Origin of the sequence: Saccharophagus sp. K07 (genome assembly GCF_014336955.1) — a bacterium.
GTDB lineage: Bacteria > Pseudomonadota > Gammaproteobacteria > Pseudomonadales > Cellvibrionaceae > UBA5868.
This window is the reverse complement of the sequence record NZ_QRAI01000003.1, coordinates 346029-403699: the sequence shown is the minus strand read 5'-3', so window position 1 is coordinate 403699 and position 57671 is coordinate 346029. Positions and strand designations below refer to the sequence as shown.

The window sequence follows — 57671 nt, the reverse complement described above, 5'->3', positions numbered from 1 at the left end:
GGCACCTAATGGGATTCTGTGAATAGCGGCAGATACCAAGTGTATCTCCGCGCCCGGTTTACCGGGTGATCGATAGTGAGGTCGTGTGGTTTGGGTTGAAGCGGTAGATTCTGAGGAAGTGGGGACGTGTTCCGATAAACGGGGGTTTACGGCTGATAACAGGTAAACACCGCATGCGGCAACGGTAATAAATGCCCGGACAAGCGCTCGTCGCATATTGGACTTCCTTATATGCTGGCTTTTGGTTGGTACCGACCGCAAACAACTCGCGATCCTTATTTAAAGAGTAGCAGCGGCTTCGGATAAGCCTTATGGTGTTTCCTTATAATGAAATGCGTAATTGCTCGAACGAGATTTAACGGTAGTAAATCAGCAAAACCACAACGAACCGGAAATTTTTAAAAAATCGCCCATAATTATTTTTTGGTTTTCAGCACGGACGAAAATCTGCGTAGAAAAACACAGCCATTCGGAAAAACGGTCGCGTTAGCGAATTTTATAGGGTTTTATAAAAACGAATGCATTCACGAGGGTTGATAATGCTAGAAGTCGTGTCAGATTTTTGTCCTTATTGCGGTGAAAAAATTGACTTGGTGGTGGATTGTTCGGAATTGGAACAGGAATACACCGAAGATTGCTCGGTATGTTGTCGCCCTATTGTTGTAACTGTGACCGTAATTGATGACGGTGCCGCAGTTTCTCTGCGCCGGGAAGATGAAACCTGAGGATGAAAAAATTTTTCACCCGCTATGGATTCACCCTGGTTTTCCAAATACTTCTGATCATGTTTTTGGTTCAGCTGGGCAATGAATCTACTGGGGGACGGTTGCATGTTTTTGGCATCCATCCCCGCGATCTCACCAGTTTACCGATGATTTTTACGGCGCCATTTATCCACGGGAGTTGGTTGCATCTGGCGAATAACGCGGTGGGATTTTTTGTTTTCAGCTGCTTGTGTCTGATCAGGGGCAAACGTTTTTTCTGGCAAGCGAGCTTGTTAATCATTATTCTAGGCGGGTTATGTGTGTGGGCATTTGCTCGCCCGGCGATCCACATAGGCGCCAGTGGCTGGATCTTCGGCCTGTGGAGCCTGACGATCACATTGGCGTTGTTTGAACGCAGTGTGGTGAATTTTCTGATCTCGCTTGTGGTGATCCTGCTCTATGGCGGGATGATCTTTGGAGTCCTCCCTACGGATCCTAGGGTTTCCTTTGAGGGGCATGCCTTTGGTGCACTGGCTGGAGTCATTGCTGCGGCAACCTTTGGCAGGCGCTACAAACGGCTGAGGTGGCGCTGACCCGACGAGCGGAACCATTTTTTTAGAGAAGCAACAAAATCTGGCCGCTGTTTTGCATGGGGGATGGCGTCGAAATCAACATTATTCTTTGCCTCCAAATGCCGGGTTTTTTTACATTAACTAATTGAAACTATTGGAAATTTTTTTTCGTAAAAACATTCTCAAGCGGGTTGCAATCGGGCTTTCGATTCGCTTATCGTTAACGCCGCTGGCTAAACGGAGCCATGTGGCTCAATCACGGATAGGGACACAAAATTAATTTTCTGCATGTATTAGCAGATTGTGTTGCAACTCCTATCTCGTCCGCCCAGCGCAGTTACAACACAATCGATTTTTAAGGAGAACATCAAATGGCCATTTATATCGAATACGAAGGAATTCCTGGAAACGTGACCGCAGAAGGTTTTGCTAACCACATTTCTGCTCACTCCATCCAGTTTGGTGTAGGTCGTGGTATTACCATGGAGGCAGGTCATATGGCCAACCGTGAAGCTACCCGTCCTAGCCTGAGCGAAATCACTTTCACCAAAAATGCGGACATTTCCTCCTCTCCGCTGTTCAAAGAATCCGTAACTGGTTCTGCTGGTAAATTGGTAAAAATCAAACTCGTTCAAACCGGTGCAGACAAAGTTGTTCAATTCATGGACTACGAACTGCACGATTGTTTGGTGAGCGGTTATTCAATCTCTGCTAGTGGTGAGTCCGACCCTATCGAAAGCATCACTTTGAGCTACTCCAAAATTCTGGTCAACTATCACGACTACGATAAAGCGAATGCTGGTAAGAGCCCGCAACGCGTTGGTTACGATTTGACAACTGCTAAGCCGCTGTAATTTCTGTAGTTGGTAAATCTCAGTAGTACGAAAATAGCCTGTCCGCGATACGCGTGCGGGCTATTTTTCTTCCGGCTAGAGGCTGGGAGAATGTTCACCCGCTGTTCTAAATGAACTCGCAAGGACGTCCTGGGTAAGTCTCTTCGCGCTCAGATCTCAGACAGGGTTATTGTTGTATGCCGCAAATCACTCAAGAACATCGTCTGATATCCATCACGGATTTCTCTCTCGGTAAAGATACTTTTGTAATCACGTCACTAAGTGGCATCGAGTATATTTCCGGATTGTTTGAATTCGAGCTGGAGCTCTATTCGGATAACCACCAGATTCCGCCAGATAAAATTGTTGGCAAGTCTGCGACCGTTACCATTCAAAACGATCACAAGCGTTGCTTTAACGGTTATATCTCCTCATTCACGTTTGGTGAAATCGGACCACATAATTATCGTCGTTATCGCATGACGATGGTCCCTTGGCTGTGGTTTCTCACCAAAACGCAAAACTGCCGTATTTTCCAGGAAAAAAATACCAAGCAAATTGTCAGCGAAGTTTTTTCCAGTCTTGGTTTTAGCGACTTTGAATTCAAAGCGGCCGGTGGAAAAACGCGCGAATATTGCGTGCAATACCACGAAACAGACTTTAATTTTGTCTCGCGCCTTCTCGAAGAAGAGGGTATTGCCTACTACTTCCAGCACTCGCAGGGCAAGCATAAGTTGATTCTGGTTGACCAGCTCAACGCTTACGAAGAAGTGGCGGAAACCAATCTCGAATATTCAAAGGGCAATATGCCCAATACTCAGATTCACCGCTGGGAGCATTCACATAAATTCCGAAAGGGACAGTGGACGCTCAATGATTACAACTTCAAAGAGCCCAAAAAGGATCTGAAGTCCACCATCAAAACCAACAGCACTTTCGCTAACAACGGCAAATTCGAGCATTACGAGTACGCGAGCCTTTACGATTTTCCATCCGGAAATGATCTGGTGAAAATCCGCCTGGAGGCAGAGGAAACCTTCCGCAACGTGGTGGAAGGCGCAAGCGATTGTTCGACCTTTTATGCCGGCGGCAAATTTAAACTCGCTAAACACGATACGGCGGCAGAACGCGATAATTATGTTTTGGTAACAGTGCGCCATTTTGTCAGCGATGCGAGTTTCTTTTCTGGTCAGGAAGGGCAGCCGGAATATCACAACGAGTTTGTTTGTATTCCGGCAAATATTCAATTTCGGCCGCAATTGATCCACCAAAAACCCGTGATGCGAGGCCCCCAATCAGCAATAGTCGTAGGGCCTGCAGGCGAAGAAATCTATATCGACGAACACTGCCGTATCAAAGTCCAGTTTTACTGGGACCGTGATGGCAAAAATGATGAAAATAGCACTTGTTTTATTCGCGTAGTGCAGAGCTGGGCGGGTAATCAATGGGGCTCTTCATTTATCCCGCGCATTGGTCATGAAGTCATTGTCAATTTCCTGGATGGCGATCCGGACCGACCCTTGGTGACGGGCTCTGTTTACAATGCCTGGAATAAACCCGTTTACACTTCCAAAACTCAGAGCGGTATCAAAAGCCGTTCGACCAAAGGTGGAAACGCGCAAAATTTCAACGAGTTCCGCTTTGAGGATAAAAAAGGCAGTGAACAAATTTATCTCCACGCCGAAAAAGACTTCGATACGCACGTGGAGAATGATCAAAGCCTTACGGTGGAGCACGACCGTACAAAAATCGTTAAAAACGATGAAACGTCCAATATTGAGCACGATCGTAAAAAGAGAGTAGGTAACAACCAAGATGAAACGATCGGCAACAATAAGAGGATATCCGTGGGCAAGGACCACTCGGAAACCATCGGAGACAATATGACGATTACCATCGGAAAGAATCTGATGGAAAGCGTGCAGGTCAATTACACCGAGTCGGTTGACGGAAACAAAAAATCGACTATTGGAAAAGATCTAACCGAAAACATTAAAGCTAACCATACAGAATCGGTCACCAAAAACTATACGCTCAAAGCACAGAAGATACAGATAACGGCGCAAGACGAAATCAGTATAAAGGTGGGATCTGCAAGCATTCTTATGAAAAAGAATGGCGACATTACGGTCCAGGGCAAGAAGATCAATGTCAAAGGTTCTGGCGACGTTATTATCAAAGGCAGCAATATCAAGGAGAACTGATATGTCAGTGATCACCTCGTTTAAACAGCCGACAGATCAACAACAGGTCTCCAGTGGGCCCGTGGTTGGTCAGATCGTAGCCTTTGATTCATCTGGCCAGGCTTTGGTGGATTATCCGGGGTTGGCAGATGGCCCATGCGTTGCGAGATCAACATTGCCGGATCACCGCGCTGTTGTAGGTGTGCCTTTACCCGTTCCTGTGTTGCTGATGTTTGAGAACAATCAGCCAAGTAAGCCCATCATTATCGGGCTTATCAATAGCACGCCATTTCCAATGGACAAGGTTCCCCAAAACATTGCGGCCGAAAAAGGCCGCGATGTTTATATCGATGGGAAGAAAATGGTTTTTACGGCTAAGGATGAAATACTTTTGAAATGCGGCAAAAGCTCAATACTTCTACGCCGCGATGGTAAAGTCGTTATCAAAGGTGAAAACCTGATCAGTCGCTCATCCATGTCTAACAAAATCAAAGGCAGCAGCGTTAGCATAAACTGACGTGCAGCACACCAATAACTGTCAGTCGTTTATAAAGATGAGCGTGTATTTGGAGAGATTGTTATGGGTGTAACGGTTGGCGTTAATCAATTATCCGTTGTCCACGGAGGAAGCAATGGGATCACTCCATGCTTTCCGGATGTGTGCAAAACCCCAACGCCTGGCGGCCCTGTACCTATACCTTATCCCAACGTTGCAATGTCATCGGACACCGCAAAAGGCACTAAGAAAGTAAAGTGTGACGGTAAACCAGTGTGCGTGAAAGATTCAAATTTCAGTACCAGCACCGGCGATGAACCGGGCGTTGCAAAAGGCATTATTTCCAATAAAACGAAAGGGAAGGCTGAATTTGTCAATTTTTCCTTTGATACAAAATTCGAAGGAAAAAACGTCCCGCGCGCGTTTGACTTGATGTTGCACAACGACAAAAACACACCGCCTTTTCCTGTTATCCAGATTCCGATCATATCCATTCCGGTGCTTGAAGACGTGAAATGCTTGGTCTGCGGTGAAAAAGCTTAATTCACTGACCTTCACATTTAGAGCAGGAGTTCAATAAAAATGTCGACTTTCCAATATCTACCACTGTCGGTAAAAAATGCGAGTATTACGCTCGAAGATATATTGGAGGCATTAAGGTCTGCGCCTTCCTGGGAATACAAAGCACTGTATTTTGATCGTATCGCGAGTTTATACCGGCAACTTGGAGTTGGCGAGCTGTTACTTACAGACGATGAAACCCATCTCCATCGACAGTTACAGCTCGGTATCCAGGCATACACAGAATTCCTGCAAAATGCCAAACCTTCTGAAATAGCGATATCCAAGATATCAGTGTTTTTTGATGCGATTTGCCTTGGTGATATCACGGCGATGAGCACTTTGGCACAGCTTGCGCCTCGGCAACAAAACCCCCGCAAAGAATATGAAGAAGACTTCCTATATATGCGAATCCTGATGGATGTCTTTGCGCTGAAAAAGACACCGGACGAGGTAAGTTCATTAATAAAAGAATTTGAATCATTTCATGTGGAAAATCCGGATCAGCGATTTAGTTTGCTTGTCGCGCTCCTCGATAAGGATAATGACGCATTTTTCGATGCCTTGGAGATACTGGTAGATGAGCACATTAAACGTTATGCGGATGGTGGCGATTTGTATAAAGGCACTCGGGATGAAGCCTCGATTCTCGTGAACATGTCAACAGAAGTTGTAGCCTTGCTAAAACTGGCGAAACAACAAGGTTTAGCCATTTCCGGGGAATATAAATTGGCACCGAGCACGGCTATGGCGGATTGCGCACTGCCAGACCCGGCGCCTCGTAGCTGGTTAGGCTACCAATCATCTCACCGCTCCTTCCAGCGTATATAGACCGAGTTCGTGATGGCATCCCAAATGGAGGTTTTTAACACAGGCTTGGTCACCAGCGTGGGTTTAGATCTTGCGCACAGCGCTGCGTCGGTAAGAGCAGGCTTGAATCGATTTCAGGCTTTGGAAGACACCAGCGTTTTTGATGATGATTGGGAAGCGCCAATAACGGGGGCGCCTGTAAGTTTGCTAACGAAGGGTTACACGCAACAAGCTCGCTGGTTGCGTTTGGCTGAAAAAGCCATAAAAGACTTGTTGAGTCCACCGGGATCAAAAGAGCGTTTAATCGCTGAGTCATCACCTCTCATGGTGATTTGGGCATTACCCAACACGAGTCTATTTCGTTGGCCAGACGAGCAAGTGCCCGAGTTGCTCAATCAGTTTTTATTGGCACCATTGAGTCGCCGTATTGGCATACCTCTTGTAACGCCTTCGAATGGCTGGATATGTGAGGGTTGCAGTGGTGGGCCCCGTGCGCTGCGCGCAATAGCGCGTTCAATAAATGCTGAGGATCTCCCCTACGTTCTGTGTATAGGCGTTGATTCATTGCTGGAGCCCCTGTGCTTGCAGGATCTGGCTGAGCAGGATCGATTAAAAACACCGGAGCAGCCAACTGGGCTTATTCCGGGCGAGGCGGCCGCAGCCGTATTGTTGAAAGCTTCCACAAATGGTAGTCGCCTCAAGATATATGGGGCTTTACATAAAAGCCTGACATTGGATCGTGAACCCGAAAATTGGCGTTCTTTGAGCGCATACAAAATTGGGCGAGAACTGGGTGCGTTGATACTTGAGGCACTATCGGCGCTTGGTGAAAGAATATTTGTAGGGGATATCTATTTGGACCTCAACGGCGAGGAATGGCGTGCTGTTACCTGGTCGGCGGCTCTTGTAATACTTAAGGGAAGTAAAAAAATCGATCTGGATTCTTGCGAATACCGCATACCGGCAACCAGTATTGGCGATGTGGGGGCGGCTAGCAGTTTGGTGGCTATTGGTTTGACAGCAGAAAGTGTTCGACGTCGTTATGCCTGCGCCAATTTCTCTCTAATTTGCTCGGTATCAGATCAGGCTGATATTGGTGTAGTACTGGTTGGTATTTAAAGGAGAAGCTTGTGGCGAAGGTGGAGAAACATATCTTTGAGGAAAACGCTAAAGGACATCATCCGGAAAAGGGCACCGAAGGGGGAGCCTGCTTAACGGGTCACATGGCCAGGCACGCCAACTTCAGGGGCAAGTGCAGTTGTAACTACCGATATCAAGCTCTTGAGCAAGCAAAAAGTCACAGCAAAATAAAGGAACGTCTACATTCTTACAATAAAAAGCTAATGGGACTTCACATTGAGTACGTTAATGGAATTCCCACACTGGGTGAATGGAAAGAGAGCGGTATTTTTTTTCCCCAGAAGTATTCGACCAAAATCCCTGTGCCTCAACTTGGCGATTGGGACGTCGGTGGACCCAAAAGGGAAATAAAGCGAGATTCGTTGACTACAAAAGCATCTCTCAACAATACCAACACGCAGACTATAAAAATCGGACACAACTTTACCCAAGAAACCTGGCCTTACTGGAATAATGCACATCATTTGATTCCCAAAGGTACGTTTGCTTCATTGATAGTAGACGAAGAGCATGGTCCACTTTTGGAGAAAGGCTTGCTTAAGGCAAAATATAACATAAACCATAAAATCAATATGTTGCTTTTGCCGCAGGACAAAGAAGTTGCAAAAATTCTGGATATGCCACGTCATATTCAGTTTAAGGTGGGAGATGATTCTGAGATCGTCGCAAGCGCCTTTAACCATCCGGTGTACAATGCAATGGTTAAAGATGATCTTAAAAAAATTATTAAGGAGTATGCCGAGATAGTAAAAGAAAAGAAATGTGAAGCCGCCGATTTCGAACTAGATAAGACAAAACTCGAACAGCTTTCCGCTGATCTGTTAAATTTAGCATTAAGCTGGAGTGATGGCATGTCGCTGGACAGTCACGCGAAGAATTTTAGAAAGAGAAACAAGCTATGAGTTACTACAGGATTAACGTATACCAACGAGAAGATCCAGATTACTGTTTTATTGATCAGTCACCGAAAGAGATCGGTTTATTATCTGCATACATTACTGGGGGCAAACCAGCGGCACCGGAATACCCTGAAAATGTAGTTGCAAAAATGGATTCCTCTGGAGGCATAGTGCTGTCTGATTTTATAGGGAATTCAGAGTTAAGCCTTATCTGCAGTGGAAGAGCAAAATCCGTGATCGAAAAAATGTGCGGGGAGACTTGCGAATATTTGCCTCTTTCCATTGAAAATCACAGAGGAAGAATTGCTTCATCGGATTATTTTTATATTAACCCATTGGGTATCTACGACTGTCTTCATCAATCTTTGTCCGATATAAGGAAGACCGACGATGGAAAAGTGATAAAAGTTTATAAATTTGTTTTGGATAAAAAACTACTAAAAGATGTTCCTCCGCTTTTTCGTGTGAAAGAAGATAAAAGATGTTATTTTGCCAGTGAGCCTTTGATTGATGCGCTTGATAAGGCAATTCCAGATCTGACGAATCTTTTATTACATTCTATTGAGGTTTCTGAATAAGAGCATTGTGTTCTTAGCTTTATGGTGACTCTCCATATTGGAGCGTCACTGATGTGGACAAATTTGTCCTCGATGTTGGCAAGATGAAAGATGTACCGCCCCTTTTCCGAGCGGTAAGAAACGATAAAAGATATTTCGCGTCCGAAATTCTGATTGAAGCACTGAAAACGGAGATCCCAATGCTCTTTATGCCAACAGATCTGGAGGTGGGGAAATTCTTGACGAGATACCTAATTGACTAATCTTGTGCTAGAACCTAGCGAAGTGGCAGAGTGAACTGAGACAGTGATCTGGAACTTATAGAGGCGACACTAGAGTGGATTACTACCGTATAGATGTATACGACCGACAAGAGCCAGGTTTTTGTTTTATCGATCGTCCGCCGGAAGAAATACATTTGTTGTCTTCCTACATTGCTTCGGGTGAAGCTGCTGCAGAAGAATATCCAGAAAATGTAATTGCGAAAATGGACCCAAATGAAGGTGGGATTGTGCTGTCCGATTTTATCGCGAATTCTGAACTTTGTTTGATATGTAGTGAAAGAGTTAAGTTGGTGATAGAGAAGCTATGCGGTGACTCATGCGAATACTTGCCGGTTTCCATCGAAAATCATAAGGGCCGTATAGCCTCTTCTGAGTATTTCTATATCAATCCCCTGGGGCTACATGATGTTCTTAACCAATCTCTGTCGGAAATTGACCGAACAGATGATGGTGATGTTATCGACGTGGAAAAATTTGTCCTTGATACTACCAAGATGAAAGATGTACCACCGCTTTTCCGAGTGGTAGAAAAAGATAGTGAGTATTTCGCATCCGAAGTTCTGATTGACGCATTAAAAAAGGAGATTCCAGATTTAACGAATTTGAATCTGGAACCGATAGAGGTGGCATGAGCGTGAGCCTTATTTGCAACGCAGAGTAAAGTCTGTGATCGAATATGCAGTACTATCGAATTAATGTATATCGCCGCGAAGATCCTGACTACTGCTTTATCGAGCAGGCACCGGAGGAAATTCTTTATCTTTCGGCATCGATTCAAGACGGTGAACCCGCTCTATCGGAATACCCAGATAGCGTTGTTGCCAAGATGGACCCTGCAAAAAAAGGCATATTTTTATCTGATTTTATTAGCAATAATGAATTGAGTCTGATTTGCAGCGGCAGGGTGAAGTCAATTATAGAGAAACTGTGTGGTGATACTTGTGAGTATCTGCCAGTTTCTATCGAAAATCACAAGGGACGAATTGCATCAACAGATTACTTTTATATTAACCCTCTAGGCCACTATGATTGTCTGCACCAATCCCAATCAAAAATCGTAAGAGAGGATGGTCAGGTCATTAGAGTTGACCTATTTGTGTTGGATAAGAAAAAAATTGAGGGGCTGCCACCGCTTTTTCGTGTGCCAGAAAATCCCAGCCGATACTTCACATCTCAAGCGTTGGTCGATGCATTGCAGAAAGAAATTCCAGATTTGACTAATTTTAATCTGGAACCTATTGACGTTGCGGATTAACAGCAGAGTTAACGGTAGTTAAAAAATATGTGGAACGATAATGGCTGCCCCTAAAGTTGATAATCGGACCGCATTGGAATATCAGCTTTTATTTGCCAATGACGAAAATTTTCGTCCGTTGGTGACGCCTGTTATTAAAGCGACGTTCGACATATTGCCGCACGGTGAGTTGAAATTTGCACAAAAGCAGATTCCGGTCAACTTTGCGCCGGTTCATTATGGCGATCCCAAAAATTCAAGTTATCGCTATGAGCCAGAGACCGCGTTTACCAAGGTAACCACGGATGTGGTTGTGATTGGCGACGCGGTTGCATCCGCAGGACCGGTGCGCCATTTGCTGGTTGATATCCAGGTGGGCACATTACGCCGGCAGCTGGGTGTAATCGGGGACCGTAGATGGTTGCCGCACAACGGACGCCTGATGATGTCCGATCCGCAACCGTTTGAAAGAATGCCTCTTATTTACGAACGCGCGTTCGGCGGGTGGGATCGAAGACCGAAGAATAAAGAGCAACATGGTTTTGAGCCACGCAATCCGGTTGGGCGCGGCTTTTATGTCACCGGGATAACGGATCCCGATATACCCCTGTGGCTGCCGAATATCGAAGATCCGCGAAACCTGATTCAACATATTGCGGACAGACCTGAGCCTGTTGGCTGCGGTTTTACCCTGCCGCATTGGCAGCCGAGGGCTCGGTTGGCTGGCACATACGATAGTGCGTGGGAAGAGCAGCGAAGTCCGTTATTGCCGGTGGATTTTGACCGTCGTTTTTTCAACGCCGCAACACAATCCCTGATTGCGCCGGAATATCTGCGTGGTGACGAGTTGGTGCGTATTCGCAATATGACGCCGACCGAACTTTCTTTTCATTTACCCAATATGGCGACACCTGTTTGTGAGTTTCGTCTGCGCAATTGGCAAACGGAATATTTAACAACGCGTTTGGATACAATCATTATTGATGTTGCCAAAATGCAGGTGCAAATGATCTGGCGTAATTACTTAGTGCTGGATATTGGCCCGTTGGATGTACAAACTCTCAATATTCACTACGGCTGATGTTTAAACGGACTGGCTGCATGTTTAGCTGGAAAATGTATGGCCCTGAATGACAAATTATTTCACCGCGAGTTATACGTTGAGCATCTCGAAGAAGGTGCTTTTCAGTATGCGACCCGCATTGCCTGGCTGACGGATGAAGAAGTTGGCTGGCAGGATCTGGAGCGCCTGGAATATGCTATTGAAGCGCATCTGGATGGTCTGGTGGTGGGTGGTGAAGAGGCATTGAACGTTTGCCTGGAAATGCTGCCGGATGCGGAATTCGACCTGCTCTTTATAATTGCGCTGCTATTTTGCCGCTTGCGCTCGAGTTCGGGTCTTGCTGCGTTATGGCAGAATTTCGATTTTGACGATGAGCAAAAAGTCCGAGCGGTTAGTGACGCATTTTTATGGGAATGTCCAACCAAGTGGCGTCTGCACATCAGCAAAGTCTTTGAAAGCGGAAAAATCGGGCTTTTTCCTGTGTTGGCTCCCATTTTGGCGCGCTTGCAAATTTCCGTTGGGCCTGCGTATCTGCGAGGATTACGCCAAATTAAGGCCAATTTTCTTCCCGCAATGCTTGCTCCATTACCCCTATTGCCTGATGCAATGGAGGTTCTTCCTGGTCTGCAACAGTTGATCGGCGATCCAGATCATTATATTGCCGGTGCAGCAATACTGGCCTCACTGCGTTTAGGCCAGCGCAGTGTATTAGCGCGCTGCCGCGCTGAACCACAGTTTTTTCCTTTGCATCTGGTTGTCGCGGGAGAGTTGGACGAGGCTCGCCGGATTTTGGTGGTAGCGGAAACAGGAAATGCCAATGCAGATTGTTTATTCGCATTGGGGTTGTGGGGTAATCCGGGAGCAGTGCCAGTTTTGTTGCGCTATTTGCCTCATGAGACATACGGAGCTGCAGCTGCACAGGCGTTGCATCTGATAACCGGTGCGCCACTTTTCGAAACTGTCCGGGATCCTGGACAAGTGACAGAAGACGAATTATTTGAGCACGAACTGGAGGATTTTCGGCAGGGGCGTTTACCAGCGATGTTCGCCGGCGATGAAATTGAAAAACTGAGTCAGGATCCCGCTCGTTGGCAGGAATGGCTTACCAATAATGCCGCTCATTTTCAGGCTGGTCAGCGTTATCGTTTGGGCGAACCTGCGACTCCCGCTGTTATGGTGCAACAGCTGATTGATAACCGAACACCTAACCATATTCGCCAATGGGTCTATCTCGAATTGGTATTGCGCTACGGACTCGGCATCCATTTTGATCCTCACGATCAAGTGGCGCGCCAGCGGCAAAGTCTGCAAGCGATTTATCAATGGTTGAATAGCTCGGGTGCGTCACACCATTGACCCGCTCCACAGCGTTTCCAAATGTTGCGCGCTACATCGGTGATGATCTAATAAAACCTTTGTTTCATGCCAATCTGTTCTAGATGTCAATCAACCTGTCGTCGAATTTCGGAGCCATGAATCGACTAGCCCTTGAATTCCATAAACTCAAGAGGAACCACCATGACTCCTAAAAACACCATCTGCCTCTGGTACGACGGAGATGCCCTGGAAGCCGCGACTTTCTACTCCAAAACTTTTCCAGATAGTTCGCTTGGCAAGATCTACCGTGCGCCAGGGGATTATCCGGCGGGTAAGCAAGGCGATATTTTGATGGTGGAATTTACAGTGGCGGGAGTGCCATGTATCGGATTGAATGGTGGACCGGGCGTTGCGCATAGCCAGGCTTTTTCATTTCAGATCGCGACGGATGATCAGACCGAGACGGATCGGTTGTGGGACGCAGTGGTAAACAATGGCGGTCAGGAGGTGGCGTGTGGATGGTGTAAAGATAAATGGGGCATTTCCTGGCAGATCACGCCGCGCGCGCTGCTTGAGGGAATTTCGGATCCAGATCCCGCGGCAGCTAAACGTGTTTTTGAGACGATGATGGATATGGTGAAAATCGATATTGCGGCAATTGATGCAGCTAGACGTGGTTAAATCGTTTTCATAAAAAGCCCGCAGATTAGCGGGCTTTCATTTTGAGTCAGAAATATTTGTTTAGTCAGAAATATTGTCTAAACGGCTCTGCCGGCAATCCTTCACTATCTTTTAAATTCGCTTCTTCCGGATTATCACTCCAGGCGTAGCGCACGGCGGTGGGTTTTGTTGTGTTCGCCAGCGGCAGTATGACGCTGTTGCCTTTGATTGTTCCGGTGACGGCTTTGAATTGGCCGGATGAATCGGCAATTTCAAAACCTTTTACCACACCGTGTCCATCTCTCACGCTGAGCGATTTTGCGGTTTTGAATTTTACGATCAGTTGATCTTTTTTGATCGAGGCAGATTGCACAATGGGGCCGCGAAAATGCACTTTGTTTTTGCCGTAGGTTTGATTGAGCGCTATACGCGCAAGCCGCTCACCGACAGTTTTTTTGTCGCGCGGGTGAATATCTTTGGGGTTGCCGATATCAATGGTAATTGCTTGACCGGTATGTTTTACCGCCAGAGTTGCCGTTTGCGCTTCGCGTAAAAATGGCCATTTTTCCGAGCCGGAAACAAAGTTTGCCAATTGCACCCAATAAAACGGCATGTTTGGATTGGTCCAGCTGTTGCGCCAATCTTTGATCAAACCGGCAAATTGGCTGCGATAATTTTCCGCATCTTCTTCCGAATAGGCATTGGATTCACCCTGATACCACAAGATACCTTTGACCGGAATTTGGAACAGTGGGTGAATCATTTTGTTGTACAACGCAGTGCCAGTATTGTGGAAATTATCCGAGAGTATGACCGTCACGCGGTCCGCTTTGATTTTCCATTCACCTGCCAGGGAATAACGTTTGCCATTTGCAGTTTGCACATAGAGCAGATCGTCAGAGGAATAAATTCCACCACCACCTTGATAATCTTCCACCCGCACAGCAATTTGGTTTTTGCCGGGTTTTAAGAATTTTGCCGGGACTTTGTAGGTGCGGATAAGATCGTGCGCCGAGGTTTCACCCACTTTATGGCCATTAATCCAGGTGATATCGGCGTCATCAATGCGGCCGAGGCCAAGAGTGATATCGTTTTTGGCTTCTTCCGCAGTCAATTCGAAGGTTTTGCGATACCACATAAAACCATCAACGCCGGGGTAACTCTGTTGCTCCCATAGGCTGGGAGCGTGAATGGTCAGCCAATCACGTTCATCAAGTGCTGTCGCGCTCCAATCGGCATTGGGGCCGTCAACTTTCGTGACCAAAGAGCCGGGCCAGCGCTGCAACAGCTGGCGAACTTCTGCAACTTTTTGTTCACCGGCTGTGACCATCTCCTGCAAGGTGTCTTGCGCTTGTTGGGAGGAAATGCCGAGGTTTTGTGCACTCATCCAACCTTCTATTCGGCTGCCTCCCCAAGTGGAGTTGATCAAGCCTACAGGCACGCCGATTTCGCTGTGAATAATTTTGGCGAAATACCAACCGACGGCGGTAAAGTCGCCGAGATTTTCAGTTGTCGCAGGCAGCCATTGTCCGCCTGCCAGGGTATCGGACGGTGTAACTGCCCAACTGCGCGGTATTTTAAAATGGCGAATATTCAATTCATTGGTATTGGCAATTTCCGCATCTGCGCCGTCGCTATCGCGCACGACCCATTCCATATTGGATTGGCCGGACGCAACCCAGACATCACCGATCACAATGTCATTGACGGTGCGGGCAAACTCGCCGGAAGTAATGCGCAATTGCACTGGCTCTGCACTTGCTTTGCGCGCTTTGAAGCTGGTTTTCCAATTGCCATCAGCGTCGCTTTCCACCGTTTTTTGGTCATTGGCAAATGTTACGGTTACAGTTTGATTCGGCGGTGCTTTACCCCAGATTGGAATGGGTTGTTCGCGCTGCAAAACCGCGCCGTCCAATAAAAGGGGAGGTAATTCGATATTTGCCAGCGCGCTGCTGGCAAATGTCATGGACAGAAAAAAAGTTATGGATGACGCAAATGTTGCGGGCAAAAGAAATTTCATAACGATGGTCCTGGCATTATTTTTATAAAAAATGACGTCGTTTTGTGATCAGGCCGTGATCAATACTTTCCATCCCCACACTGTCGCAAATGACAGGATCAGGCTGTATCCAATAATAGTCGATACCAAGCGAGGAGCGAGTTGATACATCAGCGCCAACGCGCTGGTGGAAATCATTGCCGGCATAGCGGCTTCCAATAATATGGCGTGGGCGATTAGCGGATCCAGCTTGATTGGTAGCAACAAAATCAGCGCAATAAAAGGCTTGATCAGCAAAATAAAAATAATGGCAAACACAATCGGCTTGTATTCGGTTTTTTCGATACGAAGTCGCCATTGCAAACCTACCGCTACCATTACCACCGGAACCAGCGTATCGGCGATTCGATGCAATACGTCATCGACGAATTTGGCAATTGGCACATCGAAAAAATTCAGTAAAAAACCGAGCACAATGGCACTGAACGGCGGGAAACGCAGGATTTTTCGCCACAGAGGTTCCGTGGCGATATTGGCTTCAGGCGCATAGCGACTGGCAATGGCAATGCCCAGCGTATTAAGCGCAAGGAAGGTGCCGAGCTGATCGTAAAGAATGGCGTAGGGCAGGGCGTCTTTGCCCAAGTGAGCCTCAATCAACGGATAGCCGATAAAACCGGTATTGCCCAACACGGTCACTAGCAAAAGCCCACCGGTGACGGTTGCCGACCAGCGGAAAAATCGTGCAATCAGCCAGACGATTCCCAAACTCAAGCCCATCATAAGCCAAGCAAAAATCACCGGCGCCAGTACATGAGGGTCGAGGGGAATTTTCGGGATTTGCACCAGAATCAGTGCAGGAAGCGCGACATAAATAACGTAGAGATTCAAAGTCTGGGCGGATGAATCGGGAAATTGTCGAACATTTTGTAACAATTTGCCGATGGCAAGACACAAAAGGGCAAGTAAAAGATTGGACATGAAACAACTCGAAACAGACGGCAGAGCCGCAGAGGTAATGGCTTAGACTATAGGCCATTCCCCCAACGGTGTGGAGATTTTGACGCATGAGAATTGCGACTTACAACGTAAATGGCATTAACGCGCGCTTACCGGTGCTGTTGCGCTGGCTGGAGGAAACCCAGCCAGACGTAGTGTGTTTGCAAGAATTAAAAGCGCCGCAGGAAAAATTTCCGGAACAGGCGATTCGCAACGCAGGTTACCAGCCATTGTGGCACGGTCAGAAAAGTTGGAATGGTGTGGCCATCTTGTCCAGGCGTGGCGAACCAGTGGAAGTTCGCCGGGCGCTGCCCGGAGATCCTGAAGACACTCACAGTCGTTATATCGAAGCGGCTGTTAATGGCGTTCTGGTAGGGTGTCTTTATTTGCCCAATGGTAATCCGGCGCCTGGCCCCAAACTCGACTACAAGCTGAATTGGTTTGCACGTTTGTTGACTCATGCAGCCGAGCTGATCGACTCCGGCGCCCCGGCGGTATTGGCCGGCGATTACAACGTTATACCGACGGAGCTGGATGTTTATAAGCCAGAATCCTGGGTGGACGACGCCCTGTTTTTGCCGGAGGTTCGCGCCGCTTATCAGCAATTGTTGGAGCAAGGTTGGACGGATTCGCTACGGCAGCTTTATCCGGACGAGAAGATTTATACCTTCTGGGATTATTTCCGTAACGCATTTGCGCGCAACGCGGGTTTGCGCATTGACCATCTATTACTGAGCCCCAGCTTGCGGGATTCTCTGGTTGCGGCCGGTGTCGACAAACATGTGCGCGGTTGGGAAAAATCCAGTGATCATGCGCCTGTATGGATTGAGCTGCGTTCACCTTGATAAATTGCAAATTTATAACCTGTGAAATTTTCAGCGGGTTATGAATTGGCTATGTCACAGTTAGCTATTGCAGCTGAATTGATCTATTCCACTAAGTTAGTGAGCAGAACCAAACCGCGTAACGCGCGCCAGCCGCATATTACAAATACGCATAAGAAATTTGCAAATCTAACCTTTCTTTATGGTGCGCTGGTCTATACTTTTTCGGTACTCGCCGTTTTGGTGGTCATTGCCCGGCGATAATTGCATGGGAGCAGCAACCCGTTTATTCGCAATTACACCAGCAGCGACTGAGTGCGAGGATGAAACAAGAGATGAAGTCGATGAAGCAAAAAATCATTCTTCCCGCAGACTTGTTGATAAGCCAGCTTGAAGATGCTTTGGAAGAGCGCCAAAACCCCGATCGTCGCAAGGTGCAAGCAGGATTGCCTGAAGGTATTGAGCAGGATCGTCGTAAAGGTGACCGCAGAGCTAAGAAAAAATCCTGATTACCGTGCCTATTATCTTATTTATCCATCTCAAGTGAGACCGCCGTGGTATATAACTTGACCGCGGCGGAAGCTTCCATTCAATAAATCCCCGCTTAATTCCCTGATTGTTTAGCCATAGTTTTTGCTTAGTCCTAATTATTTACTTTGTGCAACACAACATCTGCGCTGCCAACCAGCAAATGTATTAAGGGCGCTTCCGGTTCGTAGATCATTTCAAAATCCGCTTCGGTGTTGCAGGAACCGTGTTCATTGAAAAGGAAAATCAAATGCCGGTCCTCGAAGGGTTCGTATTTGCATTTGCGAGTGCTGCGAGGTTTCAACGCGCGTTCGATAAAAATTTCGCAATTCTCGTTATCCAGCAAATTCACCCCGGTTACATCGCCGTTGGTCTTATTTTCCCACACGCCGAGCATGGCATTATCCGAATGGGCCAATACCGCAGTAAAAGCCAAACTCGCAGACAGGATTATTTTTCTTAACCACATATCACGTTAACCCGGTTATCAAAGGCTTTTATCTTAACGGCGCTTTCAGAACGGCGCTCTTGAGAAAGGAAAAAAGTCACTCATTGTGAATTGCATCACATTGCGCGGGAAGCCTAACCTTTGGTGTTTCCTGACTTTATGTGATCTAAGCCGCGAATTTCAGTCCCGTCTAACAAAACTAATACATTTGTGTGATGCATTTTTTTTTCCTTTTTCTGACACTTATTTAAAATTTCCATCGCAATTAAAGGGGCAAGGTTTTATCCACCCATAACAACAATTGCACTCCTCGGGTTTGTTCTTTTTGTTTCCAACATGGCGATTGCATCGTGCGGAAGGGGTATGCCGCAGGGTGTCTTTTGGTGTGGAGCGCAGCGAGTTGTTATTGACCGCTGTAACCCAGGGTGCAGCAAATCTAACACTTTATGGAGAGTGTTCCTCATGTCTTTCAATGTGTTGCGCGGCGCTGCGAGCAAATCTCTGCGGCTGTTGACACTGTCTTTGATGATGACCGGTCTATCGGCGTGCGGAGGTGGGCTGTTTGTTACTCACGGTCCTGACGAAAATGAATTGTCCAGCTCATCAAGCAGTTCAAGCTCATCGTCTTCCAGTTCCAGCAGCTCTTCTTCGAGTTCTTCCAGCTCGTCAAGCAGCTCATCGTCTTCTTCCTCTAGCAGTTCATCCAGCGGTGGGCCTTTAGCTCTGCCCGTGACTGTGGAGTCGGAAGAATTTGTTCGCTTCAACGACACCACGCCTGAGCAACTGGGTAATTGCGAGAGCACCAGCGCGGTGGATCTGGTGGTCGCTCAGCTGAACGGCAATGGCACTTGTGACGTGGCCTTTACCGAAGCTGGCGAGTGGTTGGAGTACGACATCAACCTCGCCGATGCCGGCAACCAAAACCTCTACCTAGCTGTTGGCGCCGCCGAAGACGGCAAGTCCATCAGCGTATCCGTGAATGGTTCTGAGGTGGGTTCAATCGAAGTGCCGAATATAGGCGCGGAATCTTTCACCGAAGTGAAACTCGCTCCGGTCGCCTTTAACTCCGGCGTCTCAACGGTGCGCGTGGACTTCACCACCGGCGGCGTTCATTTCGATTATTTCCGTATTGGCGACGCCGAGGCGGTGGAAACTGAGAATCCGGAAGGCGTTATCCACGCTATCCGCGCCGGTAGCCGTGCCTACGAAGGCGAAGAGGTCGTCTTCCAATCCGACCTGCCATTCGTCACTGGCGGTAATGTCGCCGGTGTAGCCGTTACGGTAACTGGCACTGAAGACAGCGGCCTCTACCAAGGTACTCGCTGGGGTAACTTCACCTATGAATTGCCGGTCGAAAATGGCGTTTATGACGTAACGCTGAAAATGGCCGAGCTCTTCTTTACCGTGGAAGGTGCGCGTGTATTTGATGTCACCATCGAAGGTAAAGCCGCTGCATCTGACCTGGATATTTTCTCCCTGGTTGGTGCCAATGCTGCTTTCGACTTGAGCGTTCCTGCGGTTGAAGTCACCGATGGAGGTCTGACCATCGAATTCTCTGCTTCTGTGGATGCGGCGACTGTTTCTGCTGTGTTGGTGGAAACTGCGGATACATCATCCAGCAGCTCAAGCTCTTCTTCCAGTTCGTCAAGCTCTTCAAGTTCATCTAGCAGCAGCTCCAGCTCGTCTTCGAGCAGCGCATCCAGCAGCTCTAGTTCATCGAGCTCCTCTTCATCCAGCTCTTCAAGCTCCAGCTCATCCAGCAGCTCCAGCGGTGGTCTGGACAGCGATGACGACGGCGTGCCCGATGACGAAGACGCTTTCCCGAACGACCCGACCGAATCTCGCGACAGCGACGGTGACGGGGTAGGCGACAACTCCGACATCTGCGCCAACACACCAGCCGGTGCTGCTGTTAACGAACAAGGTTGCTCTGCCGGTCAGCTGGATAGCGATGACGATGGCGTTAACGATGAAGCCGACCAGTGCCCTGGCACGCCTCTCACAGAAACGGCCAACGCTCAAGGTTGCTCACCCAGCCAGTTGGATACTGACGGTGACGGCGTCAACGACGCGGAAGACGCATTCCCGCTCGACCCGAACGAAAGCAAAGATTCTGACGGCGACGGCGTCGGCGACAATGCAGACCGCTTCCCGAATGATCCGAACGAAAGTGCTGACAGCGATAACGACGGTGTAGGCAACAACGCTGACCTGTGCCCGAACACTCCTGCAGGTGCGACGGTTAATGCGTCTGGTTGTGCTGCAACTCAGTTGGACAGCGATAACGACGGCGTAAATGATGCAGTTGATCAGTGCCCCAACACCCCCGCAGGTGCAACTGTGAATGCCTCGGGTTGTGCGGCAAGCCAGCTGGATAGCGACAACGATGGCGTCAATGACGCAGTTGACCAGTGTCCTAACACCCCAGCCGGCTCTGCGGTTAACGCGGCAGGTTGTGCCGCATCGCAATTGGATAGCGATGGTGACGGTGTCAGCGACGCCGCCGATATGTGTCCGAATACCCCAGCTGGTGCACCTGTAAATGCTGTAGGTTGTGCTCCGGTGCAGTTGGATAGCGATAACGACGGTGTAAATGACGCAGTTGATCAGTGCCCCAACACCCCCGCAGGTGCAACGGTGAATGCGAATGGTTGCGCTGCAACTCAATTGGATAGCGACAACGATGGCGTCAACGATGCTGCTGACCAGTGTCCGAACACCCCAGCGGGTCAATCCGTTAACAACAACGGTTGCTCAAGCTCACAACTGGATGAAGACGGCGACGGCGTAAGTGACGCAGTTGACCAGTGCCCAGGCACTCCAGCTGGTGAAACAGCCAATGCTGACGGTTGCTCTGCCAGTCAGTTGACGGGTGATGCGGAAGCTGGTGCTGCCCTCTATACCACCAACGGTTGTGCGGTTTGCCACGGCGCGAACGGTATTGGCGGCGCCTTCAAAGCGATTGCCGGCCTGAACGAAGCCAGCTTCAGAACTGCCATCGACAGCCAAGCCCTGATGGCCAACTTCAAAACTTTGACTGACCAACAGGTCCGCGATATAGGCGCTTACCTGGAAAGCCTGCCGGTTCCGCAGCCTGAAGGCGATCCTGTCAACGGTGCGGCGCTGTATAACGCCAAAAATTGCTCGCTTTGCCACGGTGCAAATGGTGTCGGCACTGGGCTGGCCAAGGCGATCGCCGGCCTCAACGAAGATGCTGTAAGAACCGCCATCGCGAGTGTGCCCTTGATGGCGAACATTACCGTGACCGAGCAAGACATTTTGGATCTCGGCGCATATTTGGCCAGCCTGCCGGTCGCTGCGCCCGGCGGTAATGCTGCCAATGGTCAAACGTTGTATAGCGCGAAGAGTTGCGCTCTGTGCCATGGTGCTGACCGTCAAGGAGGAGCGGGTCCTGCACTGACTGCATCTTCACTGGCACCCAGATACAACCTGGAAGATTTGGCCAGTAAAGTGAAGACCATGAGCATCTACCTGCCAACGGCAGCGACCTCTGACGCGGAAGCCTTGGATATTGCAACGTTCCTGCTGCAGTAATCAGGAATCTTGCAGAGCAAAAGCGGCCTTCGGGCCGCTTTTTTTATGCCTGCTGAATAGCCCTGGCTCGCTTGAAGCGCTCGCCCAAGCTCGGACATTGGAGCAATTTCGAGTCAGTGAGAATTGACGTGAGAGAGATAAGCAAGGAGAGGATGCGGTTGGTATCGGCAGGTGAGGGCGATTCAAAAGCCCTCACCCCAACCCTCTCCCTGAGGGCGAGGGGGTACCGGGCAATGCTTGGGGAGCTCGTGAGCGGTCCTGCAGGCCAGACGCTCCTTCATCCTGATAACGCGTCACCCACGTATAAACCGTTTTGCGGCTTATGTCATAAACACGGGCTAATTCACTGATGCTGCTTTCTTGTCGCAGCCAATCCGCGATCAATGGCATCTTCAAATCCATCACACAAGTCTCTTTCCCGGGCATAAGCAAGTCCTCCTCGCTCATACCATAACGTGTGTAACCCATGTTCCCGGTTTGTTTTGTTACCTATGTTGCCGGTTTGCACAATATAAACTCCCTCTCCCACCGGGAGAGGGTTGGGGTGAGGGATATAAGCTCCCTCTCCCACTGGGAGAGGGTAGGTGAGGGGCATCTTAAAAATGCGACGAAATCGATTTACTCCCCCTGCAGCGTCACCACCAATCTCCGACTGCCGCCATGATTGCGGTGTTCGCACAAATAAATTCCCTGCCAAGTGCCTAGATTCAACCGGCCGTTTTTAATCGGCAGGCTGACACTACTTCCAAGAATGCTGGATTTAAGATGCGCGGGCAGGTCGTCGCTGCCTTCGTCGTTGTGGCGATAGTAGGGCTGGTCCTCGGGCACGGCGCGATTGAAATAGCTTTCAAAATCCTGCCGCACCGTCGGGTCGGCGTTTTCGTTGACGGTGAGAGAGGCGGAGGTGTGCTGAATAAAGACATGCAGCAGCCCAACCGACACCTGCCGCAATTCCGGCAACTCGGCCAGCACGTCCTGGGTAATCAAATGAAAACCGCGCGGGCGGGCTTTGAGTTGGATTTCTTTCTGCAACCACATGAAATATTTCTCCGGTGTTAGGGTTGAATCCCTGCGCTACTGGCCGGGTGCTTTGCTCGAATTCGCGGCATGATAACAAATAGGCCAATACGAGAAGCGCACAAGCTGTTGGCGAGTCGAACTCCTATTCAATTTGCTAGCCTCACCCACGATGCACCTATAGCGCCAATTTGGCGTTGGCATTCGAAAAGCCAAAAAAATTCTCATTGTCATCGTCTGCGCTTCGCCGGTGTTCGAGCACTTGTCTGTGTTGCTACTCGCAAAAATAAATAAATGGCATCTAATATCGCGCATAAAGATAACGCGTTCTTTACGCAGAAATTTTCTCGGCAAAAATGGCCAAGAAGTTTTGCGTTATTGATCGATGTTCGGCAGCGAACGCAAATTTTCGCCAAGCACAGCCACAGTGTGAGGCCCCCATTCATTTGTGCTAACGGGTTAGAGCCCAAGGAGCTTTTATGTCTGAATTCTCGCTAAAAAACTTTTGCCGGCAGCCGCGCTTGCAGCCGCCACTTTGCTCAGCGGCTTAGGTAGCCAAATTGCCCTAGCTGCGGCGCCATTCGCACAAACATCCGCTCCGGGGTTTTATCGTTTAATGGTCGGCGAATTTGAAGTGACGGCGATCAATGATGGGACGGTCGACTTCCCGGTCGACCAAATGCTGAATCAGCCTGAACATAAAACCCATGCCGTCCTGGCGCATTCATTTTTAGAAGCACCGGTGGAAACATCGATAAACGCTTTCGTAATCAACACGGGTGATAAATTGATTCTGATCGATGCCGGTGCTGGCGTATTTATGGGGCCGACCTTGGGTAAGCTGGTTGCCAATTTGCAGGCATCCGGTTACGAACCTGAGCAAATCGATGATATTTACATCACCCATGTGCATCCGGATCACATTGGCGGTTTGGTGAGTGAAAACACGCTGGTTTTTCCCAATGCGGTAATTCATGTAGATAAAAAAGACGCGGATTTCTGGTTGAACGAAGACAACCTAAATAACGCGCCGGATAAAACGCCATTCTTAGCGGCTATAGCCATGTTGACGCCTTACCAAGCCGCAGGAAAACTCGCGCCGTTTAATCAAAAAACCCCATTGGCTCCCGGAATCAAAGCCATTTCAGCGTCCGGGCACACCGTTGGTCACACGGTTTATGAGGTGGAAAGCCAGGGACAAAAACTGTGGTTGATTGGCGACTTGGTCCACGTAGCCGCAGTGCAGTTGGAACACCCGAAAGTAACCACCGTGCTCGATACCGACCAGAAAAAAGCTGCAGCTGAGCGCGAGAAAATCTTTAAACAGGCCGCAAAGGAGAAAGTTCTTGTTGCCGCAGCCCACATTCAATTTCCCGGTCTGGGCCACCTGCGTAAGAAAGTGCGTAAGAAAGGACATTCCTACGAGTGGGTGCCGGTGAATTTTACGCAACTGAATTGATATCCAGGTGTAATTAATTTTGTTGTAAAAGCAGGGTGGCCGAAGTGCCACTACTGCCTTTTATATAGAATGCGCGCAAACATGGCCGAAGGATCGCGCAACCTAAAAATCCTGCGAACACGTAGGAAAAAATCAGCGGTGCATTTTCTATGCGCTGTGTTTCAAGAAGATTGGGGGGCAAAGCCAAAAATCTGTAGGCGTAAATAAAGACGACGAAATTTGCGATGAAGCTCGCCGTCGTTAATAGAAACATGGAACCAGCTTGTTTCATTTGATCTCCCCACCCACTTCTTTGCCCCCAAAAAATTACAGCACCACCATAACCTAACAAACTCTACTTGACACTCACCCAAAGCCAGCGGACCATTCTCTGCATCATTGGCGATGAACTGAAAAAGTGAAGCTCAAACAACTAGCATCCATCAACGCAGGCTATCCATTCCGGGGCAAAATCCCCGAAGTGGCGGGCTCGTCTGTGGTTGTGGTGCAGATGAAGGACGCTTCTCCAGCTGACGGTATTCGCTGGTCGAGCTGCCTGGAAACCAGGCTGACAGGAAAGCGCCAACCGGATTACCTGAGCCCCGGCGATATCTTGGTGGCCGCCCGCGGCAACCATAACTACGCTGTATCTGTAGACCATACGTTGGTGACCACTGGCAAACAAGCTGTTGCGGCGCCGCATTTTTTTGTGATCAGCCTGAAGACAAAAGACGTGCTGCCGGAATTTATGGTGTGGTTGTTCAATCAAGGGCCGGTACAGCGCTACTTTGAGCAAAACGCCGAAGGCACCTTAACCAAAAGCATTCGCCGCAGTGTGCTGGAAGACGCTCCGGTGGTTATTCCGCCGCTTGCCAAACAGCGGGCGATTTTAGGTATGGCCAAAACCCTGGCGGAAGAACAAAAGCTGGTGCAAACACTGATTAGCAACGGCGAGCGCATGATGGCAACGATTGCCAAAGACTTGTTTAATTCGGTGTAGCCGCGACCATATCGAGCAAATGTTTGGAATGGTCACCATACAAAATCGAATATTGAAATTCGCCGCAAAAAAGCTGGGCGATCAAAATGAATCAGGAAGTAAATTGAATGAGTGCAAACGAAAAAATTAATCTGGAAAAAAAGGTCCTGACTACGGCCGACAAAATCAGCCAGGACAGCGTAAATAAAGCATTGTGGGCCGCCTGCGATACCTTTCGCGGCACCATCAGCGCGGATACCTATAAAGATTTCATCCTCACCATGCTGTTTCTGAAATACATCTCAGATGTATGGCAGGACCATTACGACAGTTACCAAGCGCAATACGGTGATGAACCGGAATTGATCGAAGAAATGATGAAAAACGAGCGCTTTGTGCTGCCCAAAGAAGCCAGTTTTTACGCTTTATACGAACGCCGTCACGAGCCCGGCAACGGCGAGCGCATCGATCAAGCGCTGCACGCCATTGAAGAAGCCAACGGCACCAAACTCAAGGATGCCGGCAAAAGCGTGTTCCAGGATATTTCCTTCAACACCGATCGCCTGGGCGAAGAAAAACAAAAAAACACCATACTGCGCCACCTACTGGAAGATTTCGCCAAACCGGAACTCAATCTCCGGCCCAGCCGCGTGGGCAATCTGGATGTGATTGGCAACGCCTACGAGTACCTGATCAAAAATTTCGCCGCCAGCGGCGGTCAGAAAGCCGGTGAGTTCTACACCCCGCCCGAAGTTTCCGACCTGATTGCCGAACTGCTCGACCCGCAACCGGGCGACACCATCTGCGACCCGGCCTGCGGTTCCGGCTCTTTGTTGATGAAGTGCGGCCGCAAAATTGTGGCCAACCACGGCAGCAAGCATTACGCCCTCTACGGCCAGGAAGCGATCGGCTCCACCTGGTCGCTGGCCAAAATGAATATGTTTCTGCACGGCGAGGACAACCACAAAATCGAATGGGGCGACACCATCCGCAACCCCAAATTGCTGGATAAAAACGGCAACCTGATGCTGTTCGACATAGTCACCGCCAACCCGCCATTCAGCTTGGACAAATGGGGGTATGAAGACGCGGAACACGATAAATTCGGCCGCTTCCGCCGCGGCCTGCCGCCCAAAACCAAAGGCGACTACGCCTTTATCCTGCATATGATCGAAACTCTAAAGCCCAAAACCGGCAGGATGGGCGTAGTAGTGCCCCACGGCGTACTCTTTCGCGGCTCCAGCGAAGGCAAAATCCGTCAGCAACTGATCGAAGAAAACCTGCTCGATGCCGTAATCGGCCTGCCGGAAAAACTGTTCTACGGCACCGGCATTCCGGCGGCGATTCTGATTTTTAAGAAAAACAAAAGCGACGACAGCGTGATGTTTATCGACGCCAGCCGCGACTTTAAAGCCGGAAAAAACCAGAACCTGCTCAGCGACGACAATATCCGCAAGATTGTGGAAACCTACTTCGCCGGCAACGACGTGGACAAATACGCCTACGTCGCCAGCCTCGATGAAATCAAAGAGAACGACTACAACCTGAACATTCCGCGCTACGTCGATACCTTTGAGGAAGAGGAAGAAATTGATCTGCTGGCTGTGCGTGCTGAGCGGGAGAAATTAAAAGCGCAACTGACCGAGCTGGAAACCGAAATGGCCAAGTACCTGGAGGAGTTGGGTTATGAAACCATTCGCTAAGCTCGATGCCCTTAAAGCCAAGCTGGACGAATACCGTCCGCTGGACAAGGCCGTTACCGCCAGCCTGCACGAAGAACTGGTGCTGCAATGGACGTACCACAGCAACGCGATTGAAGGTAATACCCTCACGCTGAAAGAAACCAAGGTGGCGCTGGAAGGCATCACCATTGGCGGCAAAACCCTGCGCGAACATTTTGAAGCCATCAACCACCGCGATGCCATCCTGATGGTGGAAGAACTGGTTGAAAAGCAGCAGCCACTGGATGAATGGACCATTAAAAACCTGCACCAGCTGGTACTGAAAAATATCGACGCAGACAACGCCGGACGCTACCGCCAAGTGAATGTACTGATTTCCGGTGCCGAACATCGCCCGCCTAGCGCCCTGCAAGTGCCAGAGCTTATGGCGGCCTTCAGCCAATGGTGCAGCAACGAGGCACAGCAACTACACCCAGTTGAACGGGCGGCACGGATACATGGCGAATTTGTAAAAATACACCCCTTTGTCGACGGCAATGGCCGCACCTCGCGTTTGCTGATGAATCTGGAACTGATGAAAGCCGGTTTTCCCGCCACCGTGATTGAAGTGGCCCAACGACTGGATTACTACCAGGCGTTGGACAAAGCCCATTGCAGCGGTGACTACAGCGACTTTATCAATTTGGTGGCCAGAGCTGTGGAGAAAAGCTTTGCCACTTATTGGTGGGCGCTGGGTGTAGAGGCTGACGTTGCCAAGTATCTGGAGGAGTTGGGATATGGTGCCTAATTCATGGATGTCGTGCCACCTTGGCGATTTTATGGAGTTCAAGAATGGGCTTAATGCTGATAAGAGCCAATATGGGTACGGGCTAAAATTCGTTAATGTTATGGATGTTTTTGGTAACGATATCCTTACTGAAGATAAGATTATAGGGCGGGTTAATGTCGCTGAAAGTCAGTTAGAAAGTAACTTGCTTAAGTTTGGAGACGTGTTATTTAATCGCACCTCCGAGACATTTGATGAAATAGCCATGTCAGCAGTTTATCTAGACGATAAACCTGCTGTTTTTGGTGGCTTTGTAATTCGCGCTAGGCCAAGCAATGGAATCCTCTCTCCTGCGTATTCTGTGTATTTATTTCAATCATCCAAGTTTAGAAATCAAGTAATAAAACTTGGACAGGGAGCTGTTCGAGCTAATATAGGGCAAAAAGATTTAGCAAAAGTTAAGGTTTCGCTCCCACCATTACCCGAACAAAAAAAAATCGCCCAAATCCTCTCCACCTGGGATAAGGCCATCACCGTCACCGAAAAACTGCTCGCCAACAGCCAGCAGCAGAAAAAAGCCTTGATGCAGCAGTTGCTTACTGGGAAGAAGCGGTTGTTGGATAAGAATGGGGTTAGGTTTGGGGGGGAGTGGAAGAAGGTAAGACTAGGTTCTGTGGCCGATATGAATAGCGGTGGTACACCAAAATCCAATATCGAAGAATATTACGGAGGAAATATTCCCTGGGTATCTATTGCTGATATGACCAAGCAAGGAAAATGGATTTCCTCAACTGAAAAGTATCTCACCAAACTTGGCTTGGAGAATTCATCAGCACGTATCTATCCAAAGAATAGTGTTCTTTATGCGATGTACGCATCAATTGGAGAATGCAGCATAGCTCAAGTGCCATTGAGTTCTTCGCAAGCAATCTTAGGAATTAGACCTAAATCAGATCTTAACTTTGAATTTTTGTATTTCTTCTTAACTTCCTTGAAGGAAAAAATAAAACTTCAAGGCCAGCAGGGAACTCAATCAAATCTAAATGCGGCGATGGTTAAAGACTTCGCTCTGTATCTTCCCTCTATGGAGGAACAACAAAAAATCGCCGCTGTACTTTCCACCGCTGATCAGGAAGTCTCTGCTTTGCAACAAAAGCTCGATGCCTTAAAGCAAGAGAAAAAGGCCCTAATGCAGCAGCTATTAACAGGAAAACGAAGGGTAAAAGTCGACAACTAAGGAGGCCATCATGTCGGTTCGGATATATTTGCGGCGACGAGACGAGGGATATAGAGGCTCGGTTTATGACACAAGTCACACCCGCTAAAAACAAGGAACTTTCAGGCGTATGGCCTGCCTTTGTGCATCCCCAACGCCATTGCATTCAGTTGGTTGTTGGCTATACTTACAGAACGACTCACCCCTTGCAGGGCCATTCAGTTGGTTGCTGCTTGGGGCGGAAAAACCGCCTTTTGGGCGGTTTTTTCATTTCTAGGCCAGGGAAAGTGCTTTGAAAACAATCGTTTATATCGATGGTTATAACCTTTTCTACGGGTGTCTTAAGCACTCCAAGGATAAGTGGCTGGACCTGTACAAGCTGTTTTTCCAACGCATCCTGCATGCACAAAGCCCCTCCTGCCAGCCAGTTTCTCTCAAGTTCTTTACTGCGGATATTCGGGCAAAAATTGCCAGTAATGGCCAAGCCGCTCAGCACGCCCAGCAGGCGTACCATCGAGCATTGATGCAGCTTTACCCGGACTACGTTCGCATCATCAAAGGCTACTACGCGCTCGAGAAGGCTTGTTTGCCCATATACCAGCAACCACCGAATAAAACGGCTAGGGTTGATGTATGGAAACTGGAAGAAAAGCAGACTGATGTGAATATAGCGCTGGAAGCTTACCGTGACACGGCAAAGGGACTCGTCCAACAGTTGGTATTTGTATCCAACGATACCGATTTGGCACCTGCGCTTGCCGCCATTCGTGAGGATTTTGCCGATCAGGTAAAAATTGGCGTTGTGCTACCCATACGTAAAAGCACTCATGGACGGCCCGGCAATGAACAGCTAAGCCAATATGCCGACTGGACCCGGCGATATATCACGGATGAAGAATTGGCAGACTGCCAACTCCCAGCAAAGATCTCGACTCAGAAAAAGCCAATCATTAAACCTGAATATTGGTAATGGGCGGAATCCAATAGTGTATGACGAGGGAGACTGGAACCAGGTGCAACTTGTAAAGATTACTTACAAGTTCAATCAAATCCGAGAGGGCAGTTGTTCGGTTTGACCGAACAACTGCCCTCTCGGATTAAAGAAAAAGGAGAATATATGAATCGCCACTTCCAAGATGCTCTCCTGAATGCGTCGCGGACATTCCGTAGTTAGCAGGAGGTTCAAAAATGAATGAATTTACTCCAGCTTCACTGCTTGAGCAGCTGCGTCAGTTAGACGAATGTCCACGCATTGAGGCTAAGCGTGGTAGTGAAATTGGCAGTTCAGTAATGCAAACGGTCTGCGCGCTTGCTAATGAGCCTGGGCTTGGCGGCGGCTACCTTCTATTGGGTGTAAGCGAAGCCGAAGCTGATGCGCCACATCCAAAATTCTATGTGTCTGGAATTGATAACACGGAAAAGCTGCTAAGCGAGCTGCAACTCAACTGCCGGGAACAGTTTGAGCAGGCTGTTCCAATAGAAGCGAAAGCGGTAGAGCTGGAAGGCAAATCCGTAATTTCGGTGTTTGTACCTGAATTGGATCCTGTGGCAAAGCCCTGCACTTTTAAAGGCAAGTTTGACAGCAAGAATAAGCGCAAGACGGGTGTATGGCGACGCGGCCTGAATGGTGATTATGAATGTACTCAGGCAGATATAGAACCGCTACTGTTGGCAAAGACAGGCACCGGTTTTGAACAGGTCGTACTTGCCGAGGCGGAGTGGGATGATCTGGATCCTGCAGCGATTGAGCTCTATCGGAACCTGCGCACAAAAGTCCGCCCCAATGCTGAAGAGCTGAATGTCAGTGATCCCGAAATGCTTCGAGCGCTGAATCTCGTTAAAAAAAGGGGAGAGCAGTGGGTTCCTAATGTGGCTGGATTGCTGTTAATGGGAAAGCCATTGTCGTTACGTCGGCTATTACCTGCTATGCGAGTTGATTATGTGCGTATCGCGGGAACCCAATGGATAGAAGACCCTGAGCAACGTTTTGTCACTACGCTCGATTTGCGAGAACCATTGTTGCGTCTGATTCCAAAACTGGAAAGTGCCATTATTGACGATCTGCCTAAGCATTTTCGTTTGAAAGAAGGTGATTTGCAGCGTTCAGATGAGCCGTTATTACCCTATAAGGTGGTTCGTGAAGCGGTGGTTAATGCGGTAATGCATCGCGACTATTACGTGAACCAACCCATTATGGTTGTGCGTTATAGCAATAGGATTGAAATTCGCAATGCAGGTTACTCGCTGAAACCGGAAGCCATACTGGGTGAAATGGGATCAAAATTGCGTAATCCCGTTCTGGCATCTGTCCTGTATGACCTGAATTTTGCTGAAACCAAAGGCTCCGGTATTCGCACCATGCGACGTTTGCTCACCGAAGCCGGTCTTGCGGTTCCGGTGTTTTCCAGCAATGTTCAGGCTAATGAGTTCCACGCCATTTACCTGCTGCACCAATTGCTCGGTGAGGAGCAGTTGCACTGGCTTAAACAGTTTTCTCACCTTCAACTATCAGATAACGAAGCACGAGCGTTGATTCTCGCCAAGGAAACAGGTGCGGTCGATAACGCTGGATTACGTGCAATTACGGGATTGGATACCTTGGCAGCCAGCCAGGTACTTAAACGCCTGCACCATCAGTGCCGTTTATTGAAGCAAGGCGGTGCGGGGCCTGCGACCTACTACCGTTTGGTTGATCAAACAGATTTCCAAGAGTTGCCCCTGTTCTCGAATATCTCAAATACGGGTGACCTCAGCTCAAATACGGGTGACCTCCGCTCAAATACGGGTGACCTCAGCTCAAATACGGGTGACCTCGACCCAGATGCGGTAGAACTGCCAACCGATTTGCAGAAGCACCTTGCAGAACTTACCCCCAAAGCTCGCAGAGATAAGTTATGGCCATTGATCGTTTGGCTATGTGCACTTCGTCCCTATAAGGCCGAACAATTGGCTGTTTTGCTAGCTGGGCGGCAGGTTAAAACGTTGAAAAGTATGCACCTTAACCCCCTGCGAGCACAGGAAGAGTTGATTGGTTATACCCACCCAGAGGTGGCCAATCATCCGGAACAGGCCTACAAAGCGACACCCAAAGGCTTGAACTGGCTGAAGCAGCAAGGGATTAGAGTCGATGAGTGAAGCCTACAGCGCAACATGGCCTGCTTTGGTCAAGAGATTGGCCAAAATGCAACCATCCGGAAATCCCGGATAGTTCGATACACAATGCATACTGAAAGAGAACAAGGCGAGCGGGATATCGCCGCCTTGTTGAATTGGCAGAAAGCGGAATAACAAGGACAAAGCGTGACTTACTCCATCCCCAAATTCCAAGAAGAATACAGTGCAAAACTTCCCGCCCTGGCCTTGCTGACGAACCTGGGCTGGTCGTTTCTTTTGCCGGAGCAGGCATTGGCGGCGCGTGACGGCAAAGCGGATCAGGTGGTGTTGCGCCAATTGCTTCGTGCAGAGTTGCAAAAACGCACTTTTGTTTTTGCGGGCAAACAATATCCGCTATCGGAAAAATCCATCGACAATTTGATCCACGAGGTGTGCAGTCCCGCGTTAAACGAAGGCTTGTTGATTGCCAATGAGCGCATGTACAACCATTTGTTGTACGGCATTTCCGTTACTGAATTTGTGGATGGTAAAAAAGCCAACCCGACGATTGCGCTGATTGATTGGCAAAACCCTGCGAATAACAGTTTTGTGTTTACCGAGGAATTTGCCATTACCCGCTCGGGCGGTATTGAAAACCGGCGCCCGGACATTGTGTGTTTCGTCAACGGCATTCCCTTGGTGGTGATTGAAGCCAAGCGCCCAGATGGCAATGCCAAAAAGGGGCCGACGATTGACGAAGGTATTTCCCAAAGTCTGCGCAATCAGCGCCACGATGAAATTCCCTTGTTGTTTGTTTACAGCCAATTGTTGCTATCGATTAACGGATATGAAGGCCGTTATGGCACCTGCGGAACACCCCTGAAATTCTGGGCCGCGTGGCGTGAGGAAGATATTTCCGATGCGGAAATGTTTGCCATCAAAAATAAAAAATTGTCGGATATTCAACTTAAAAATTTGTTTGGCCATCGCCCCGCAAAAGACCTGGATTGGTACCGCAATTTGACTGCCGCGGAATTAGCGGTTACTGGGCAGGATCGCCTGTTGATCAGCCTGATAAGCCCGCAGCGTTTGTTGGAGATGACTCGTTATTTCACGCTGTTTGATAAAAAGGCCGGCAAAATTGTTGCCCGCTACCAACAAGTATTTGGCATTAAACGGCTGATCGAGCGCATCAATATCCGCCGCCCGGACGGTGGCCGTGAAGGTGGTGTGATTTGGCACACTACGGGTTCCGGCAAGTCTTTCACCATGGTGTTTTTAAGCAAAGCGCTGATTCTGCACGACAGCCTTAAGCAGTGCCGCATTGTGGTGGTAACGGACCGGGTGGACTTGGAAAACCAATTGAGCAAAACCTTTGCATCTGGCGGTGAACTGGCCGGAAAAAAAGACAAAGATGCCGCTATGGCGACTTCCGGCAAACGTTTGGCGGAGCAGATTGGCAAAGGCACCGAGCGGATTATTTTTTCACTGATCCAGAAATTTAATACCGCCACCAAATTGCCAGAGTGCGTAAACGCCAGCCCCGACATTATTGTGCTGATTGATGAGGGCCACCGCAGCCAGGGTGGTGAAAACCATATCCGCATGAAGCAGGCGTTGCCGAACGCCGCGTTTGTGGCATTTACCGGCACTCCACTTTTAAAGGACGACAAAACCACCAATAAATTTGGCCCCATTGTGCATGCCTATACCATGCAGCGCGCGGTGGAGGACCAAACCGTTACACCTTTGTTATACGAAGAGCGAATTCCGGATCTGGATGTCAACGAACGCGCAATCGACAGCTGGTTTGAACGTATTACCGAAGGTCTTTCCGACGAGCAGAAAACCGACTTGAAGCGCAAGTTTGCTAAAAAAGGGCAGGTGTACAGTGCGGATGACCGGATTCGATTAATTGCTTTGGATATTGCCAATCACTTCGTTAAAAACATTAACGACGGTTTAAAAGGCCAATTGGCCTGCGACAGCAAAGCCTCCGCGATCAAATACAAAAAATACCTGGATGAAACCGGCTTGTTGGAATCCGCCGTGGTGATGAGTCCACCGGATACCCGCGAAGGCAATACCGAGGTGGATGAAGCCTCCATGCCAGAGGTGGCCAAGTGGTGGAAGGAAAACGTCGGCAGCCAGGACGAGCAGACCTACACCAAAAATATTATCGACCGTTTTGAGAAAGACGACGCTTTAAAAATTTTAATCGTAGTGGATAAGCTGCTCACCGGTTTTGACGAGCCCAAAAATGCTGTTTTGTATATTGATAAGCCGCTAAAAGAACACAACCTGATTCAAGCAATTGCGCGGGTAAACCGTCTGCACCCGGACAAAAAATTTGGTTTGCTGATCGACTATCGCGGCATTTTGGCGGAGCTGGATACCACCGTTCAGAAATATCAGGACCTCGCCTCCCGCACTCAAGGGGGGTACGACATCAATGATATTGCTGGCCTTTATAGCCAGATGAGCACCGAATACAAGCGCCTACCTCAGCTGTATAAACAGTTGTGGGCTATTTTCGATGGCGTTAAAAATAAAAATGATATTGAGCAATTGCGTCAGGTTTTGGTGCCAAAAATCGAGGAGCGCGACGGCGAACTGGTGGATGTGCATCTGAAAATCCGCGAGGACTTTTACGAAGCGCTGACCGAATTTGCCAGTTGTTTAAAAGTGGCATTGCAATCGGCCACTTTTTTTGAAGACAAAAGTTTTACCGAGCAGGATCGCCGCCAGTACAAGGAAACGGTCAAACAGCTCTCCAGCTTGCGCCAGCGGGTGCAACAGGATGCCGGGGAAAAAGTCGACTACGACGAATACGCCGCCCAGGTCAAAAAATTGCTTGATAAGCATGTGGTTGGTGTAGGCATAAAAGAACCTGACGGTGTGTACGAAGTCGGCAAAATGGGCCAAAAACGGCCGGAAGAGTGGAGCGAGGAAAAAACCCGCAACGAAACCGACATTATCAAAACCCGCGTTACCCGCATGATTGAGCAGGACCTGCAAGATGATCCTTATGCACAGGAAGCTTTCTCGAAGTTGCTGCGCCAGGCCATTGAAGAAGCGGAAAAACTGTTCGATCACCCACTCAAACAATACATGCTATTCCGCGAGTTTGAGGAGCAAGTCCAGCAAAGGCGGTTAGGCGATATTCCGGATGCATTTGCGGGCAACCGTCATGCACAGGCTTATTTCGGTGTATTAAAGAAAATATTGCCCGAAGCCTTGGCGGTGATGGATCCACAAGTACAAGACAAATGGGTAAAAGTGGCCTTTGAAATCGATCGGGTGGTAGATACCTCCATCGCGGAAAACTCCATCAACCCGCAAAATATCGAAGCTGATATCCGCAAAAAATTGCTGCCGCGCATATTCCAGGAATGCAAAGCCATTGGTGGCGGTATGGATCAGGCGAAAAAAATTGTGGAGATGGTGGTGCAAATCGTTCGTGTTGGTTTGGGCGGTAATTAAGTCCGATGAATGTTCTGATCAAACCCAAGAATCAGATATTGAGTTTTCGTTACGGCGACGAACTTATCACCTTTGAGCGCGTGAGGCGTCCGCACAACCAGCGCAAGGTATTAATTAAAGTGCATCCGGATTGCCGAGTGGTTGCATTGGCTCCCGAAGAAACCGACAACGAAACCGTTTTATCTGCTGTTAAAAAGCGCAGCCGCTGGATCTACGAACAATTGCGGGATTTCCGTAAGCAGCTGGAGTTTGTTACACCGCGCCAGTACATCAGCGGTGAGAGCCATTATTACCTGGGCAAGCAGTATGTATTGAAAGTGATTGAGGACCCGGAGCAGGTGCAGGGCGTAAAGCTGCTGCGCGGCCAGTTGGAAGTATGGGTGCGAGCCAAAAGTGCGGAGAAGGTAAAAGAGTTATTGGCAGATTGGTACAAGGCCCGCGCCAAGGAGGTGTTTGCTAAACGTCTGGACGCCTTGTTGGAGCGAACGCTATGGGTAGCCAATAGGCCGAGCCTGCGCATTCTGACCATGCAAACCCAATGGGGCAGTTGCTCACCCAATGGCCGAATTACCTTGAACCCCCACTTGGTCAAAGCGCCGCGCGAATGCATCGACTATGTGATTTTGCACGAGCTTTGCCATATCGCCGAGCACAACCATAGTGAGCGTTTCTACCGCCTGATGAATCAGGTGATGCCGAACTGGGAAAAAATTAAGGAGCGGTTGGATGGGATGGCTTCGGTGATTACTAATACGGATTGCGTTTAAAACCCGGCGCCGCTAAAACCCCAAACCTCCCATGGAGCACTAATACCCCTGATACCGCCTCTCCCCACCCTGCGGATCCACTTTCTTAAAGCGTTTGTACTCCCACTGATACTGTTCAGGCGCTTCCATCACTAGGCGTTCGACGCCGAGGTTGAGTGCGGTGAGGGAGGTGTTTTGGTCGTCGCTGTAAATCTCGGCTGGTGCTTCGCGGTAGATCAGGTCGAAGCCGTCTTCGACGCGTTTGGCGAAGGCGAATACGGCGGTGCAGCCGGTGCGTTGGATCAGTTTGTGGACCAGGGTCATGGTGAAGGCGGAGTGGCCGAAGAAGGGGGCGAAGCCGCCGCTGCTGTCTTCGTTGGGGTTCTGGTCGGGCAGGATGCCGCAGATGCCGTTGCTTTTCAGATTCTTTAAAAGGGCGGCGACGCCTTTGGCGTTAGTGGGTACCAGATGCGCGCCGGATTTCTCCCGGCCGCTGCGGATCACTTCGTCGAGGCCGGCCAATTTGGGCGGCTGATAGAGGTTGGTGACCGTACCCAAGCTCGCCAGATGCAGGCCGAGCACCTCCCAGTTGCCGAGGTGGGGAGCCAAAATAAGTAAGCCTTTACTTTCATCCAGTGCCTTGCGTGCTAATTCTTCTCCTTCGATACGGCGTATGTAGTGCTGCACCGGAACCTGGTTGTTGTTCCAGATCACGCAGACTTCGGTGGCGACCTTGCCGGTTTCCTTCAGGCTCTGTTTGACCATGCGCTCGCGTTCGCTTTCGCTCAGATGGGGCAGGCAGAGGGCGAGGTTTTCCCGGGTGATTTTGGCCTCGCGGTTGTTGCTGGCGTAGGCGACCCAACCCATAAAAGAACCCAGGCGGCGCGCGGATTTAAGAGACAGTCGCCCCACTAATCGCATAGCAGTAACGGCTAAAGTGGATTTCGACAGCACCATGAATTTCAACCTTGTTATTTTGTGGCGGGCGCATTTTGCCAAAGTTCGCCGCTGTTCTCAGCGTAAATCCTTAAAACTGTTTGAAAAATGGCTGTTGCGCCGCGGTTGTTACCATGGCCGAAGGACAGGCCAATCGCTATAATTGCGACCCTTCGTCCACTATTGGCGAGCAATTTGCTCCGCATTGGGAAATTCCAGCCGTGACTTCCTCAGACCAACATCACGCAGACAACACTCGCAAGACAAATGATCAATCGACCGGCGCACCGGTGGATGTCAGCACCTTCCAGGGCCTGATTCTGGCGCTTCAGCAATTCTGGGCTGAACAAGGTTGCGTCATTCTGCAGCCGCTGGACATGGAAGTCGGTGCCGGGACATTCCATCCAGCCACCTTCCTGCGCGCCATAGGGCCGGAAACCTGGAACACGGCTTACGTGCAGCCCAGCCGCCGCCCGACCGATGGCCGCTACGGTGAAAACCCCAACCGCTTGCAGCACTACTATCAATTCCAGGTGCTGCTCAAGCCGTCGCCGGACAATATTCAAGAGCTGTATCTGCAGTCTCTGCAGCGTCTCGGCATAGACACCCGCATTCACGACATCCGCTTCGTGGAAGACAACTGGGAGTCGCCGACCCTTGGCGCCTGGGGTCTTGGTTGGGAAGTATGGCTCAACGGTATGGAAGTTACCCAGTTCACCTATTTCCAACAGGTCGGTGGTCTGGAGTGTTATCCCGTTTCTGGCGAGATCACCTACGGCTTGGAACGTATCGCCATGTACCTGCAGAACAAGGATTCCATCTACGACCTGGTGTGGACCCGCAATCCCCAGGGCGATGTGGTGACCTACGGCGATGTGTTCCATCAGAACGAAGTGGAAATGAGCCACTTCAATTTCAGCCACGCCAATGTGGAATTTTTATTTAAAACCTTCGACGAATGTGAAGCGGCCAGCCAGCGCCTGATCGAAGCCAGACTGCCGCTGCCCGCCTATGAAATGGTGATGAAGGCTTCCCACGCATTCAATTTGCTCGACGCCCGCTCCGCAATTTCCGTTACCGAGCGGCAGCGTTACATCTTGCGCGTGCGCACCCTGGCGCGCGCCTGTGCCCAAGCCTATTTCGATAAGCGTCTGGAGTTGGGCTTCCCCTTGGCCCCGCCTGAGCTGCGCGAAGAAGTCATCAACAAAGCCAAGGCCGCCGCTGGAGATAGAGCATGAGCGAGAACATCCATAACTTTTTGGTGGAATTGGGCACTGAAGAATTGCCACCCAAATCGCTGCTCACCTTGAGCACGGAGTTCCGCAATCAACTGGAAGCCAGCCTGAAAAATCTTGGCGTGGCGTTTAACTCGGTTTCGCCCTTTGCGTCACCGCGCCGATTGGCGGTGCTGATCGAAGGCCTGCCTGCAACTACACCCGTTAAAAGCGTGACCGTTTGGGGGCCACCGGCCAATGTCGCCTTTGCCGACGGCAAACCCACCAAAGCAGCGGAAGCTTTTGCTGCGAAGAACGGCATCAGCGTGGCCGAACTCACCACCGCCAGCGATGGCAAGGTGGAAAAACTCAAGTGCGACGTCAAAACCGGCGGCGAGTCGCTGACACAATTGTTGCCCGGTTTGGTCGACCACGCCCTCGCGCAATTGCCGATTGCCAAGCGCATGCGCTGGGGTTCCAAGCGCGACGAATTTGTCCGTCCGGTGAAGTGGTTGGTGATGCTGTTCGACGAGCAGGTCATTCCTTGCACTATTCTCGGCGTCACCTCCGGCAACCAAACCCGCGGCCATCGTTTCCACTGCAACCGCACGCTCACCATCCCTTCTGCCACTGCTTACAAAAAACTATTGCTGGAAGAGGGCAAGGTGATTGCCGACTTCAACGAGCGCCGTGACAACGTGCGCAAACAAGTGATCGCTACTGGCGAGAAACTCGGCGGTCAGGCGGTGATCGATCCCGATTTGTTGGATGAAGTGACCGCGCTGGTGGAATGGCCAGTGGCGCTGGCGGGTCGATTTGAAGAGCGTTTCCTGGCCGTGCCTGCAGAAGCGCTGATCTCGTCCATGAAGGAGCACCAAAAATATTTCCACGTGGTGGATAAAAAAGGCGCGCTGCTGCCGCATTTCATCACCCTCGCCAATATCGAAAGTGCCGACCCGGCGCAGGTGATCGCCGGTAACGAAAAAGTGATTCGCCCGCGCCTGTCCGACGCGGCTTTCTTCTTCGAGACCGACAAAAAACAAGCGCTGACCGACCACCGGGAAAAACTGCGCAACGTGGTATTCCAGGCGCAGTTGGGCACTCTGTTCGACAAGACCGAGCGCATTGCGGTGTTGGCTGGCTTTATCGCCCGCAAACTCGGCGCCGACGACCGCTGGGCCGAGCGCGCCGGGCGTTTGAGTAAGGCGGACTTGGCCACTGCTATGGTGTACGAATTCGCCGATATGCAGGGCATCGCAGGCTTTTATTACGGCCAGGATGATGGCGAAGAGAAAGAAGTTTATTGGGCGTTGAAAGAGCAGTATCTGCCCAAGTTTGCCGGTGACGAACTGCCGTCCACCACCACCGGCGCCATAGTGGCGCTCGCCGACCGTATCGATACCCTGGCGGGTATTTTCGGCCTGGGCCAGGTGCCCACCGGTTCCAAAGACCCCTTCGGCTTGCGCCGTGCGTCTGTAGCGGTGCTGCGCATTCTGGTGGAAAAAGGTTACGACCTGGATCTGCGCGATCTGCTGGAAGAAGCGGTGGAACTGTACCCGTCGCTGCCGCAGGGCAAAAAGTGCATCGACGTCGCGCTGAACTATATGCTCGAGCGCTTCCGCGCCTGGTATGAAGAGCAGAATATCCCCGCAGTGGTGTATCAGGCGGTTGCCGCCAAAGGCATCAACAATCCGCTGGATATCGACAACCGCGTGCAGGCGGTGGCGGCTTTCTACCAGCTGCCGGAAGCCGAAGCGCTCGCTGCCGCCAACAAGCGCGTGTCCAATATTCTGGCCAAACAGCCGGTGACCGACACCACGGTCAACGACGCCTTGTTGCAGGAGCCCGCCGAGCGTGACTTGGCGCAACAGGTCGCCGCTGCCAAGCAGAAAGTCGAGCCACTGTTCGCCAAGCGCCAGTACAAAGAAGCACTGGCAGAACTCGCCAGCCTGCGCGCCGCTGTCGACCTATTCTTCGACAAGGTCATGGTAATGGCGGAAGACCCGCAACTGCGGGCCAACCGTTTGGCGCTGTTGGCCGGTTTGCGCAGCCTGTTCTGGGAAGTGGCTGATATCTCGCAACTTGCGGTGAGTCAATGAATTTATGGGTGGTGCTGGACAGGGATGGAGTTATCAATGATCCAAAGGACGGCTGCATAAAATCCGTTGCGGAATGGGAGCCACTGCCCGGCAGTCTGGCTGCCATAGCGTCGCTGACCAAAGCCGGATTCAAAGTGGTTGTCGCCACCAACCAGGCAGGTCTTGCCAAAGGCCTGGTAAGCGTCGACGAGCTGGAGAAGATTCACCAAAGACTCTGCTCCGACGTCGAGCGTTTGGGCGGCCGTATTTATGGAGTGTTTTACTGTCCGCACGACGCCGATGCCGGTTGCGATTGCCGCAAACCGCGCACCGGCATGCTCGACGCCATCGAAATGCAGCTCGGCGCGGATTTGACCGGCGCACCTATGGTGGGCGACAGCCTGAAGGATATACAGGCAGCCCGCGCCAAGGGCTGTCAGCCGGTGCTGGTGCGCACCGGCAAAGGCACCCAGACAGAAACCACAACACTGCTGTGGCCCCGCTACGGCGTTAATACTCTGATCTTTGACGATTTGGCCGCGTTTGCCGAATCCCATATCCGAAACCGCTAACACATGCTGACACTGCGTTCCGCGATATTCGCGTTTGGTTACATCTTCTCCGGGTTCTGCTACGGCCTGCTGTCGTTATTTATCTGGGTTCTGCCGCCTATGGCGCGCCACCGCATTTTGATTTCCTGGTGCTGGCTGACGGTCGTCTGGCTGCGCCTGACCTGCGGGGTGCGTTATGAAATCCGCGGTCTGGAACATATCCGCAACCTCAACGGCCCCAAGGTCGTGCTCTCCAAACACCAGAGCACCTGGGAAACGCTCGCCCTGCAATACCTGTGCTTCCCGGCCTCTACCATCCTCAAGCGTGAGCTGCTCGATATCCCGTTTTTCGGCTGGGGTTTGCGCTGCCTACAGCCGATCGGCATCGATCGGGAAAACCCGCGCGACGCCCTGCGCCAAGTGAAAATCCAAGGTGTGCAACGCCTGCGCGCCGGCTTGAACCTGCTGCTGTTTCCCGAAGGTACCCGCGTAGCGCCCGGCACTCGCGGCAAATACGCCCGCAGCGGCCCGGAAATCGCCATAGAATCCGGCGCGCCTATAGTCCCCGTCGCCGTCAACGCCGGCCACTGCTGGCCACCCAAAAGCTGGATGCGCTATCCCGGTGTGATCACAGTCGTTTTCGGCGAACCTATAGATCCGGCAGGTCGCACCAGTAAAGAACTGATCACTCAGGTGGAAAACTGGATTGAGGGAGAGCTGGAGCGGTTGGAAGGTACCCCCGCGAAAGCGGCTTTGCCGCAGGAAAATCTCGGTTAACCAGAAATATTCATAGGAACAGAAAAAAGCCGCTGACGACCTCAGCGGCTTTTTTGTTTATGGCCTGGGGACTCACTTCACATTCAGATATTGCCCTCGGGGGAATTAAAGGGGGCACACTCCGACATTGGTGCAATTCCAGAGATTTAGATAGGCATATTTTCCCCGAAGGGCCGGAAACAAAAATGCCCGATGGGTTACATCGGGCATTCGCGGTAAATCAGAGGCAACGGAGCTTATTTCTTCAAAAACCCATTCACATCCAACCAGTGCAAAAACGCATCAAACCACTTGTTGCTGGTGCGATCTGGATTGCCTAAGCCAAAGCCGTGGCCGCCGTTCTGATACAGGTGAAATTCCACCGGGATCTTGGCGTCGTACCAGGATTTGATCACCCCAAACTGGCCGTGGAACAGGAAGTCGTCTGTGGCGATGGCGAAGAACATGGGCGGGGCGTTTTTGGGGACGTCGACGGCCTCCATGCTGCCGTAGATGGGTGCGATAAACGCGAGCTCTGCTTTTTTGGATTTCAACGCAGCTTCCATGGTCAGACGGGCGCCGGCGGAAAAGCCCATCATGCCGAGCTTCTTCATATCCACATTCCATTCTTTGGAGCGCTTCTGGATCAGCGCATAAGCGGCTTCCACGTCGGTGAGCGGGTTGGTGAGGTCCCACTGCGGACGCTTATGCGGCTCGCCAGTTTGTTGCGCTATTTTTTCCGCATCGGCAAACAGCTGCTTCATTTGCTCATCAAACGCTTCCAGAGTGCCGGCGGTCGGTCGCAGGCGGTATTTGAGGACAAACGCGTTGATGCCCTGGGCGGCGAGTGCTTCCGCCACTTCCCAGCCTTCATTGCCCATGGACAGCCACATAAAGCCGCCGCCCGGAGCCACGATCACGCTGGTGCCGTTGGCTTTTTTCGGATCGGCGAGAAAGGGAGTGAGAGTCGCTGTGGAGACATTGCGCACCATAGGGTCGCCCCACTGGCGGAACCAGGATTCCTTCTCCGGTTGATCTTTAACGCCCCCGGTACCCAGCGGAATAGCCTTGGGTTCTGCTGGAGCTTCCATTGGGTACATTTTGCCGTCCTGGGCAAAAACGGCGGCACTGAGGGTGCACATTGAGCCGAGAATCAGTGCCTTAAAGAAAGCGGTGACGTGTTGCTGCATGAAGTTTCTCCAGATTCAGCTAAAGGGAGATCAGACGTTAGGAATGTCTATAAGGAATTACAGGTATCGAGATGAGCATTCGTTTTTCTTGTGATCACTCATCAAGTCGTCGCAGTTGCATCAGGGAGAGAGCGTCCGCAGACGGTTTAAGTTATATCATATTATGAATATCAAGCAAGGAAGGTCCTCCAGAGTTAAAAATTAGCGCGCTCTGGAGGAATAGCAAATTCGAAGGGGGATCAGCGTTTCTCGTAGTAATAGTGTTCGCTGATTTTGTGATATTCGCTGACGTCTTCGAGAAATTCCCTATACGACTTCCACACGCGCGCAAAGGTTGGATCTTTCGCTGCGGTTTCGTCGTAAATTTCCCAGGCAATTTTTTTCAGCGTTTGCAAAACATCATCCGGGAAAGGGCGTACATCCACTTTGTGATGTTCAATCAGTTCCTTCAAAGCGGTGTTATTGCGCGCGGTATATTCGTCGTGCATATCCTGATTAATCGCTCTGGCCGCAGCGGTAATCATGGCCTGCAAATCCTCCGGCAGAGAGTCGTACAGTTTTTTATTAATAATAAATTCCAAACCAGGGCCAGGTTCCTGCCAGCCGGGGTAGTAATAATATTTGGCGATCTGCTGAAATCCGAAAGCGCGATCGTTGTAAGGACTCACCCATTCGGTAGCATCAATAACGCCGGATTGCAGCGCGGTATAAAGCTCACCGCCCGGAATATTTACCGCCGTACCACCGGCGCGGCTAAATACTTCTCCAGCGTAACCGGGAATGCGCATTTTCAGCCCTTTAAAATCGGCGAGGGATTTGATTTCCCGGTTAAACCAGCCGCCCATCTGCACGCCGGTATTGCCACCGGCGAACGGCACCAAGTTGAAGGGTGCGTAAACTTCGCGCCACAACTCCAAACCGCCGCCGTAATGAATCCAGCTGTTGAATTCGGTCGCGTTCATGCCGAAGGGCACTGAAGCAAAAAAGGAAGAGGCGGGGATTTTGCCTTTCCAGTAATAGGCGGCGCCGTGACCCATCTCCACACTGCCGCTGGACACCGCATCAAAAACGCCCATGGCCGGAACAATCTCATTGGCCCCGTAAACCGTAATCTGAATCCGCCCGTTGCTCATCTTGCGCAGCAGCTCGGCGAAATTCTCCGGCGCAAGGCCAATCCCCGGAAAGCGCTTGGGCCAGGTGGTCACCATGCGCCAGCGGTAAACCTCGCTGGTGTGATTGCCGTTGTCCACGGTGGTGGACATAACCTTTGGACTGCGAATCACCAGCGCCGCAAACAGCACAACACACAACACCAGCGAAGCCAACAAAGCCGCCGGCAACCACCAGGGGGTGTAACGATAGTTCATAAGATCCGTCCTGCGGTAGAAAAGCTAGGTGCGTAAGATACGCTGATGGCGGGAGTAATTAAAGCTGAGGGTCCAATTAGCGCGAGCGTAAATTTACCATGCATAGCGAGATTAAGTGCTTATCTGTGAAATATGTCGCTTCTAAAAATCGCCGCTATTGTTGTTTAACATCCGTAATTCCCTTTTTAAGGAAGAGGTATCAATGCAAGCTTTTGCAAAGTCGTCGAATTGTTTTCTGTAAAGACTAGTAAAGAAACTTGATCTGTTTTTGTTCGTAATGGAATAAACAGGGATTTCCGGTATTGCATTCGAAAAAGCTAATGCTCTATTTTCTGCAGAAATAAAGCCAGCATTTGCGTTAAAAATTTTATTGTTATTCTTGCAATGAGTCTCACTCATTAGAATGGCAAAATAAACAATCCAACTTAAATGTACCTATACCTACCATTCCTCTTCACCAGAAACGGAATTTTCTCCTGTGCAATAATTTCCCCTTTTCTATTGACGACATAAAAACTGATATGTTTTGGAATATCATCCGACCGACATTCGGCGGACCAGTCGAAGGTCATGCGGATGGGATTTTCTTTATCGAGTTCGTAGGAGGAACAAATAACGCCGGATTCTGATTTTACTTTCAGGTCACGATTGGGTTTTAAAAACAAGCCGTTGGTTTTGACAGAAACCTGCAGGCTTGGCTGATAGCCGTCACCCACCTGAATTTTTAATTCATAATCCGCGCGATTGATCTGGTAGACGGTAGGCATTTTGGAATTGCCGTAGAGCTTCTCCAGATTCAGTTTGCTGACAGCAACTACTTGAGCGCCGGGTGTTTTTTCCAGAGAGAGGTAGTAATAGTTGGTGCTTGTTGCAACACAACCTACAAAACCCATAGTTGCAAGCAGTGGAAACAGTTTTTTTGTCCAGGAAGTCATAGTGTCAACAAACGGTTTGCCAGCCATGATAAACGTGCAAATCTCCAGTGGGGGTGGTAGAGGGGGGATTTTAGAATATTTAAAGGATTTGTTGGCCTCTCTATTTTTGGCCGATGAATCAACTGGAGCCTTCCGACGACAGATCTAAAGCTTTCAACAGAGTCCATATCAGTCTGAAAGTGTGATCTGTTACGCGATTGAAGAGCGCAGCGGACAGCCTTTGAGTAAACCGGTAATATTCACACCCCATGCTGGCCGCAGGGACAGGATCAAAAAGCGCTGCGGCAGAATCCGATGAATACATGTACTTATAAGGGCCGGTCGTTGTCCGGTTCGACAGGTATATCTCCATGCTCCAATCCAGATGTTTGTACCAAGGCTGGTACCGGTCTTGGCTCCGCCGCCTGACGGCGTTGCTATTTGCTCCTTTTGCCCTTTGGTGTCTGGCCGCTGCTGCTGAATCCGAGGGAATTGATACGGCCGACTCCCGTTATCAGGCGTTCGTCGAGCAGTTCTTTCCCCCATATCTGCAAAAACATCCCCAGCCTTCTTTTGAGGATGTCGCGGCTTTGGCTACAGCAGTGACAGAGGCTGATGCCGTAAACGCTTTGGCGTTGGTGCGGGGCAATCTGGCATTGCTGCTTAGGAATGGCACTAAGAGGGAAACTGTTCCGTTGCTGGAGCGACTTTTCGATCTCAACGACGGCCCCACTCTGCAAGTGATTGCGGAGGGTTTGAAAAACGCCGGCGATCCGGTCGCCCTGTCGCGTTATTACTTCCTGCTCGCCAAATATCATGAACGACGCGGCAACTGGCGCGCTGTCAAAACCGCGTTGGGCACGGTTAATCCACGGCTTCTGAGCGCCGCCGACGCCCATTACTACCAGCTGTTAGGCGGCTATGTCGCCCAGGGACTCAAGGATCACCGCGGCGCGATCAAACATTACAAAACCATTCCGGAAGGGTCGCCGTATTTTGCCCATGCGCGCTTGAATGAAGGAACAGCATTGTTGCGCCAGGGGTGGTGGACGGAAGCGCATATGGAATTCGAAAAGGCCATTCGCGCAACCACGGATGCGGAATTTCGCAATCGCACCTTGACTGTGCTCGGCTACTCGCAGTTGAACTACGAATTTTATAAAGACGCGCGCAACAGTTTTCGCAAAGTGGCCCTGGACAGCGCATCGACTAATAAAGCTTTAATGGGAATTGGCTTGGCGGCGGCCTATCAAAGTGATTTCACCGGCGCCGCTAATGCCTTTGCTCTGCTGACGGAAAAATCCCCTGCAGATCTGAGCGTGGATGAAGCATTTTTATTATTACCACTCGCCTGGGCGGAGCTGGGTGATGAGGATGCGGCGTCCGTTGCCTATCAAGTCGCCATTCGTCATTACGAAAATAAAATGCAGAACCTCAAAAAACTGCAAAGCCAGCTCGCCGATAAAAACTATGACGACTTGCTGACGGCGGTTAATGAATTGGATCAAAGGGCAGCGGAGATTTATGGTTCCCTCGACGGCGTGCCGGCATTTTTGCTGGCGAATTATCAAAACCTGCTGCTTATGCGCGGGCACAGTTCCGCGCTGGGATTAGCGCAGCTGTTTGCCAATGTTTACGCGGACTATAAAAATCTGCTGCAACGCGTGGTGGAACAAAAAATCGAGCGGCGCTGGGAAATACTCAACCACTATTTGAGTCAGGCGAAATTTGGTGTGGCACAGCTTTATGACAAATAAAACAGTATTGCTGGCTGCATTTATATCCGGCGCGCTGAGCGCGTGTGCGAATCAGCCGCAGCAAACAGGCACGCTGGAGGATTTGGATAAACCCACCATCAGCTCCGAAAAATCGGAGATCGCCGCGCGCAACAAAGAGCAGATCAAGCGCGCCTACTACGAATACATCGAAGATGCGCCGGATCACGACAAACTTCGTATTGGCGCGGTAACGCGGATTGCAGAGTTGGAGCTGGAATTGGATGACCAGCTGAAAGCCGACAAAACCCCAATATCCGATTTGGATGATCCGGAATACGATCGCCGCGTGCGCAGCACCATCGCCTTATTGACTGATACGCTGACCAAATTCCCCAACGCACCGGGCAATGACCATCTGCTGTATCAACTGGCCAAAGCTCATGATCAGTTGGGCGAGACCGACGAAGCCATTGCGGCTTTGGAACAGTTGGTCAACCGCTATTCCACCACCGTCTATTTCGTCGAATCCAAATTCCGTATTGCCGAAAACGCCTTTGTCAAAAGCCATTATCTGGACGCGGAAATTGCCTACACCGATGTGATCGACGCGCACAATCCGGGTATTTTTGGCGAGCGGGCACTGTTCAAACGCGGTTGGGCACGCTTCAAACAGGAATTGTACGAGGATGCGTTGGATGACTTTTACGCGGCGGCGCGGCGCTACGGTTTCCGTCCTAATCAAAAGCTGGAAAAATCCGACCAGGAACTGTTCGACGAATATTTTCGTGCGATTGGCTTAGCGTTTATTTATTTAGGTGGCGAATCTGCGCTGGAATCCTATTTTGCGCGCAATCCATCGAACGATTTTATTTTTGAAAGTTATAAAACAGTCGCTCAGTTATATTTGACTCAAAATCAGTACTCAGACGCTGCCGCCACCTATGCAGGATTTGTTAAAAACAATCCTTATCACGCCCAGGTGGTAGAGGCGGATCTGGCAGTGGTGCGCATCTGGAAAGATGCCAAATTCTCCGATCAATACCGCCAGGCATTTGCCAGCTTTTATTCACGCTACGAACCCAATTCGGCATTTTGGCGTGATTCGCGCACCAAAGCCGACGAAAATGCAAAAAAATTGGCTACAGCGGCGATACGGGAAAATATTGTTTTGTTGGCGGCCTACGAACATTCGCGCTATCGCCAAAACAAAAGAAATGAACATTTAGAATCTGCCAAGATCTGGTACGAGCGCTATTTAAAGGATTATTCCAGCTACGCGCGCCAGGACAAAATCTATCAACTCTATGCTGAGCTACTCGGCCAAAGCGGCGCTAAGCGCGAAGCATTGCGTTACCACGAACTTGCAGCCTTTGATGGCAATATCATTCTGGATAAAGAATCGGCCTATGCGGCTGTTTTCCTGACCGATCAACTGCAGCGCGAAGCCGATGCCAGCGCCAGCCGCGCGTTGCTCGACAAACATCTGCAATATGCCGAACTCTACGCACAGCTTTATCCTACGGATAAACAAGCGGCCACCATCGTGCAAAACGCAGTGCAGCTCGCCTTCAAGAAAGGCCTACGCGAGCAGGTGATTGCACTGGCGAATATCCTGCCGGATTCCGCACCGGGACCTGTACGGGAAGAAGTGAATATTCTCAAAGGTCAGGCTTATTTCGATTTAAAAAATTACGAAGATGCGGAAAGTGTCTACCGGGATTTATTGGTGAGCCCATCGCTGCCAGCGAAAAGCCGACAGGATTTGGAAAACAAGCTCGCACTGAGTATTTATCGCCAAGCCGAAGCGGCAAAAAATGCGCAGCAGCCGGATTTGGCGACGCAAAGATTTTTGCGCATCGCCAAGGAAACACCTAAATCCGAACTGGCACCTGTCGCAGTCTACGATGCCATTGCGATTTTTATGGACACCGCGCAGTGGGAGCAGGCAATTCAATATTTGAATATTTTCAAGCGCGACTATCCAAACCATATATTGCAGAGCGAAGTCACCAAAAAACTATCGGTCGCTTATTTAAATGCCGACCGCGGGCTGGATGCTGCGCGCGAGTTTGAGAAATTGTCGGATTTCAACACCAATGAAAGCGAAAAAATGGCTGCCTTGTGGCAGGCGGCGGAATTGTACCGGCAAAAATCCGATTACTCCTCGGCCATTCGCGCCTATAGAGACTATGCACACGCTTACAAACAGCCCTATGCGCAAAATATGGAAGCCATGGGGCATTTGGCTGTGCTGTACGGCAAGATTGCCGATCAGGAGCGACGCCAATTCTGGTTACGTGCAATCGTAACTGCCGATGCCAAGGCGCCCAAATCGGAAAAAACCGAACGCACACAATATCTCGCCGCCAATGCTGCATTTGACTTGGCGGAACTGCGCCGGCTTGATTTTGATCGCGTGCGTCTGGCGCACCCGCTGCAGAAGTCGCTGCAGGATAAAAAGACCGCTATGCAGGATGCGGTGAAACTTTACGGACAGGCGGCAACCTATGGGCACAGCGAGTTTGTTACGCGGTCGACACTGGCAATCGGCGATATTTATCGCGCGTTCTCCAAGGCTTTGCTGGAATCTGAGCGCCCGCGCAATTTAACTGCCGACGAATTGGAACAATACAATATTCTGTTGGAAGACCAGGCGTTTCCTTTTGAAGACAAAGCCATCGAGTTTTACGAAACCAATGTCAGCCGTATTGCCCAAGGTACTTATGATCAGGCAGTTGAAACCAGCTTGCGTTATTTAAAAGATTTATTTCCGGCGCGCTATGGTCGACCTGCCAAAGTGGAAACCTTTGTTGCGCAACTCGATCCCTAGGATAGAAAAATGTTAGTCAAAACGTTTTGGAAAATAGGTTGCCTGACTCTGTGTTTATTACTGACGAGTTGTGCGACCAAACAACAAGTCGGGGCGCCTGTGGCAACCTCCGCCAGTATCACTTCACTGTTGCCTGTGCACGCAGAAATTTATCGCGACGCTTTATCCAAGTTGCAAAACCAGCAGCCAAAGGAGGCGGAAAAACTCTTGAAGGGTTTGCTGCGCCAGCGCACGGATGTACCGGAGTTATGGCTGAATCTTGCCTATAGCCAATATCAGCAAAATAAATGGAGTGAAGCGGAAAAAACCATCCAGAAGGTTTTAATTGCCTTTCCCAAAATTCCGCAAGCCCATAATCTCGCCGGTATTCTTGCGGTGGAGCAGGGGAAATTTAAAGCGGCGGAAAAACATTACGCCGACGCGTTGCAGTTGAATGCTGCATACAGTAATGCACTCTATAACATGGCGTTGCTGCAGGATATTTATCTGCAAAACGTGGCATCTGCGGTTCAATACTACAACCGTTATTTGGAGACGGCGCAAGACGATGAGGCGACCAAAGCCTGGGTGGAAAACCTGTCGCGCAGTCTGGGAGGGGCACAATGAAATCGTTAGTTGTATTAGCGCTGGGAATTGGTTTTCTGAGTACGACCGCAATCGCGCAAACCAACGACCGCATACAGCTGGAAACCATCGAAATCAGGGCGAACACGGAACTGCCGAAATACCTTTATGTGGTGCCTTGGCAGGATCGGAAAAGCACACGCAGAATCGAGCAAAGAGTGGTGCTGCACAATTTGTACGGCGATTTATTTGATCCGGTATTGCCGGCTTATATTCCGGAAGAAAAATTCGAAATGAATTCGGAGCGCGAAAAAAAATAAACCCGACTGTTACCAGTCGGGTTTTTTCGATCCTATGAAAAACGCTTATTGGATCTGATAGGTAAAACTGCCGTCTTCCGTACATCCCACATGAACGGCTTTGATTTCTTCGCCATTAGCCATGCGGCTCAAGCATTCAGAGGCCAGTTCCGGCAGCATGCTGCGGGTGAGAATATTCTCGATATTCCGCGCACCAGTATCCACTTCCTGACTGCGCGCAACAATATGTAATAACACGTCTTCGTCGTAAGTGAATTTCGCGTTGTAGCTCTGGCGCACGCGTTTTTCGATACGACGCATATTGATTTCGCAGATTTTCATCAAATCTTCGTCGTTCAACGGATAGTACGGAATAACCGTGGTGCGACCGAGGAACGCCGGTTTAAAGTAGCGCAACAATTGTGGACGGAAATTATCGAGCAGGGTTTCCGGATCAGGACGCTCTTCCGCTGCGGCGCACATGGCGCGAATATGCTCTTCGCCCGCGTTTGACGTCATGATGATAACCGTATTGCGGAAATCGATATCGCGGCCTTCACCGTCTTTGATGGTGCCCTTATCGAACAGGTTGTAGAAAATATCCTGCACGCCGGGATGCGCCTTTTCCATTTCGTCGAGCAATATCACGCTGTAAGGTTTGCGACGCACAGCTTCGGTCAATACACCACCTTCACCGTAACCGACATAACCCGGAGGTGAACCGAGCAGCATGGAAACCTTATGCTCCTCTTTGAATTCCGACATATTGATCACGGTGATATTTTGCTCGCCGCCGTAGAGCAGGTCGGCAAGCGCCAGCGCGGTCTCGGTTTTGCCCACGCCGCTCGATCCCACCATAAAAAATACGCCGATAGGTTTGCGCGGATCGGTGAGACCTGCGCGCGAAGTGCGAATGGCTTGTGCGATGGCTTCCAGCGCGTGGGGCTGGCCTATAACACGTTCACCCAAAAGGTTACCTAAATTCAGCACTTGCTGAATTTCATTGGTCACCATTTTGCCGACCGGAATTCCAGTCCAGTTGGCAACGACTTCCGCAATTGCCTGGCTGTCGACATTGATTTGAATCATGGGCTCTTCGCCCTGAATGTCTTCGAGTTTGGCAATCAATTCATGCAATTGCGATTTGATGGCCTGCAGTTCTTCCGACGTTAACGCTTGTTTGCCCTGATTTTCCGGTGCGTCGACCGGACGGCGCGACAATTGAAAATCGTCTTCGATTTTGTCTTGCAGCTCGTGAATTTGCGCAACAACCTCTTTTTCTCTCTCCCATTGGGTTTCTTGTCGTTGCAGCTTTTCCTGCAGTTCCTCGCGCTCTTTTTTCAATTGTGCGATGGTTTCTTCGCAATTGCCCAAAGTGGCATTTTCGCGTTCGAGGGAGTGAATATTGGTTTCGCACTGAGTGATGCGACGGCGCGTGTCTTCAATTGCCGCAGGTGTTGCACTTTGGCTCAGGGCAACGCGCGCGCAGGCAGTATCCAGCAGACTGACGGATTTATCCGGCAATTGACGTGCAGTGATATAGCGGCTGGAAAGGCGCACGGAATCCACAATGGCTTCGTCGAGAATGCGAACTTTGTGATGGTTCTGCAGCATCACCGAAATTGCGCGCATCATATCAATGGCTTTGCTTTCGCTCGGCTCTTCGATTTTGACGACTTGGAAACGGCGGGTGAGGGCGGGATCGCGCTCAAAATATTTTTTGTATTCAGCCCAAGTAGTCGCAGCGATAGTGCGCAATTCACCGCGTGCGAGCGCAGGTTTCAGCAGATTGGCCGCATCGCCTTGGCCTTCTTTGCCGCCTGCACCGATCAGCGTGTGGGCTTCGTCGATAAACATGATGATTGGCACTGGCGAGGCTTTGACTTCCGCAATAACGGATTTCAGCCGGTTTTCAAATTCCCCTTTGACGCTCGCGCCTGCTTGCAGCAGGCCGAGATCCAGGCTGCGCACCACAACACCTTTTAGCGGATCTGGCACGTCGCCAGCGGCGATACGCATGGCAAAACCTTCCACCACTGCGGTTTTACCCACGCCCGCTTCACCGGTGAGAATGGGGTTGTTCTGGCGGCGGCGAATCAGGATATCGATGATCTGGCGAATTTCTTCATCGCGTCCTAAAACTGCGTCGATTTTTCCCTGCTTGGCGGCTTCAGTGAGGTTGACGGTAAATTTATCCAGCGCTGGCGTCTTGCTCGGCGCGGCCACTGTATTTGGATCATCGACCGGAGCGAAATCATCCATCAATGAATTGGCGGATTCACCTGTTGTGCCGACAATTCCGCGAATAACCGGACGCAGAGATTCCGGCGCGATTTTGCGCAATTCCTCGACGTTGATTTGACGGCGCAGATTTTCATCCAACAGCAATGCACCTAGTACATGTGCAGAAGTCGCCACACTGTGGCCGAATTCCACAGATGCCAACAACCAGGCATTTTTTGCAAGATCGACGATATTGGGGGATAGGGCGGGAGCGCGGGTATTGCCGGCGCGGATGCGATCCAACTCGCTGTTCAATTGCTGCAGCAGTCGGCCGCTGTTGATTTCGTATTTTTTCAAAATCGCGGAAATGTCGTTGTCACTGGTTTCCAGAAGTTTGATAAGCCAGTGTTCGATTTCCACGTTGTAATGGGTGCGCGACAGACACAGGCCTGCGGCGCCTTCGAGGGCGGCGCGGGTGGGATCGTTCAATTTGCCCACGAGAGCCTTCAGGTCGATGCTGATCATAGGATTTCCTTTTCTGCTGTTGGTCTTGAGTGTTAAAGAATGGTTTGCTCGGTGCAAACCGATTTCCATATTTCTATGTTTTCGTTTTACCGGTTAACTACTGCCGTTTAATTCAGGCGCGCAGATGAAACTCGGATGTCCAGGGTTTCGTCGTTTTCTCCTTCGGAGGTGTCGCTGGCCAACCAAGTGTCCCAACCGATCGTCGGCGGTGCTGCTTGGCGCAGTTGAATACGGTTGGGTATGTGCTGGCGCGCAACCCGCAATACGTATTCCGCATCGAGTTCTGAGCCCGTGTACATCTTAACGATCTCATTCAAACGCCGCAGTGTGGTAGTACCGGGTGCGAAACGCTGGAATTGCTCGGCATTGAGAGGCCCAATATGCACCCGTATTTTGCCCTGAGCGAACCAGCCTTTACTACCCAAAATTGCCGAACGGCCCAGGCAGGCGTTTTGTCCCAGGGGATTGCCCGGATAGGGCAGGCGTGAACGCACGTCATCGATCAAATCGTGCCATTCGCCAATAAATTCCTCAATTTCCACCGGCACGTCGAAGTAATAGGTCAGCAGCTGGCGCAGGCCGCTGACGGGCCGGGTGCGTTGACTGAGCAGGCCGGCAAAAAACACCAGGGTTTCATGATGGATATTGAGCTGGTCCAGCAAATGATCGGTGCCCAGTCCCAACAACGACAAAATGGCGTGGGTGTGCGCGTCCAAACGCTCGCGCCGCTGTTGCAGCAGTTGATGGCGCTCGTAGGCGACCGGCAGGCGGTACTTCACCCCGGCCTGGTAAAACAGCGACACAATTCGATGATTGAACAGGTCGAGAAAATCCCGCAGGGATTCATCGCGCAGCTTCAGGCGCTGAAACAGAATTTCGGTGTAATGGAAGGGCAGAACACCGGTTGAGCCGGTCAAGCCCATAAAGCTTATGGTGACATGCCAGCGCGATCCGCTGTTATCCACCGGTTGGCGTTCGATGCGAATAATCTCGCTGCCGGGGAAACCCAGGGATAAATGGGTGGAAAAGCGCAATACTTCAGTGGCCGGAGGCGTAAATTGTCCGACTGGCCGATCGTTCATCGGCACTGCAGCGGGGCTGCGATTGTGCAGAATGGCCGAACGTTCGAGCAGGCGCACCGCCTGGAAAAATGGCACCAGTTCGGGCGACTGCAGCAACAATTCGACTACAGCAGAACTTTTTCGCCGGATCGCGGTGGACATTTCTTCAGGTATCCTTCTTTTCCTTTGGCGCGCACCAGGGTGCGGGTAAATGAATTAATCGGGCAATAAAGGGCAAAAAAGTGCTCGAGCACGGTGGCGAATAAGAAGCTGCTGCTGCCCGTCAACAGGTTTTCGTCCAGTTCAATTTCAACTTCCAGCCCGCGGCAAATGGTGGCGCGGCCGTCGATATTCAGCGGCGCGCTGATGGGTTTTGCCTGTACCGATTGTACGGATTCGATCACGCCGCGCGTTACGGAAGTTTCCTTGAAATCGTATAAACGCAAAATTTCCTTAAAGGCTTCCGTGGAATTGCCCTGACCACTGATCGACAAAAGATTCAAATTCAGATGCGAGATCAGACGCCAGCGCGCACGATTTTTCAGCGGCGGGCGAATGGTACTGGTCGGTTGCGTCAGACAGCGAATGCGGCTGCACGGCGGTGCGCCGTTGACGCACTGCAGGCGCGGGTGGTCGAGGGTAAAAGGCAATTTGTTCGGCAGATCCCGATTGCTGCAGATCGTGCTGATCACCAGTGTGCGATCAAACGGTAAATTGGGATTGAAATTGAGATCCACCAGAGACAGGTACATATCAGTACCTTCATCCCTTTCGTAAATTCCCATTTTGGCCGGCCGGCGTTGGCAGTACCAATAAGCGCGGCGATTATTGTTTTGCTCTTTGTGGGTCAAACCGTAAAACGGCAGATATTCGCTGCTTTCACCGGATGAAGTCGTTGCAACAACTTTCTCTACCGAATACACCTCGTAGCCGACAGGGCGGCGCGCGTCCGGAATAATTTGATATTCCATCTGCGTTTGATCAATTTTGATCGGATCAACCTTGTGGTGAAACAGGTTAACCATGGGCGTGCAGCCGAGCGCGAAAGAATCGGCGGACACGTTGTGTTCAAGTTCGATATCCGCCGCGTTGAAATAAAAATAAAAATCCAGGCGGTTGTGCGCATCGGCCGGAATACGGCCTTGTAAATCTATATCGATAAACATGAATTTTTCGGGGAAAACGAAAAATTCAGTCAGTAGGCGATAACCGATGGCGGAATTGGGCGGATAAGGCAGCAGTCCTTCTTCCGGGTTGAATCCCACCGCTTTGATTACGTGGCTTCCCAGGCGAATGGGATTGGTGTCACCTTCCGAGGCCGCGACAAAAACGTCCAGGCAACCGCTCAACAACAGTTGATACAAAGGGTAGGTGTAAAGCGGCTGACCTTTGAGAAATAAACGCAGTTTTTGCGGCGCAACTTCCTGCAGCGAGATGGCCTCGTTAAAGGTCTGCAAGGAAATTTTCAGTACGCTGGCAGCGCCGCGAACCTGCGCGGTACCAGGTGTTGCAAAAGGTCGGCCGATCAAGCTGGCGGTGGTGATTTTTACCGGCCAGAGATCGACATCGTAAATCGTAGTAAAGCGGCAATTTTCGCCCTGGAATTGTTCGGTCTCTACCAGCGTTTCCCGCGCGATACGAAAATGGCTGTCCAATTGATCTTCGTCCGGCACAAATTGCACGATCGACATGGAGGGAATAGGGCGTTGATAGTGCGGGAACATCACCCCCAGAATCGCATCGCTCAATTCCGGAAAATCGTCGTCCAGTTTGTGCTGAATGCGCGCATTCAAATAGGCAAAACTTTCGATCAGACGCGATGCGTGCGGGTCTTCGATAGTGTCGGTATGAATGCCCAACCGCCCGGCAATTTTCGGGTGTTCTTTGGCAAACTCCGCTCCCATTTGGCGAATAAAGGCGAGTTCTTTTTCGTAATACGGAAGTAATTCGTCAGCCATGTTTCGATTCTTCTACAGTGACGGCACGTAATACAGGTTCCAACACCGAATCAAAAACCACAATTTCAGGGGCTGGATCGGCGTACATGACCGCGTCTATACGAAAACGCAAAGTGCGATCGGATTTTTCGTCGTTATCGAGGTATCGCACAGACACGCTTTTAAAGCGCGGCTCAAAAGTGCGAATGATATTTTCAATGCTGCGAGTAAATTCCCGCCGGCGGGTCACATCCAACATATTGACGGTTGCCAGATCGGGCAAGCCGTAATTCATCAAACTGTTTTCCACCTCTTTTAAATTTTCCGGCGGAGACACAATGCGGAAGCGGCTGTTGAGCAGATTTTCCAAATCGCGCCGGACGCTGTTGCGCAAATCCTTCAATTTGCGCTGGCGGGTTTTTTCCGAATCGACAGAAATATCCGGCTCGTCGTCGAATAATCGGTCGAGAATCGATTCGCGTAAATTGCGGTCTTTTTCCGCTGGCGACATCAGTTGCCTCCTCCGGCTTGAATCAATTCCGTAACCAGCTCCAACTCGGAAACCATTTGATCGGCCTGGTAATGCGGCACCAAATGAATCACGCAAGTGTAATAGCCAGGTTTTGATGGATGCTCGCTGACTTTGACCGAAGCTTCCCGCAGTGGATAGCGCGCCTGGGTTTCCCAATCCAGATCTTCACGTCCGGTGGTGTACTGGAACAACCAGTCGCGCAGAAAATTTTCACACTCCTGCGCGGTGATAAAGGAGCCGATTTTGTCGCGGATCATCACCTTAATGTAATGCGCTACGCGTGAGGCGCACAAAACGTGCTGCAACATGCCCGCGAGTTTGGCGTTGATTTCCTGGTCTTTGCTGGTACCGCGGCGCACTTGATGAATCGACGGGTTGCTGTAGAAGGCAACATAAGGCGTTGCATAACACTGGCACAATGGCACAAAACCGAGCGTGCTGATGTCCCGTTCAATGGAGTCGGTGATGACTACGTCGGTAACGGGCTTGTAAGCCAAACCATCGGCGTCGGTGGAAAATGTATCGCACGGCAAATTCGTGACAATGCCGCCGCCGAGTTGATCGCGCGGCACACCGCGAATATGGCCAAACCAGCCAACGCTGGCAAATTCGCGAATCAAAATACCCGCAAATGCGTAACAGGCATTGCCCCACAAATAATGTTGCTGACTGTTTTTGCCGAGCTTTTCGTAAAAAAACAGGCCTTTGTAACTGCCGGGGGTGGTGCGGTAAGGACGCCGCATCAAAGTGCGCGGCAAGGTCAGGCCGATAAAACGCGTATCTGGTTTATTGCGCAGACTGCGCCAGCGGACATATTCGGTTTGGGCAAAAACCGCCTGTAAATTCAGCGGCAGGCGCAGATCGGCAAACTGGTCCAGGCCAAAAAGCTCCGG

The 57671-nt window shown here is 50.3% G+C and carries 52 protein-coding genes (2 of these 52 cut by a window edge); 36 read left to right on the top strand and 16 right to left on the bottom strand.

All coding sequences use genetic code 11. From position 1 onward, the window contains the following. On the bottom strand, window positions 1-216 hold the start of the coding sequence (locus DWB84_RS11455; RefSeq protein WP_187409926.1) for a hypothetical protein. 354 nt of this gene lie to the left of the window's left edge; only the first 216 of its 570 coding nucleotides appear in the window; it begins with the start codon at window positions 214-216; the stop codon falls past the left edge of the window. 323 nt (window positions 217-539) lie between these two features. On the opposite strand from DWB84_RS11455, the gene DWB84_RS11450 reads away from it, so the two are divergent. The 15 genes from DWB84_RS11450 (at window position 540) to DWB84_RS11380 (ending at window position 13334) form a co-directional block, all read left to right on the top strand. Beyond that, window positions 540-725, top strand: a complete 186-nt coding sequence (locus DWB84_RS11450) for a CPXCG motif-containing cysteine-rich protein (protein WP_187409925.1) — start codon at window positions 540-542, stop codon at window positions 723-725. Window positions 726-727: 2 nt separating this feature from the next. Beyond that, entirely contained in the window at window positions 728-1297 is a 570-nt protein-coding gene (locus tag DWB84_RS11445; RefSeq protein WP_187409924.1) for a rhomboid family intramembrane serine protease, read from the top strand. Between the two features lie 350 nt (window positions 1298-1647). Then, window positions 1648-2130: a type VI secretion system tube protein Hcp gene (locus DWB84_RS11440; RefSeq protein ID WP_187409923.1), complete on the top strand. Its 483-nt coding sequence runs from the start codon at window positions 1648-1650 to the stop codon at window positions 2128-2130. 176 nt (window positions 2131-2306) lie between these two features. Further along, window positions 2307-4313, top strand: a complete 2007-nt coding sequence (locus DWB84_RS11435; RefSeq protein WP_187409922.1) for a type VI secretion system Vgr family protein — start codon at window positions 2307-2309, stop codon at window positions 4311-4313. 1 nt (window position 4314) lies between these two features. Beyond that, entirely contained in the window at window positions 4315-4809 is a 495-nt protein-coding gene (locus tag DWB84_RS11430; RefSeq protein ID WP_187409921.1) for a DUF6484 domain-containing protein, read from the top strand. Window positions 4810-4872: 63 nt separating this feature from the next. Next, entirely contained in the window at window positions 4873-5331 is a 459-nt protein-coding gene (locus DWB84_RS11425) for a DUF4150 domain-containing protein (RefSeq protein ID WP_187409920.1), read from the top strand. A 39-nt stretch (window positions 5332-5370) separates the two neighbouring features. After that, entirely contained in the window at window positions 5371-6180 is an 810-nt protein-coding gene (locus DWB84_RS11420) for an Imm49 family immunity protein (protein ID WP_187409919.1), read from the top strand. 12 nt (window positions 6181-6192) lie between these two features. After that, complete coding sequence (locus DWB84_RS11415) at window positions 6193-7278, top strand: hypothetical protein (protein WP_187409918.1); 1086 nt, start codon at window positions 6193-6195, stop codon at window positions 7276-7278. Between the two features lie 11 nt (window positions 7279-7289). Then, the gene (locus tag DWB84_RS11410) at window positions 7290-8201 is read left to right on the top strand and encodes an AHH domain-containing protein (RefSeq protein WP_187409917.1); all 912 of its coding nucleotides are present in this window, start codon (window positions 7290-7292) and stop codon (window positions 8199-8201) included. Further along, window positions 8198-8776 carry an imm11 family protein gene (locus DWB84_RS11405; protein ID WP_187409916.1) on the top strand — a complete coding sequence of 193 codons (579 nt, stop codon included), beginning with the start codon at window positions 8198-8200 and terminating at the stop codon, window positions 8774-8776. The genes DWB84_RS11410 and DWB84_RS11405 overlap by 4 nt, the downstream gene beginning before the upstream one ends. A gap of 316 nt (window positions 8777-9092) precedes the next feature. Further along, window positions 9093-9671, top strand: coding sequence for an imm11 family protein (locus tag DWB84_RS11400; RefSeq protein WP_187409915.1), 579 nt, complete (start codon window positions 9093-9095; stop codon window positions 9669-9671). 44 nt (window positions 9672-9715) lie between these two features. After that, complete coding sequence (locus DWB84_RS11395; protein ID WP_187409914.1) at window positions 9716-10294, top strand: imm11 family protein; 579 nt, start codon at window positions 9716-9718, stop codon at window positions 10292-10294. A 40-nt stretch (window positions 10295-10334) separates the two neighbouring features. Further along, the gene (locus tag DWB84_RS11390) at window positions 10335-11354 is read left to right on the top strand and encodes a DUF2169 domain-containing protein (protein WP_187409913.1); all 1020 of its coding nucleotides are present in this window, start codon (window positions 10335-10337) and stop codon (window positions 11352-11354) included. A gap of 39 nt (window positions 11355-11393) precedes the next feature. Further along, window positions 11394-12692, top strand: a complete 1299-nt coding sequence (locus DWB84_RS11385; RefSeq protein ID WP_187409912.1) for a hypothetical protein — start codon at window positions 11394-11396, stop codon at window positions 12690-12692. A 162-nt stretch (window positions 12693-12854) separates the two neighbouring features. Further along, entirely contained in the window at window positions 12855-13334 is a 480-nt protein-coding gene (locus DWB84_RS11380) for a VOC family protein (RefSeq protein WP_187409911.1), read from the top strand. 64 nt (window positions 13335-13398) lie between these two features. Here the strand turns inward: DWB84_RS11380 and DWB84_RS11375 are convergent, their stop codons facing one another. Further along, window positions 13399-15333: a sialate O-acetylesterase gene (locus tag DWB84_RS11375; RefSeq protein WP_187409910.1), complete on the bottom strand. Its 1935-nt coding sequence runs from the start codon at window positions 15331-15333 to the stop codon at window positions 13399-13401. Between the two features lie 48 nt (window positions 15334-15381). Further along, on the bottom strand, window positions 15382-16290 hold the full coding sequence (locus DWB84_RS11370) for an AEC family transporter (RefSeq protein ID WP_187409909.1): 909 nt from the start codon (window positions 16288-16290) through the stop codon (window positions 15382-15384). Between the two features lie 86 nt (window positions 16291-16376). Here DWB84_RS11370 and xth point away from each other — a divergent pair, with 86 nt between their 5' ends. The 3 genes from xth to DWB84_RS11355 are packed head-to-tail and all read left to right on the top strand — an operon-like array spanning window position 16377 to window position 17641. Next, window positions 16377-17153, top strand: coding sequence for an exodeoxyribonuclease III (gene xth, locus DWB84_RS11365; RefSeq protein ID WP_187409908.1), 777 nt, complete (start codon window positions 16377-16379; stop codon window positions 17151-17153). 51 nt (window positions 17154-17204) lie between these two features. After that, complete coding sequence (locus DWB84_RS11360; protein ID WP_187409907.1) at window positions 17205-17396, top strand: hypothetical protein; 192 nt, start codon at window positions 17205-17207, stop codon at window positions 17394-17396. 59 nt (window positions 17397-17455) lie between these two features. Beyond that, window positions 17456-17641: a hypothetical protein gene (locus DWB84_RS11355; protein ID WP_187410127.1), complete on the top strand. Its 186-nt coding sequence runs from the start codon at window positions 17456-17458 to the stop codon at window positions 17639-17641. A gap of 134 nt (window positions 17642-17775) precedes the next feature. On the opposite strand, the gene DWB84_RS11350 is transcribed toward DWB84_RS11355, so the two are convergent. Further along, window positions 17776-18129 (bottom strand): hypothetical protein, encoded by a 354-nt coding sequence (locus DWB84_RS11350; RefSeq protein WP_187409906.1) that lies wholly within the window; start codon window positions 18127-18129, stop codon window positions 17776-17778. Window positions 18130-18570: 441 nt separating this feature from the next. Between DWB84_RS11350 and DWB84_RS19075 the strand changes: the two genes are divergently transcribed. Continuing rightward, window positions 18571-21663 carry a thrombospondin type 3 repeat-containing protein gene (locus tag DWB84_RS19075; RefSeq protein ID WP_187409905.1) on the top strand — a complete coding sequence of 1031 codons (3093 nt, stop codon included), beginning with the start codon at window positions 18571-18573 and terminating at the stop codon, window positions 21661-21663. Window positions 21664-21855: 192 nt separating this feature from the next. Here the strand turns inward: DWB84_RS19075 and DWB84_RS11340 are convergent, their stop codons facing one another. Together DWB84_RS11340 and DWB84_RS11335 are read right to left on the bottom strand one after the other, a co-directional pair. Beyond that, window positions 21856-22089: a helix-turn-helix domain-containing protein gene (locus DWB84_RS11340; RefSeq protein WP_222868140.1), complete on the bottom strand. Its 234-nt coding sequence runs from the start codon at window positions 22087-22089 to the stop codon at window positions 21856-21858. A gap of 192 nt (window positions 22090-22281) precedes the next feature. Then, on the bottom strand, window positions 22282-22701 hold the full coding sequence (locus tag DWB84_RS11335) for a secondary thiamine-phosphate synthase enzyme YjbQ (protein ID WP_187409904.1): 420 nt from the start codon (window positions 22699-22701) through the stop codon (window positions 22282-22284). Between the two features lie 595 nt (window positions 22702-23296). On the opposite strand from DWB84_RS11335, the gene DWB84_RS11330 reads away from it, so the two are divergent. Further along, the gene (locus DWB84_RS11330; RefSeq protein ID WP_222868139.1) at window positions 23297-24139 is read left to right on the top strand and encodes an MBL fold metallo-hydrolase; all 843 of its coding nucleotides are present in this window, start codon (window positions 23297-23299) and stop codon (window positions 24137-24139) included. A gap of 13 nt (window positions 24140-24152) precedes the next feature. Here the strand turns inward: DWB84_RS11330 and DWB84_RS11325 are convergent, their stop codons facing one another. After that, entirely contained in the window at window positions 24153-24410 is a 258-nt protein-coding gene (locus DWB84_RS11325; protein WP_187409903.1) for a hypothetical protein, read from the bottom strand. Between the two features lie 126 nt (window positions 24411-24536). Here DWB84_RS11325 and DWB84_RS11320 point away from each other — a divergent pair, with 126 nt between their 5' ends. The 8 genes from DWB84_RS11320 (at window position 24537) to DWB84_RS11285 (ending at window position 36104) form a co-directional block, all read left to right on the top strand. Next, window positions 24537-25118, top strand: coding sequence for a restriction endonuclease subunit S (locus DWB84_RS11320; protein ID WP_187409902.1), 582 nt, complete (start codon window positions 24537-24539; stop codon window positions 25116-25118). Between the two features lie 107 nt (window positions 25119-25225). Continuing rightward, window positions 25226-26800: a type I restriction-modification system subunit M gene (locus DWB84_RS11315; RefSeq protein WP_187409901.1), complete on the top strand. Its 1575-nt coding sequence runs from the start codon at window positions 25226-25228 to the stop codon at window positions 26798-26800. Beyond that, window positions 26784-27566 (top strand): Fic family protein, encoded by a 783-nt coding sequence (locus DWB84_RS11310; protein ID WP_187409900.1) that lies wholly within the window; start codon window positions 26784-26786, stop codon window positions 27564-27566. Before DWB84_RS11315 ends, DWB84_RS11310 begins: the two co-directional genes overlap by 17 nt. Further along, complete coding sequence (locus DWB84_RS11305) at window positions 27556-28782, top strand: restriction endonuclease subunit S (RefSeq protein ID WP_187409899.1); 1227 nt, start codon at window positions 27556-27558, stop codon at window positions 28780-28782. Before DWB84_RS11310 ends, DWB84_RS11305 begins: the two co-directional genes overlap by 11 nt. Window positions 28783-29053: 271 nt before the next feature. Continuing rightward, a complete protein-coding gene (locus DWB84_RS11300) occupies window positions 29054-29731 on the top strand; it encodes an NYN domain-containing protein (RefSeq protein WP_187409898.1) in 678 nt (225 codons plus the stop codon). Between the two features lie 218 nt (window positions 29732-29949). Continuing rightward, window positions 29950-31896 (top strand): ATP-binding protein, encoded by a 1947-nt coding sequence (locus DWB84_RS11295; protein ID WP_187409897.1) that lies wholly within the window; start codon window positions 29950-29952, stop codon window positions 31894-31896. A gap of 165 nt (window positions 31897-32061) precedes the next feature. After that, the gene (locus DWB84_RS11290; protein WP_187409896.1) at window positions 32062-35337 is read left to right on the top strand and encodes a type I restriction endonuclease subunit R; all 3276 of its coding nucleotides are present in this window, start codon (window positions 32062-32064) and stop codon (window positions 35335-35337) included. A 5-nt stretch (window positions 35338-35342) separates the two neighbouring features. Then, window positions 35343-36104, top strand: a complete 762-nt coding sequence (locus DWB84_RS11285; protein ID WP_187409895.1) for a M48 family metallopeptidase — start codon at window positions 35343-35345, stop codon at window positions 36102-36104. A gap of 39 nt (window positions 36105-36143) precedes the next feature. Here DWB84_RS11285 and DWB84_RS11280 read toward each other — a convergent pair whose 3' ends face one another. Beyond that, the gene (locus DWB84_RS11280) at window positions 36144-37040 is read right to left on the bottom strand and encodes a lysophospholipid acyltransferase family protein (RefSeq protein WP_187410109.1); all 897 of its coding nucleotides are present in this window, start codon (window positions 37038-37040) and stop codon (window positions 36144-36146) included. 113 nt (window positions 37041-37153) lie between these two features. Here DWB84_RS11280 and glyQ point away from each other — a divergent pair, with 113 nt between their 5' ends. Genes glyQ through DWB84_RS11260 form a run of 4 tightly spaced genes read left to right on the top strand, consistent with a single transcriptional unit; the run spans window position 37154 to window position 41639 of the window. Then, entirely contained in the window at window positions 37154-38257 is a 1104-nt protein-coding gene (gene glyQ, locus DWB84_RS11275) for a glycine--tRNA ligase subunit alpha (RefSeq protein ID WP_187409894.1), read from the top strand. After that, a complete protein-coding gene (gene glyS / locus DWB84_RS11270) occupies window positions 38254-40332 on the top strand; it encodes a glycine--tRNA ligase subunit beta (RefSeq protein ID WP_187409893.1) in 2079 nt (692 codons plus the stop codon). Before glyQ ends, glyS begins: the two co-directional genes overlap by 4 nt. Beyond that, window positions 40329-40883 (top strand): D-glycero-beta-D-manno-heptose 1,7-bisphosphate 7-phosphatase, encoded by a 555-nt coding sequence (gene gmhB, locus DWB84_RS11265; protein ID WP_187409892.1) that lies wholly within the window; start codon window positions 40329-40331, stop codon window positions 40881-40883. The genes glyS and gmhB overlap by 4 nt, the downstream gene beginning before the upstream one ends. A 3-nt stretch (window positions 40884-40886) precedes the next feature. Then, on the top strand, window positions 40887-41639 hold the full coding sequence (locus DWB84_RS11260) for a 1-acyl-sn-glycerol-3-phosphate acyltransferase (RefSeq protein ID WP_187409891.1): 753 nt from the start codon (window positions 40887-40889) through the stop codon (window positions 41637-41639). 236 nt (window positions 41640-41875) lie between these two features. On the opposite strand, the gene DWB84_RS11255 is transcribed toward DWB84_RS11260, so the two are convergent. From DWB84_RS11255 to DWB84_RS11245, 3 genes are all read right to left on the bottom strand, one after another. After that, on the bottom strand, window positions 41876-42808 hold the full coding sequence (locus tag DWB84_RS11255) for an alpha/beta hydrolase (RefSeq protein WP_187409890.1): 933 nt from the start codon (window positions 42806-42808) through the stop codon (window positions 41876-41878). A gap of 239 nt (window positions 42809-43047) precedes the next feature. Then, window positions 43048-44175 carry a TRAP transporter substrate-binding protein gene (locus tag DWB84_RS11250; protein WP_187409889.1) on the bottom strand — a complete coding sequence of 376 codons (1128 nt, stop codon included), beginning with the start codon at window positions 44173-44175 and terminating at the stop codon, window positions 43048-43050. Between the two features lie 425 nt (window positions 44176-44600). Next, a complete protein-coding gene (locus DWB84_RS11245; RefSeq protein WP_187409888.1) occupies window positions 44601-45137 on the bottom strand; it encodes a hypothetical protein in 537 nt (178 codons plus the stop codon). Window positions 45138-45460: 323 nt separating this feature from the next. Here DWB84_RS11245 and DWB84_RS11240 point away from each other — a divergent pair, with 323 nt between their 5' ends. The 4 genes from DWB84_RS11240 to DWB84_RS11225 are packed head-to-tail and all read left to right on the top strand — an operon-like array spanning window position 45461 to window position 50521. Beyond that, a complete protein-coding gene (locus tag DWB84_RS11240; RefSeq protein WP_187409887.1) occupies window positions 45461-46846 on the top strand; it encodes a hypothetical protein in 1386 nt (461 codons plus the stop codon). Next, window positions 46836-49637, top strand: coding sequence for a tetratricopeptide repeat protein (locus DWB84_RS11235; protein ID WP_187409886.1), 2802 nt, complete (start codon window positions 46836-46838; stop codon window positions 49635-49637). Before DWB84_RS11240 ends, DWB84_RS11235 begins: the two co-directional genes overlap by 11 nt. A gap of 9 nt (window positions 49638-49646) precedes the next feature. After that, a complete protein-coding gene (locus tag DWB84_RS11230; protein ID WP_187409885.1) occupies window positions 49647-50243 on the top strand; it encodes a tetratricopeptide repeat protein in 597 nt (198 codons plus the stop codon). Continuing rightward, window positions 50240-50521, top strand: a complete 282-nt coding sequence (locus DWB84_RS11225) for a hypothetical protein (RefSeq protein ID WP_187409884.1) — start codon at window positions 50240-50242, stop codon at window positions 50519-50521. The genes DWB84_RS11230 and DWB84_RS11225 overlap by 4 nt, the downstream gene beginning before the upstream one ends. 45 nt (window positions 50522-50566) lie before the next feature. Here DWB84_RS11225 and tssH read toward each other — a convergent pair whose 3' ends face one another. The 5 genes from tssH to tssC all read right to left on the bottom strand — a co-directional run. Next, window positions 50567-53248: a type VI secretion system ATPase TssH gene (tssH, locus tag DWB84_RS11220; RefSeq protein WP_187409883.1), complete on the bottom strand. Its 2682-nt coding sequence runs from the start codon at window positions 53246-53248 to the stop codon at window positions 50567-50569. 107 nt (window positions 53249-53355) lie between these two features. After that, window positions 53356-54471, bottom strand: coding sequence for a type VI secretion system baseplate subunit TssG (gene tssG, locus DWB84_RS11215; protein WP_187409882.1), 1116 nt, complete (start codon window positions 54469-54471; stop codon window positions 53356-53358). Further along, complete coding sequence (tssF, locus tag DWB84_RS11210) at window positions 54435-56267, bottom strand: type VI secretion system baseplate subunit TssF (protein WP_187409881.1); 1833 nt, start codon at window positions 56265-56267, stop codon at window positions 54435-54437. Before tssF ends, tssG begins: the two co-directional genes overlap by 37 nt. Further along, on the bottom strand, window positions 56260-56757 hold the full coding sequence (gene tssE / locus DWB84_RS11205; RefSeq protein WP_187409880.1) for a type VI secretion system baseplate subunit TssE: 498 nt from the start codon (window positions 56755-56757) through the stop codon (window positions 56260-56262). Before tssE ends, tssF begins: the two co-directional genes overlap by 8 nt. Beyond that, window positions 56757-57671 carry the 3' portion of a type VI secretion system contractile sheath large subunit gene (gene tssC, locus DWB84_RS11200; protein ID WP_370589706.1) on the bottom strand. 624 nt of this gene lie beyond the right edge of the window, so only the last 915 of its 1539 coding nucleotides appear in the window; its start codon lies beyond the right edge, outside the window — the gene reads right to left on this strand; its stop codon occupies window positions 56757-56759. Before tssC ends, tssE begins: the two co-directional genes overlap by 1 nt.

Excerpts from the sequence above, each read along its gene's own strand:
- DWB84_RS11450 (WP_187409925.1), top strand. The coding sequence starts at position 540 with ATGCTAGAAGTCGTGTCAGATTTTTGTCCTTATTGCGGTGAAAAAATT.
- DWB84_RS11445 (WP_187409924.1), top strand. The coding sequence starts at position 728 with ATGAAAAAATTTTTCACCCGCTATGGATTCACCCTGGTTTTCCAAATA.
- DWB84_RS11440 (WP_187409923.1), top strand. The coding sequence starts at position 1,648 with ATGGCCATTTATATCGAATACGAAGGAATTCCTGGAAACGTGACCGCA.
- DWB84_RS11435 (WP_187409922.1), top strand. The coding sequence starts at position 2,307 with ATGCCGCAAATCACTCAAGAACATCGTCTGATATCCATCACGGATTTC.
- DWB84_RS11430 (WP_187409921.1), top strand. The coding sequence starts at position 4,315 with ATGTCAGTGATCACCTCGTTTAAACAGCCGACAGATCAACAACAGGTC.
- DWB84_RS11425 (WP_187409920.1), top strand. The coding sequence starts at position 4,873 with ATGGGTGTAACGGTTGGCGTTAATCAATTATCCGTTGTCCACGGAGGA.
- DWB84_RS11420 (WP_187409919.1), top strand. The coding sequence starts at position 5,371 with ATGTCGACTTTCCAATATCTACCACTGTCGGTAAAAAATGCGAGTATT.
- DWB84_RS11415 (WP_187409918.1), top strand. The coding sequence starts at position 6,193 with ATGGCATCCCAAATGGAGGTTTTTAACACAGGCTTGGTCACCAGCGTG.
- DWB84_RS11405 (WP_187409916.1), top strand. The coding sequence starts at position 8,198 with ATGAGTTACTACAGGATTAACGTATACCAACGAGAAGATCCAGATTAC.
- DWB84_RS11395 (WP_187409914.1), top strand. The coding sequence starts at position 9,716 with ATGCAGTACTATCGAATTAATGTATATCGCCGCGAAGATCCTGACTAC.
- DWB84_RS11390 (WP_187409913.1), top strand. The coding sequence starts at position 10,335 with ATGGCTGCCCCTAAAGTTGATAATCGGACCGCATTGGAATATCAGCTT.
- DWB84_RS11385 (WP_187409912.1), top strand. The coding sequence starts at position 11,394 with ATGGCCCTGAATGACAAATTATTTCACCGCGAGTTATACGTTGAGCAT.
- DWB84_RS11380 (WP_187409911.1), top strand. The coding sequence starts at position 12,855 with ATGACTCCTAAAAACACCATCTGCCTCTGGTACGACGGAGATGCCCTG.
- DWB84_RS11375 (WP_187409910.1), bottom strand. The coding sequence starts at position 15,333 with ATGAAATTTCTTTTGCCCGCAACATTTGCGTCATCCATAACTTTTTTT.
- DWB84_RS11370 (WP_187409909.1), bottom strand. The coding sequence starts at position 16,290 with ATGTCCAATCTTTTACTTGCCCTTTTGTGTCTTGCCATCGGCAAATTG.
- xth (WP_187409908.1), top strand. The coding sequence starts at position 16,377 with ATGAGAATTGCGACTTACAACGTAAATGGCATTAACGCGCGCTTACCG.
- DWB84_RS11360 (WP_187409907.1), top strand. The coding sequence starts at position 17,205 with ATGTCACAGTTAGCTATTGCAGCTGAATTGATCTATTCCACTAAGTTA.
- DWB84_RS11355 (WP_187410127.1), top strand. The coding sequence starts at position 17,456 with ATGAAACAAGAGATGAAGTCGATGAAGCAAAAAATCATTCTTCCCGCA.
- DWB84_RS11350 (WP_187409906.1), bottom strand. The coding sequence starts at position 18,129 with ATGTGGTTAAGAAAAATAATCCTGTCTGCGAGTTTGGCTTTTACTGCG.
- DWB84_RS19075 (WP_187409905.1), top strand. The coding sequence starts at position 18,571 with ATGTCTTTCAATGTGTTGCGCGGCGCTGCGAGCAAATCTCTGCGGCTG.
- DWB84_RS11340 (WP_222868140.1), bottom strand. The coding sequence starts at position 22,089 with ATGCCCGGGAAAGAGACTTGTGTGATGGATTTGAAGATGCCATTGATC.
- DWB84_RS11335 (WP_187409904.1), bottom strand. The coding sequence starts at position 22,701 with ATGTGGTTGCAGAAAGAAATCCAACTCAAAGCCCGCCCGCGCGGTTTT.
- DWB84_RS11330 (WP_222868139.1), top strand. The coding sequence starts at position 23,297 with ATGGTCGGCGAATTTGAAGTGACGGCGATCAATGATGGGACGGTCGAC.
- DWB84_RS11325 (WP_187409903.1), bottom strand. The coding sequence starts at position 24,410 with ATGAAACAAGCTGGTTCCATGTTTCTATTAACGACGGCGAGCTTCATC.
- DWB84_RS11315 (WP_187409901.1), top strand. The coding sequence starts at position 25,226 with ATGAGTGCAAACGAAAAAATTAATCTGGAAAAAAAGGTCCTGACTACG.
- DWB84_RS11310 (WP_187409900.1), top strand. The coding sequence starts at position 26,784 with ATGAAACCATTCGCTAAGCTCGATGCCCTTAAAGCCAAGCTGGACGAA.
- DWB84_RS11305 (WP_187409899.1), top strand. The coding sequence starts at position 27,556 with ATGGTGCCTAATTCATGGATGTCGTGCCACCTTGGCGATTTTATGGAG.
- DWB84_RS11295 (WP_187409897.1), top strand. The coding sequence starts at position 29,950 with ATGAATGAATTTACTCCAGCTTCACTGCTTGAGCAGCTGCGTCAGTTA.
- DWB84_RS11285 (WP_187409895.1), top strand. The coding sequence starts at position 35,343 with ATGAATGTTCTGATCAAACCCAAGAATCAGATATTGAGTTTTCGTTAC.
- DWB84_RS11280 (WP_187410109.1), bottom strand. The coding sequence starts at position 37,040 with ATGGTGCTGTCGAAATCCACTTTAGCCGTTACTGCTATGCGATTAGTG.
- glyQ (WP_187409894.1), top strand. The coding sequence starts at position 37,154 with ATGGCCGAAGGACAGGCCAATCGCTATAATTGCGACCCTTCGTCCACT.
- glyS (WP_187409893.1), top strand. The coding sequence starts at position 38,254 with ATGAGCGAGAACATCCATAACTTTTTGGTGGAATTGGGCACTGAAGAA.
- gmhB (WP_187409892.1), top strand. The coding sequence starts at position 40,329 with ATGAATTTATGGGTGGTGCTGGACAGGGATGGAGTTATCAATGATCCA.
- DWB84_RS11260 (WP_187409891.1), top strand. The coding sequence starts at position 40,887 with ATGCTGACACTGCGTTCCGCGATATTCGCGTTTGGTTACATCTTCTCC.
- DWB84_RS11255 (WP_187409890.1), bottom strand. The coding sequence starts at position 42,808 with ATGCAGCAACACGTCACCGCTTTCTTTAAGGCACTGATTCTCGGCTCA.
- DWB84_RS11250 (WP_187409889.1), bottom strand. The coding sequence starts at position 44,175 with ATGAACTATCGTTACACCCCCTGGTGGTTGCCGGCGGCTTTGTTGGCT.
- DWB84_RS11245 (WP_187409888.1), bottom strand. The coding sequence starts at position 45,137 with ATGGCTGGCAAACCGTTTGTTGACACTATGACTTCCTGGACAAAAAAA.
- DWB84_RS11240 (WP_187409887.1), top strand. The coding sequence starts at position 45,461 with ATGCTCCAATCCAGATGTTTGTACCAAGGCTGGTACCGGTCTTGGCTC.
- DWB84_RS11235 (WP_187409886.1), top strand. The coding sequence starts at position 46,836 with ATGACAAATAAAACAGTATTGCTGGCTGCATTTATATCCGGCGCGCTG.
- DWB84_RS11230 (WP_187409885.1), top strand. The coding sequence starts at position 49,647 with ATGTTAGTCAAAACGTTTTGGAAAATAGGTTGCCTGACTCTGTGTTTA.
- DWB84_RS11225 (WP_187409884.1), top strand. The coding sequence starts at position 50,240 with ATGAAATCGTTAGTTGTATTAGCGCTGGGAATTGGTTTTCTGAGTACG.
- tssH (WP_187409883.1), bottom strand. The coding sequence starts at position 53,248 with ATGATCAGCATCGACCTGAAGGCTCTCGTGGGCAAATTGAACGATCCC.
- tssG (WP_187409882.1), bottom strand. The coding sequence starts at position 54,471 with ATGTCCACCGCGATCCGGCGAAAAAGTTCTGCTGTAGTCGAATTGTTG.
- tssF (WP_187409881.1), bottom strand. The coding sequence starts at position 56,267 with ATGGCTGACGAATTACTTCCGTATTACGAAAAAGAACTCGCCTTTATT.
- tssE (WP_187409880.1), bottom strand. The coding sequence starts at position 56,757 with ATGTCGCCAGCGGAAAAAGACCGCAATTTACGCGAATCGATTCTCGAC.